Consider the following 44,865-nt stretch of genomic DNA (forward strand, 5'->3'; position numbering starts at 1 on the left):
CAGGGAAGTCGATCCATGCGTCGAACAGTCTCGCCGAGGTCATCACCGTCGCGGCAGTGAACAGCTGCCACGAACGCATCGGTTACTCCGCCGAAGGCCCCGGAATGTTCGAACCCGAGAAGCCCGACCTCGCCACCTACACACATTTCTACGGAAATTTCGGACCCGGCCGGCCCGGCGGCACGGACGTGGCCGAGTTCGACAACGGGACGTCGGCCTCCGCTCCGCTCGCGGCGGGGGCAGCGGCTCTGTTGCTGTCCGCCTTCCCAGGGATGTCCCCGCAGGAGCTGCGCGACGCGCTCACGGCCGGCCTCATCAACGTCACCGGGTCAGCCTGGGACGCGGGATACGGGCGCGGCATCCTGAATGTGGCCGCCTCCTACTGGCACCTGCTGCGCAAGTGCTGAGGCACCAACTGACTCATGCCGGTGGGGTACCTCGCGGTGCGATCCGGAGGGAAACACCGATGAAATGGCTGCTCGTTGTCGCTGCCGACGTGGACGTTGACCTGCTCGCCGCACAGCTGGCCGGTGTGGCCTTGATCAGTGATCGGGCTCCCGTTCCCCATGGGACCGACGAGAAGGTCGTCTACGTCGACGGCCCCGTCGACCTTCCCGCGCAGCTCGACCATGCCGGGATCACCGCAGTCGCGTATCCGAGCTCGCCGTTCGAGCCGCACTGAGGACGTCCGGCCCGCGCCGGGAAGAGGACGGGATCACGGCCGAGGGGCGGCGTTCGGATGGCCGGCCCCGGCCGAAGGCGTGGCGAGGAAGTCGTTCGCTGGCTCTGGCCCTGGCGTTGCACCGACGAGGACAGGTCCGCGGGTGTGTCGTGGCTGCGACGGCACGCTCCTCGCCGACGGCGAGGAGTGCAACTTCCACTGCGGCGACTCGGAGCGGTCGCTCACCAGGACGTTGGAGGGCCTGGAGAAACCGGACGGTGGCACGGTCTACAGCCCTTGGGAGACTCTGAGCACGACTTGAAGACCCCCCACTCCAGCAGCGTCTGAAGGTCCTGGCAGACGACCAGGACGCCAGCAGGACTTCATCGGCAAGCTGCGGGCCGTCGCGACCGACCGGCAGCAAGTACTCCCTGACCGGCGTCGCCACGAAGGACGGCGCCCGGCCCGGGCTGCTCAGCGCGGACCTCGACCGCCGCGGGCACACGGGGGCGGAAGCCGACGGACAGCGATCCGCTCCTCCGCGGGCGAAGCACCGCGCTGACGCGTGCCTTCACCGTGCCGTCGACGCGGTGCAGCCGGCTCGCGATCCCCGCGTTGGAGAGCCCCGTCCCGAGGGCGGCCGGCACCTCGCGTTCCCGTTCCGTCAGCCGCTCCAGTGAGCGGGGCGGGTGTGCCGTTCGGTGTGCCTGCAGCCCCGCGACGCTATTTCGTGTAGTTGTAGACGGTCGCCCGTGAGACGCCGAGCCGGTCGGCGATGAGCTGTGCGGAACTCCGGGTCTCGAAGAACCCCTCGCGATGTAGCTGCCGGACCAGTTCGCGCTTCTGGTCGCGGTTGAGGCCGCGGGGGGTGCTGGAGCGCTGGGCGGCGAAGGAGTCGATGGCCGACCGGAGTTCGCGTCCGGTGCGGTCGCGCAGCGTCTCCAGGGCCTCACCCCGGTGTTCGACGTCCGTGGCGACGAGGTTGGCCAGGGTCAGCGCCAGCGGGGACAGCGTGCTGACGTCGAGGTTCAGGCAGAGGGCCGCGACGTAACGTCCCTCGGCGTTCTTGATCCCGATCGAGGTGCTCTTGGCCGGGCGTCCGTCGGGGAACCGGTTGCTGTAGTTCTGGATGACGCTGGGGTAGTCGGGGTCCGCGATACGGCGCAGCCCCAGCTCGGTGGCGGAATCGCCGACCCGCCGCCCGGACAGGTTGTTCTCGATGGCGCGGATGGCGTTGTCGGGCCGGCGCAGGTCGTGCAGGACGACTTCGCACAGGCCCGGGAACATGCGCCCGATGGCGACGGCGATGCGCTCGGCTTCCCGTACGAGGTGCTCGTCCTCCTGTACGGGGTGTTCGTCGGTGAGATCGTCTTCGGAGGGGTGTGCCATCGCGCTCTCCTTTCCTGGTACGGGCTCAGTCGGCGGGCCCGGCGAACACCGAGGCCATCTTCTCGGCGGACTTCAGCCCCGCGCCGGTGAGCACGACCACGGTCGTCTCGCCCGGCGCGATGTCGCCCGTCGCGATGAAGTGGTCGAGGGTCGCCGCGGCGACGCTGCTGGTCGGTTCGGCGTACAGGCCCCGCGCGCTCAGCGCGCGGACGGCGGCGTGGATCTCTGCCTCGGGGACGGCGTAGGCGGCGCCGTCGGAGCGGCGGATGGCCGCCACTGCCTCGGGCAGCCGGACGGGGTGGGCGATGGACGCACCCTCGGCGATCGTCGGCGCCCGCTCTCTGCGGCCGGCCGGGTCGACGCCGTTGAACGTGTCGGCGATGGTCGCCCAGTGCTCGGGCTGTCCGACGAACAGGCGCGGGCGACCGTCGATCTGGCCGGCGTCGAGCAGTTCGCCGAACGCGAGGTCGCATCCGATGATGTTGCTGCCGGCCCCGGCCACGAGGACGACGTTGTCGGGCGCGGTGAAGCCGAGGGACTCCCACATCTCGTAGGCGATGGTCTTGGTGCCCTGGATGAACATGGGGTGCCAGTTGTGGCTGGCGTAGTGGATCTGCTCCGACTGCCGGATCGCCTCGTCCGAGACCTCGTCGCGGGTGCCGTTCACGAGTTCGATCTCGGCTCCGTAGGCGCGGGCCTGGAGGATCTTGGCCGCCGAGGTGGCGGCGGGAACGATGATCTTGGCGCGGATACCGGCAGCTGCGGCGTAGGCGGCCACCGCGGAACCGCCGTTGCCCGAACTGTCTTCGAGTACGTGCTCGGCACCGTGCGCCGCCAGGTGGGACATCATCACCGATACCCCCCGGTCCTTGAAGCTGGAGGTCGGGTTGAACCACTCCAGCTTGAAGTGGACGCGCCGGCCGGCCCAGTCGACCGGGACCATCGGCGTACACCCTTCACCCAGGCTCACCCGGCGGGCGGCCGGGACGGGCAGGGCCGCGTGGTAGCGCCACAGGGACCGTTCGGATGTGTCGATCTGCTCGGGACGCAGGCCCGGCAGTGCACTGACGGCGAGGGGGCTGCCGTCCTCGCCCCGCCAGCGGGGGTCGTCCAGGGAGTAGCGCCTTCCGGACCGGTCGTACAGGCCGGGGGCGGTGACGGGTGAGTGCTGTTCGGCGTTCATGGACGGTTCCGCCTTCTACTCGCTCGACGTGCTGTCGCTGGGTCTCGCGACCCGCAGGCACCCTGCCCTCCCCATGCTAGACCTGTTTTCCAGATCTAGACAGTCAGTCTAATCGCTCGTCGATACGCCGGGCTCGGATGGTCCGAGGACGCGGACCCCGGGTTCACCGCAGCCGGCAGGCGGCGGCCTCCAAGCGCTCAAGCGGGCCGTGACACACCCCGGCCGGTAGGGTGCTGCCCTTGCTCGACGGAGGTAGGACCACGGATGACGAACCCTTGGACGAGTGGGCCGCGCGACGCCAAGGCCGGCTTCGCGAACCAGGTGAGCTCAAGGCCCTCACCCTGGGCCCGGGGCCGCAGCGTGCTGCACACCTCAACCCCGACGCCCCGCGACTGATTTGGGCATCACGGCTGATGCGGCGCCATGTGACCGACGAGGGACATCTTCCGCGCCCCACTGAGGAGACAGCGGGCCCACAACCGCCACTGTGACTCCGGTCTACCGAAGCGAGGCGGTCGGGTTCTTGCCGCTCTGGGACTGCTTCAGACGCTCGACGACCATGGTGGTGATGTCCATCAGACGGTTCGGCACCTCATGCCCCGGAGACCAGGCGTACTCGATTTTCGCGATGACCGTGCCCTTCCGGACCCTGATGCCTCCCCCGTCCAGCCCATGGCACCATCGGGCAGTGTGTAGCCGTCGATGGCGTCACCTGGCGGATTGGTTCCCACCTCGTCAGGCGTGCCCCGGCCGGCGAAGTGGGCTTTGGACGTGGTCTCGTCGTTGAACGACATCAACTGGATGACGATCCGCTCATTCCCGCCGGACAGGCCGCTCACGCCCAGGGCGAGGGCGTCGGCGCACTCGTCATCGAGCCAGGCTTCCGACTGGCAGATCGCCGGATTCGACATGTCCCAGGCGTGGACCGAGGCACCTCCGTTCCCCTCGAGCCGGGGCAGGTTGATGCCTTGGGGGAGAGCAGCCTCCAGCACGTCCTGCGTCATGATCCGGCTCGCGGCTTCGGCCTTCCCCGGCCCCTGCAGCCCCGCATTGCCGGGATGATCCTCGACAGCAGGCGACTGGCTGCAGCCGGCCATCGAGGCGCAGGTGATGGCTGCTTGCCGGGCAGCCGGGCCGGGCCTGTGGATGTCAGTACCGTGGCCCAGGATGAAGGGCATGATCCAGACTCTTCCCCTGGCCCTGCCGGGCACGCTGGTGGACCACCACCGCATCGACCTGACCGCCCTCTACTCCAAGGGTTGGGGCCTGAGCTTCGTCGATGCCGCCGGCTCACCGAACGGCGAGGTCTACGCCCTTTCCACCCTCTACCGCCACACCTACGGGGTCGCCGACGAAGAGCAGGACCCGCAGACCGCGAACTTCGGCTACCGCATCATCACCCGGTACTCCGCGGAGGGCGAGGTCCTGGCCAGCGCCCTGTTCCGTACGGGCGGAGCGAGAGAGGGGGACTCGGCCGTCGCCGACGGCGGGGACCTGGGCCTGTGCGTCCTGCCGGACGGGGTCCTCGCCATCACCGCGACGCCGGACCTGACCACCCTCGTCGCATCGGACCTGAGCCGGGTCCTGGCCGTCTACGACTCGAAGGACGGGCGCCCCTACCGGGAGTTCACGCCGGGGGAGGGCGACCCCTTCGCCGGGTCCATCAGCGTCACGCCCTCGGGCCGACTGCTGTGCACGGTCGCCGAGTACGGCGTGTGGAGGTACGGCAACGTCATCACCAACCTCGTCGGCATCGCCGACGGCCCCCTGACCACAGACGCCAAACCGGCCATCCGCACGCTCGCCTCCCTCGACCCCGAACCGGCGCACCAGGGCACCGTGGACCTGCGCCCGCACGCCGCGTACCAGGGCGCGCCTGTCGGCATGACGAACCGGCCCCGCCCCGCACTCACCGAACTCGCCGCCGGCGAGGACCCCCTGTCGAACTGGGAGCGCTCTCGCCTCGGCCGCCCCGCGGCACTCTCCGACCACCTCTTCGTCGTCCCCTTCTTCGCGCGGACGTTCCGGGGCGGCAGCCGCGGACAGCCCTTCGTCTTCGCCCTCGTCGACGACCGGGGCGAGATGACCGGGCGCCTCCACGGCCTCCACGAGTGGCGCGACTCGCCCTTCACCGGCTTCAACTTCAACCTCGCCGCCGACCCACACCGCGGCCACGCCTTCCACCTCAACCGCTACGGCCTCTACGCCTGGAACAAGGCAGGAGTGCTCCGCGCCAAGCTGGACACCGACACCAAGACCTTCAAACCGCTGACCCACTTCACCCTGGGCGCCTGCACCCCAGGCGGCGACCTGCTGCTCGTCCACACCAAGCAGCACCTCATCCTGCGCGTCCCCGCCCCCGACGACCTCACCACCCTCGCGGCCACGGTCGAGGAAGCGTTGTGCGCCTACACCCGGCAGCGCACGGCCCTGAAGAAGCAGTGGGCCCCGGTCAACTGGCACTGGACGCACTCCGCGCCGCTCCACCGCATCTGACCGTTCGCGAGGCAGGCCGAGGTCACCCCACTCGGCCGATACGGCCAGCCTCCACGGACGGTGGGCTCTCCGCGACTCCTTCACCGCGGCGCCGGTGTTCACGATCGGCACGTGAGGAGTGGCGAGGTCCGCGGGGATGACCAGGGGGATGCGGCTGAGGGCGGCGGCGATGCCGACGGGCAGGGAGACGTAGGAGCCCTTGGAGAACAGGGCGTCCGGCCGTGGGTTCCGCCGTCGCGGGCGAGGATGATCTCGAAGTGAGGGCAGGTCTGGCGGGCGACGCTGCGCAGGGTGCGGTGGAGCGGGCCAGGCCGGTCGGGGGTCGGGATGATCACGCTGATCACAGGGCGCTCCAAGGGGGGTGCCAAGCCGGAGGGATGCTTTCGCCTGGGCCGGGGTGCATGCGGGGAGGTCGCCCTCGCCCAGGCGGGCCGTGGCGGAGGCTCCGGCGCCCGGCCGGAAGGCAGCCCTCCTTAGGATCGGGGCATGGCGAATACAGAACGCATGCGGTGGGACGGCGTCACCAGCCGCGACGTGTACCCCGAGGACGTCCTGGCCCGGCGGGACCTGCTGGCCGACGCGGCCCGCGACGGCGACTGGCCGCAGGTGTTCGAGCAACTGGCGCAGAACCCCGACTGGGTCAACGCGACCAGGGTGGGCGGCCCCAGCGGGTTCACCCCGCTGCACCAGGCGGCCTGGCACGGGGCGGAGGCCGCTGCCGCCATGCTCGTCGGCTGCGGGGCCTGGCGTACCCTGCCGACCGCGGCGGGGGAGCGAGCCCGGGACATCGCCCTGGCCCGCGGCCACAAGGAGATGTCGGGCCTGCTCCAGCCCGTGGCGCACCACCCCGTGCCGTCCCCGACGCTGAACGCGCTGGAAGGCCGGCTGCACGCGCTGATCCGCGCGGACAGTCACGGCCTCGCCGACCAGCACCGCCTGAGGCTGCCGACGCTGGCCGTCCTGACCGAACTCGCCGACCCGCAGATGTACTTCCCCGTTCCCGGCATGTACGGCGGCTTCCGCTACTGGCTGGACGGCGACAGCCTCGTCACCGAGAGTTCCAGCCGCGTCGTCGGCGGCTCGGGCCGACGCCACCGCATCACCGTCCGGTCGACCGAGCTGGTCGCCGAGGGGTTCGACTGACCCGACCGGTCCGTGCCCGCCCGTACGCACACACTGGCGAGCCCGGGTGGGGAACCCGGGGACTCGGCAACCACGGGGGGAGGGGGCGACCGGCGAGGTCAGCGCGTACCGACCGACGTGCGGACCGCTCTGCGCGCCATGCCGGTGTCGTCGTGCGGGCGGGAGCAGCCGCTGCTCCCGCCAAAGGAGCGGACGCCAGCATGGAGCGCTGCACCGCCGTCTCGGACATCCGGATCTCCCGGGTCCGCGCCAGCATCAGATCGATGACCGGAGCACGTTCCCCTCCAGACCGAGAGAGTCGATCCTGCCCCCGTGCACGGGGCCGGTGCTGTATTCGCTCGCCAGGCCCGCACCCCCAGCGAGGCCTCCCTATGGCCCTCGATCAGATCCTGGACGACGGCCTCGTCGTCGGCCAGCCGCGGCATCACGCCGAGAAGCACGGGGTGCCCCGTGTCCGTGGCGGCAGCGGAGCGCGCGCCGGGAGCGGCAGCGAGGCAAGGGAGGCAGAGGGCGAGCGCGGGCAGGCCGCGCGGCATCAGGTACTTGATGCGTCCTGCGCTGTACGTTACCCCCGGGCACAGCTCCGGCTCGTCAACGCAATAGCCTCAGCCTGTGACCCGCAGCCGCAGACAGACCGAGCAGCCTCGCCCCGCCGAGCTTCCTCCCTTTCAGACACTGCTGGACAGCACAGACTGGGCGTCACTCGCCACAGCCTGCGGCACGGGCGATTCCCTGCCGGCGGCGCTGACACTCCTGACCAGCTCTGACCCGATCATCAGGAAGTCCGCTCTCCAGGATGCGCTGAGCCCCGTAACCCACCAGAACAGCATCTACGAGGCCACCGTGCCCGTGGCGCTCTTCGTCGCGGCGATCCTCAACCACCCGGCCATCACGGCAGGCGACTGCAGCCACGACGCCACGACGCCCCCGACCCACCCGACCCTCGTGCAGCTCCTCGACTGGCTCGGCGACACCGCCTACGACGCCGACGACGAGTGCGTTGCCATTGACGAACGTCTCTACGGGAAGGGATGTCTCGATGAGTACGCGGAGATGAAAGCGTTTCGGGACGCACGGCCGGCGATCTTCTCCGCAGTTGAAGCCCTCCTCGGCCATGACAACGCGGGCGTGCGCCACGCCGCTCTGATCGCTGCCATTCCCCTCATAGAGCACCCACTTCTCACCCAGCACCAGGCTGATCTGGCCGACCACGCACGACGTCTCCTGGCCACCAGCACTGACCGGCGCCATCGCGACCGCGTCCTGGACGCGCTGAAGGCATGGGGTCACGACACCAGCGGATGGGAGAACGCGTCCGACATCGCAGCCCGCGAGCACTATGCCCGCCTGAGAGCCGCACGCGCTTCTTGGGGCGGCAACTGGGTAGGCGGCGGCTACAGCGAAGACCCGCCGTTCTGACTCAAGGTCCAACGCTCCGAATCATCGACTGCTCACACCGCGTGGCCGCACCACCAGAAGTGGATCAGAGCCAGGTGCGGCTCTGGTCCACTTCTCGTGGTCGCGTACGCAGCGTGGGGGTTGGTCGTCGTTCGAGGGGCGGGTGACATCGTTGCGGGTGCGTCGGTTCCTCTGCGTCGAGGGCTCCTGCCCGCGCAAGACGTTCGCCGAGCAGGTGCCCGGCCTCACCCCTCGGTTCGGTCGTCGGACGGAACGGTTGCGATCGACGCTCGTCTCGGTCGGTCTTGCGCGCGCGGGACCGGCCGGCGCCCGAATGTCGGACGCCTTCGGGGCGCGGGTCAGCCGGAACGCCTTGTTGAGGCTGACCACCTCGCTGCCGGATCCGCCCACCGCCACGCCGCGCGTGCTCGGCGTCGACGAATACGCTCAGCGCAGGGGCCGGATCTACGGAACCGTACGCGTCGACGTCGAGACACGCCGTCCGGTGGACCTCCTTCCGGACCGGGAACCGGACACCCTCGCGGCCTGCCTGTCCGAACGGCCCGAAATCGAGATCATCTGCCGGGCCCGGGCCCTCTTCTACACCGAGGGCGCTACGCGCGGCGCCCATGAAGCCCTCCAGGTCTCCGACCGATGGAACGTCTGGCACAACCTCGGCGAAGCCGCCGAGAAGTGCGTCTACCGGCACCGTGCCTGCCTGCGACCTACACCCGAGTCACCGGGGGAGCCAGACCAGGTGTCGGAGTCGCCGCGTCCTCGCCGTGGCCAACGGGCCACCGGTTCGCCGAACGCACTCGCGCCAAGCGCGCCACCATCTGCGCGCTGCTGGCGGCCGGTCGTAGCAAGCGGGCCATCGCCCGGCGGCTCGGCATGGGCCTCAACACCGTCCTCCGCTTCTCCCGCGCCACCGAGCCGGAGCAACTGTTCACCGGACAGAGGCAAAGCTGCCTCACCGAGCTCGACGCCTACAAGCCCTACCTCGACCAGCGATGGCAGGAAGGCTGCGCCAACGCCTGGAATTTGTGGGAAGAGATCAAGGCACAGGGCTACCCGGACGGCTATGGCAACGTCCGCGCCTACGCCAGCCGGAACCTACGCGGCAAGCCCCAGCCGGTCGGCCCCGGCCGCCAACCCGCCCGCGCCGTCACCCGCTGCATCCTCCCCCCCCCCGACGCCCTGGCCGAGCGACCAGCTCCAGCTCAAGGCCGTACTGGCCAGCTGCCCCGACCTGGACGCACTCACCGAGAAGGTGCGCTCCTTCGCCCACATGATCACCCAGCTGCAAGGCCACCAACTATCCTTCAGGACAGCTCGTCGATGAGTCCGAAGCCCTCCGGGAACTCCTCCAGGAACTCACGTCGAGCGGGGTTGGTCTCGGCAGCTGCCATCTCCCCGAGCAGGACGATCAGCTCCAGCTGCTGATCACTCGACAGCGTGCTGAGCACGTGCGCGACGCCCTCCATCGCCTTGACCGCATCGTCCTGATCCATCTGCTCGTCTTCGCTGCCGTCGACGAACCACAGGACATCGACCAAAGCCTCGGCCAAGGCACGAGTCAGGGACGGATACGAAGACGTCACAACGGTCTCCCAGCAGATCAACAGCAGAGTCCGGCCATCCCACCACAGAACACTGACATCACTATCCGTGAGCCTCCACAGAAAGTGGACCAGAGCCCGTTTCCACCTACGACAGCCCTCCAGGTCGACGTCACCCCACCGACCGTGGTGATCAGGGCGACGAGCCATCCGGGGACGCGCTGCACGCTCAAGTGGAGACATCGGTCGGCGCGACCCTGCGCGCGACCTGACCACCCGGCCCAGCCTCCGGCCCACGACGGCCCCCGCGTCTCCGCCACCGCGGTCCGGTCCGCTACACCACCACCCCCACCGGCTCCGCGCCCGGGCAGGCCGCGCCACGCGGAGCCTGCTGTTCCCGCGCACCGGCAGCGGGCGCGGCCAGGACCTCGGGGCGGGGGCCGGTGACGGCTAAGGCTCCTGCGCCCGGATGGCGGGGCATTAATCCCATCGGCGGATGAGCGAACGATTCCTCTTGCTGCATCCGGGTGATCGGATTGGTTGGAGGAGCCCTGGCGGGTGATCGTTAGGAGGTTCGAACTGGGCTTACAAGAAATGGACTTCTCTATGCGTCTCCGTCATGTACTCACACGTATGGGCAGGATCGGCCTGGCAGTCGGCACGGCAACAGTGGTGGCCACCGGCCTGGCCACGAGCGCGCAGGCCGCCACGGGAACGATCCAGTACTTCGATGTGAGCGGTCAGGAGTTCCGCGTCACCAACCCCCCGGACAACGTCTGTCTCACCCTTCAGGTCCGGGCGGCCGAGATCGACAACGACACGAACAAGTCGGTGAGCGTATATCTCGGAACCGCCTGCAATACGTTCGTCACGACCCTGGACCCCGGCCGGGGGGTGTCCCACGTCGGAGGCCCTCAATCGGTGCGGGTCATCGGTTGAGCAGTTGACAAGAGCCCCTCCGGCCTATCGTCGAGGGCTTCGGGCGGGACCCTGTCGGCGCGGGAGACCGTCCAGGCAGGACACGGCGCCGGCCCTGGCGATCGACACGGTGCGAGCGGCTCGAGCGGCCATGGTTTCGTGGGAAGCGGTCGGCGGGGCGCTGGGCTGCAGCCGGCAGTCCGCGCACGAGCGCTTCGCCCGGCACATGACGGACTGAACCGTGAACCGGCCAGCGGCAGACATGCGGGACCAGGGGAGGGTGCTCCGCGACCGATGGCCGAGTGTCCGGAGCATGATTCTTCGCCCCCAGGTCCGAGATCAGATGTCGGTGCTCCAGACTTCGGGGCCGCCGCCTTCCCAGCGGATGGGCCCGTCCTCGGAGAGGTCCACGTCCTCCAGGCCGGCCCGGCGAAGGAACTCAGATACGTCGGAGGGCGTGTAAGCGCGGCCGAGGTCGGCGTCCACGCCGAGGGCGTGCACGGTCACTTTCCGCCCGCCCTTGGGCGAAACGGGGTGGATGACGATCTCCGTCTGGTCGGGCATGCGTCCAGCCTGCGCCCGGACCGATGGCAGGGCACCCTGGGGCAGCCATCCGGAGGGCAAGCCGGAGCAGCCCCCAGCGGGGGACAGCCGGGGCCGCGAGCAGACCGAAAGAGGACGTGTATGCGCCCAGCCTCTTCGTCTCCCTCCCGCGATGTGCTGCTCGTCGAGCGGCTTCATGACCGCCGGCCGTAACCCGGCTGGATTCAAGAGCGTTGGCTGAGCATGAACAACACCAAGCGGGTACTTGCCGCATTCGCCCTCGCGGGGGCCGCTCTGTCGTTCACGGGCACCGCAATGGCTGACCAGGGCGACGCTCTCGGGAACATCGGCAGCGTTGCACGGGACGAGTCGTTCAACTTCAACTCGCAGACCTTCGGCGACTCGGTGCACAACGGGATCGGAAACGTGATCAACGCAGTCGCTGACCTTCAAGGGACAGGCAACCAGCTCACCTAGAGGCCGTTCCACCTCGGCCAGACCATGCCGCCCCGGTACGGATGTTGTCACTGTGCCGGGGCGGAGCCGCGCCCGTCCCTCGGGTGAACGGCGCCCCAGGACCTGCCGGGCCCGCCCGTCCGGCGGACCCTTGGAAGAGGGCGCCGCCGCCTGCGAGCAGAAGTTCGACGGGCACCGCGCGCTCCTCTTCACCCCGGCCTCCCGGGGAGGGCGGATGGTGTTGCAGACCCGCCGCGGATCGCACGTGCAGGACCGGTTCCCGGACCTGGTGGCGGCCGCGGAGCAGCAGTTGCCGGGCGGCCTGGTCCTCGATGCCGAACTGCTCGTGTGGGATGTGGAGGCGGGCCGTCTCTCGTTCTAGGCGTTGCAGCGCCGGGCCACCGCCCGTGCCCGCGGCGCCGCCGGCCTGACCGCACGGGGCCGGCCTGCTTCGTGGCGTTCGACGTCTTGCGGCAGGACGGCCAGGAGCTGCTGCACCGGCCTCCCAAGGAGCGGTGCGCACTGTTGGAGGCGCTGTTCACCGACCATGCTCTGACGGCGCCGTGAACGCTCGTTCCGATGACGACGGACCTGGTCCAGGCGCGGGAGTCGCTGGAGTCCTGGAATGACGTGTCCGGCGTCGAAGGCTTGTGGTGGACAGGGTCTGAAACTGTCCGTATGACCGCAGTCGGCCGTCGGGAGTAAAGGTTATCTGGCATCCACTGAGGAGTGGGAGGTGAGCCGAGGGCGCGCGGCGGGCGGTGTCGGAGCTGCGTGATACGACAGAGGTGATGTGTGACCGGCGGCGCAAACAGGGGGAAGCGTGACGTCTGAGGAGCTCGTATTCGATCTCGAGCAGGTACAGATTCACGGATTCGAGCTGTACGAGGGAACGCAGCTCGACGTACGCGCGGTGATCGCGGGCATGCCGGAGGACGTCAAGGACGGGTTCCTCCTGGAAGAGGTGGCCTGGAGCCGCTTCCGGCACGCCTACGGTTCGGGTCACGATGTGCCTGAGCGACTGACCCGCTTGCGCTCCCAGGACGTCGACTCGGCCGGGTTGGCCCTGGACCGGCTGTGGGGCAGTATCGTTCACCAGGGCACGGTCGGCTCGGTGGCCCCATTGACGGTGCCGTTCCTTCTGCGGATCGCTGCCGACCCCTCGACGCATGGACGCGCGGGCGTACTCGGTCTGGCCGCCGCGGCAGCACGACAAGAGCACTGGGGATACGGCACTCGCAGTACCTTCCTCAGGGTGGCCACGCAGGAACTACGGTGCGACTGCAGCGGCTACTTGATGAACTGGTCCATCGAAGCGTCACGGAACGCCGTAACCGTCGATGTCGACCTGATCCTTCCGCTCCTCGACGATGCGGACCCCGACACTCGTACCTCCGCCTGCTACACCCTGGCCACCGCCTCGGGCGAGGCACGCCGCATCACGGACGCCCTGCGTGCCCGCTTGACCATTGAGAGGACTCCACAGGTCCGCGCGAGCCTTGTGCTGGCCGCCGCAGAGCTGGGCCGCGAGCACGCTGTCGCCGATACCGGCGCCTGGACCCATGCTCTCTGGGTGGATCCCTCACAGCACGCAGCGGTCCGAGTGTCTGCCGCACTGGCCTGGCTTTGCCTCGTGGACGAACCCGTCCCGGACGAACTGCGGACGACGCTCGCCCTGCTGCTGACGGATGATCTGGCAGATGCCCTCAACGGTGTTCCGTGGATCGCACATGTTGGCGACAACGGACTTGACCGCACCCTCGATCAGATGCTGAACAACGCGCCGCCCGGCGTTGGGGACGATGATCCCTGGGCCTGAGTCCACCCGTTCCGGCAGGCGCGGTCGGTGACCGTCTGTGCACAAGGCATCGTGGTCAAGGGCATGAACCAGCGCTATCCGACCGGATGCCGCGGCTCCCCGGGCATCCCTGGACCGGCGTGCGGTTCACGGCCGCGTGGGCCCCCGCGACGTCCTCGACGCGGTCCTGGTCCGCCCGGAGGCGGTGACGGAGATCAGTGCCCCGGCGGCGTCACCACGGTCCTGTTGTACTCGGCTGAGGACGTCGCCCTGCTCCCCGTCGTCCGCCCCCTGGTCGACTGGCGGGCAGTGTACGCCGCGCCTGCGGGCACCCGGTCCCCGCTCGCCGCTCTCGCCCCGGTGATCGCGGGCCGGGACTGGGTGCAGCTCGGGGAGGTGGCGCGGACGGCTCGGGTGGGCCGGGCCGCGGTGGTGAACTGGCGCCGCGGGCACCCCGGGAATGACGCCGCCCTCGCCGATCGGGCCCGGGATGGTGGTAGGCCCCCGTGGTGGGCCCCTTGACCCGCAGGAGCCCCAGCCGCTCGCGGTCGCGCTGGGCGAACTGTGCGACGGCGACCTCGTCCCCCAAGATCCGCCGGACAGCTAGCCCGCCCGTACTCGTCACCAGCTGCCCGCGTTCGAACCTTGACGGCCGTCAGGGGCCGATGATCAGCCCCACCGTCGCCAAGGCGCCGCCCGCGAGGGCCAGGAGCACCATTCGCCGGGCGTTGCGTACGTAGCCGTGGCGGCGCTTGCGCTCCCGGCGGACCGCGACCTTCGTCCCCAGGTGCACCCGCCTGGTGTTCTGCGGGTCGAAGACGAGGGGGTAGCTCTGTCCGACGACGTGGGCGTGGCCCACGCTCGCACCCTTCTGGTGCCGGCCGGAGCCTTCCGGGGACTGCCATTCGTAGACAGCGCTCGCGTAACCGTTGGTGCCGAACGGCACTAGGCTCACCAGCTCCGCTCGCACCTCGACGCCGGATTCGTACAGCTCCGTCATCTTCTTGAGCTCCGCTCCCTCGCCTTTGATCAGCATCAGGCCGAAGAAGCAGAAGGCCGCGGATGCGAGGACGGCAAGGAGGAGCACGGTCATCACCAGGTTCACGGACGGACGGTACGGCACCACGGGTTCAATCCGAAAGCCCCGCAGACTCTTCACCAGCAGGGACTTCGCCACCTACGATCACGCGCATGTCGATCTCTTCGCCCGCCCCCGTCCTCCGTGGCGACAGGGGCATCGAACTCCGCTCCACCGGTGAGGAGCTGCTGCTGCGGCGTCCGGACGCCGAGCTGCGCATACCGTTCGCCGCGATCGCCCGGGTCCACGCCGAACGGCGCGACATCCACCTGGAGCTGACCGCTCCGGCGGGAGTCGATCCGACGGTGTACCGCGTCAGCGACGTCAGCGCGGCCGCCGCAGGCGTCTTCGCCGACGCGGTGAACGCCGCTCTGCCGGAACAGACCGCGGACGAGGAGACAGCCGACGGCTCCACGCTTGTCGTGATCCGGAGCCTGGTCATCGGTGACGAGGGCGAAGACGAAGCGGACGAGAACCTGGTCCAAGTCGGATTGCCCTCCCACGGCATGCGGCTGATACACACCGGCTGCGCGGCCATCGCAGCCCTGGCCGTCGTCGTCGGTGTGCTGGGCGGGGACTGGAGTCGGGCCATCGCGACACTGCTGCTCGGGGCGACGGGCGTGGCCTGCTCCTACTTCGTTGTGATGCTGTTCGCGATGGTGTGGCGGGACTGGTACCTGCCCCGCTACGGCATCACTGTGGAGGGGCGGCAGGTGTTCCGGGAGGACGACGGCGACACCGTCCACGCGTTCTCGGCCACCGACGGCGTGACGCGCTACATCCTCGGCCACAACAAGGGCAAGACTGTCCGCATCGCCTACCACCCGAAAAGCCCCGCGTACGCCGCCGTCTGCCCTCCGACGGGCGAAAAGGTGCTCATGCTCGTCGTTTCCATGGTCGCCGCCGTCATCGCGGGGTTCATGAACTACGGGACGTACCAGCTCGTGCTCCCCGCCTTCACAGGCTGATCCTCGTCCTGCGCGTCGGGTCGTGCCGCGGCGGCACGGATGGTCGAGGCGTCGAGGACCCGGTCGTCGATGGGCCAGAAGTCCTTGCCGGCCAGCGCGAGGGTGGAGGCGTGGCGAACGTCTTCGCCGGCGACGGCGAAGCCCTCGCTTCCACGGGAAAGTCCTGTCGCCGAGTTCTGGAAACACCTGAGTGCTCGCTTCGGGACCATGGTTGTGCTCTGTTGGACGAGGGCCTGGTGCTGCCGAAAGTCGATCTGTACGCCGGTGATCTGGCGTGACGCAGCCCGGCTTCCAGCACGGCTTCAAACTGCGGCGAGTCGCCGCGCTGCCCGGCCGTGATCACGATCGACATGGGCCTCTGGCCCTGTTCGACGGCAAGGTGCAGTTTGGTGGTGAATCCGCCGCGCGAGCGTCCCAGTCCGTGGTCCCCGGGCTCGGTGAACGCACCGCCCGGTGGTTCTTTCTGCAGCTCGCCCTGCTTGCGGGCCCCGGCCGCATGCTGATGGGCGCGGCACACCGTGGAGTCGACGCTCAGGTCCCACGTGATCGCGCCTTTCGCGTCGGCCAGGGTCTGGAGCGGTTCACCCCGTCCCGAGGGGGCCGTCGGGCTTGGCTGCGAGATCACCGCACCCTGCTGCTGATGACCGGCCCGTTCACCAGTGTCTTCGACGCCAGCTCATCGGCGCCCGCGGCCCCAACCGGACCGTACTGCGGCTGCAGGAGCCGACCCGGCCGCTGTGGGCGTCGAGACCCGCGGCGATGACAGGCTCCTGGTCCGCGACGACCCCGCTGACTCTTCGTCTGAACGGCTGGACCTGCGGCATGGCCTCCCCGGAACCGGCACGCGAACCGGCTGCTCAGGTTCGAGGCAATGTTTGCCGACCGCAGCGCGGAACGGGTGACTGTCGTCGGCCAGCAGTGTGGGTACCAGGTGGTTCGTCGACTCTGGCTCATCACTGAATGTAAGCATTTGCAACGTTCAGCGAGTTTGGTGCTGCTTCCGTGGCGCCGTCTGACCGACTAGGAGACATCTGATGCACACCGCACTTCTCCCGGCGCTCGCGCCGACCGCCTCTCCCGCCGAAGAGGCCGCTTTGACCGCCCTGCTCAGCGAGGGCGAGGCGCCGGTCAGTGACGCGCCGGTGTTCAGCCCGGCCGCGGCCGGCCTCGTCCTCATCCTCCTCGCCCCCAAGGAGCCGAAGAACACCGTCTGACAGCGGCCGCGGCCTCACGCCGCTGTCCGTGACGCACGACCCGCCCGCCGACCGGCCGTGACAGGAGAGTTCATCCCGCATGTCAGTTACCGATGCGACGCTGCGTGCCGAGTACGGCGCCGCCGCTGAGCGGATGGCGGGGCGTGTCCTCGACGCCCTGAAGGGCGTCGAGGACACGTGCGGCTTCGCCCACCCTCTGTCCAGGGCGGAACTGGCCGCCCTGCGCGTTCTGGGGCCGGACGCCTTCGTAGCCCATCCCTCCGCATGGCGGGGGCTCCTTGGGGCCTCAGGGACCGCGATGTCCGCTCAGGACACGGCACGGGCAGTGTCGGAGGCGTACCGCGTCTTCCCCGCGGCCGAAGGCGGCGACGCGGCGGCCCAGTGGCTCGACTGGGCCACCTGGGCGCTCGCGTCCCGTACGGGTTCCGCCGACGCCGCGAGAACCCCGCCGGGGACGGGACTCCCATCAGCAGCGTCGGCCAAAGCACCGACGCCCCTGCCGGTCCCTGACCGTCTTCCGCTCGCCGGCGGCTGGCGCCCCCGGTCATTGGTTGCGGCCCGGCTCGCCCCACTGGCTCTCCCCGGCCTCGACGGCCCGGTCCACCACGCCGTGCGCGCCGACCCGCTCGCTCTCGCCCGCGGAACCGTCCGCGCCATGCTGCGCCGCGACCACCGCACCGCCGCCCGCCTGGTCCGCTGGCTGGCCTGGCTGGACTTTCACCTACGTATGTCCCGGACGGCACAGCCCTCCCGGGCGGCCGGGACCGCCGGGCCGGCCGCGCCGCCCAGCGCCCTTCCACCGGTCACGCCGGCAATGCCCTTCACCGCCCCCCTGGAGATCGAACCCCTGATCACCCGCCTCAAGCAGGTCGGTGACGGCAGCGCCCGCACCGCCCTCGACCTGGCGGTCGCCGAACGCCTGCTGGAGACGGATCCCCGATGACCGACACCACCGACCACCTCACCACAGTGCAGCGCTGGTCCTCCCGGGCTCTGCACTGGCTGCACACCACCCACCAGCAGGGCCACGGGCACCTCCCGGCAGACGCCACGATCGACCTCACCGACCCGAACGGCGTCTACAAGCCGCTCGGGGAAGCCGCGCTCGCCACCTCCCTGGTCCTGCGCGAAGGTGTCGCCGGCTCCCACGACATCCAGGCGGCGCGCGACCTGATCGACTCCTGCTGGCAGCAACTGCACCAGGGCAACCTCCTCTACGAGCGGCAGTTGCGCTACATGACGATCACCGACCCGCTGGAGCTGTACGCCCACTTCACCCGCGCCGGATATCGTCACCAACTGCTGGACCGACTACTCACCGACTACGCGGGACTGCGCGCCCCGGACGCCGTGGAGTTGGTACCCAACCGTCGGCTGGCGGTGGCCAACGCCCGCCGCATCGTCGGCATCGGCGAACGAACCGACTGGACAGCGCTCGCCGCACGGACCTGGCTCGGCGCCACGCCCGAACCCTGGGCGGTGGACTGGAGCACCGGCTACGACGTCACCCACACCGTCTTCCACCTCACCGACTGGGGGGCCGTCCCCGAAGGGCTGCCCACCCACATGGCCTCCTATTTGAGGGACTGGCTGCCGGTATGGGTGGACGTCTGGCTCGAAGTCGGGCAATGGGACCTCGTCGCCGAACTGCTCATCGTCGACGCGTGCCTCGCCCACCCGGTGTGCGGAACGGAGCCTTGGCAGCAGCTCCTGGCGGTACAGCACGACGACGGACTGACGCCCCGCGACGGCGACCCGGTGGCGGACGATCCCGACCGCGCCTTCAAGGACAACGAACACACCGCCGTCGTCGCCACGATCGCTGGCACCCTCACCCTGTCCCGCGCGCTCGGCGCCGCCGCGCGCACCGCGGCATGACCGGCTCCGGCCACGGCGCGACCGGCGTCGACCTCGGCTTCACCCACTCCGGCCCAGGTACCCCCGTGGCCGGTTCCGACCCCGACGCGGCCCGCTCCGATACCGACACGACCGGTTCCGGTCCCGTCTCGGACCTGGCGAAGCTGGTCCGCGCAGCCTCCGGTGCCACCTCGGTCACCCTCGCCGTCATCCAGGGCGGACGCCGCCACGTGTGGTGCCACGGCAGTCAATCCCGAGGCGGCCGCCCCACCACCCCGGCAACCGCCTACGAGATCGGCTCCGTCACCAAGACCTTCACCGCGCTGCTCCTGGCGCAACTGGCTGCGGAGGGCCGGATCGGCCTCCACGATCCGCTCGACGCCCACCTTCCTCCGGCCCACCGGCCGCGAACGAAGGACGGCGTGCCGATCACCCTGCTCCACCTGGCCACCCACACCTCCGGCCTCCCGCGCCTGCCCCCCGGCCTGATCACCCGGGCCCTGCCCCTCTGGTTCACCAATCCCTACTCCGCCTTCGGCGAGGAGCACCTCCTCTCCGCCCTACGGCGAACCCGCACCCGCCACCGCCCGGGCACCCGCCTCACCTACTCCAACTACGGCATGGCGCTCCTCGGCCGAGCCCTGGCCGCAACCACCAAGACCGACTACCCGACCCTCCTCGCCGAACGCGTCTGCCGTCCCCTGGGCCTGCACGCCACCCATTGCCGCCCCTCGCCCGAGGGCCAGGCGACCGGTCACCGCGCCGGCAGGCCGCTACCGCCGTTCGCCGTGCCGGCCCTGCCCGCGGCGGGCGCGCTGCGCTCCACCGGAGAGGACCTCCTCCGCTACCTCCACGCCCACCTCCACCCCGACGGCACCTCTTTGGCCCAGGCCCTGCGGGACGTGCAGACACCCCGCCTGCGCGCCCGAGGCTCCCGCGACCACGTCTGCCTGGCCTGGAACCTGCGCCAGGTGGGTGAACGCACGTACCTCTTCCACTCAGGCGGCACCCGCGGATTCACCACCTTCCTCGGCTTCGCCCCCGGCACCGGCACCGGCGTCGCAGCCTTGGCCAACACCGGCCCCGGCCTCGGCAGCCGCTTCGTCCAGAGCGCCTACGAGGTCTTGAAACGACTGACCTGCTGAGCCGCGATCGGCGTCCCGTCCGGACCGCGCTCCCGCGTCCGGAGCAAGCAGCCGGCGTCTGCCGCCGACGCCGGCTCTGCTCCGACTTCGACAACAGCCGCCGGCGGCCGGACCTTGACCACGTGGAGTTGGTGGGCGGCCTGCTGCCCCATGCCATGGGCCGGCCCGCGCAGGAGGGTGTGGACAGCGCCCTGCCGTTGTGGAGTTCGGCCGCCTCGGGGCGGGCGGCGGGTCCGCGTACGGGCCGGCCGAGGGCGTGGCGGCCGGCCTCGTGCCGGGCCGCGTCCACGCCAACCTGGAACCGACCGTTACTCACCTGCGACCTGGTCCAGAACCTGCGCGGGTACCGGGAGTAGAACCGGTTGCTGCCGTCAGACACGGACAAGGACGCCGTGGACCTGGTGCGGTCCCGGCCGGACGCGATGGAGAGGGGCGACGACGAGGGGCGGCCGTGGCGCCGGGTCCACCCGTGGACCGGCCGGGAGGGCCTGGTGCCGGTGGCGTTCGTGTTTGCGGACACCACTGCGGTGGAGGTCGCCAGCGCGGTCGCCGTGCTGGAGGAGCCCGGCCGCCGCTATGGGGCGCCGCGCCGGTACGACACCCACCACCGGGGGATCACCGCGCGGGATACGGGCAGGCGGTGCCCCTCGTCGTCCCACCCTGCAGCAGCTCCAGGAGCACGGCGCCGACGCGGCCGTCAGGCGGAGGCTGGGACGGACGGGCGAGTAGGCGCCGACGGCCGCACTCGACAACCCGACGGTGACGCCCTCTACGGGGACCAGGGCGCCTGCTCGGAGTTGGTGGTGTGGCAGGGTGGTGAGGCATGTGGGCCTTTGGGGCCTGTGAACGCGAGAGGGATACGTCATGAACGAGGCCGAGCTCAGGGCGCTGTTCGACAAGATCGACACGGACGGCGACGGGCGGATAAACGTCGTCGAACTGGCGGAGGGGTTCAAGGCCGAGGGCGCCCAGGGGCACCTCGCTGAAGAGGTCAAAAAGGCTATGACGGCCGACGTGAACCACGACGGGGTCCTCGACTTCGAAGAGTTTCGCACCCTGCTGAAGTAGCGGCAGGCCTGAGCGCCCCGGGCGAGCTGAGGGAGCCTGGGCAAGGCCGTACCGCGAGGAGGACTTGCCCAGGCACTGCGGCTACGGGCCTTCCCGTCCCGGGCGCAGGACGTCGGCGTAGATCCGGGCCCGGACACCGGGCTCGCCGGGGCCCCGGCGCATCGGGCCGATGCCCGAGGTCGCCCAGCGTTCTTCCAGCGTGGCCATGACGGCCCGGACGGTGTCCTCGTCCCCGCCGGTGATGGGCTCCCGTCTGTCCTCGACGACTCCGACCCTGCTCCCACGCGCCGGATCACCCCGGTGTCCGCGGCCGTGGCGGGCTCTGGTACCTCAAGTGCCGCTTCAACGACCGGACCTGACTCCCCCCGGCGATGCCGGCGGTGACGGCGATGCTCCGGCTCCGGGACCGACCGGCGCCGGCCCCATCCCCCAAGCGGGACAGAACTCAAGTGCCCCCACCCCCAGATGATCCGGACCGATCCACCGGGCTGACGTGGGACGCGCGAGGTGCCACGATGATCCGTGCTTCAACAGTGTGCCCGTTCGGGACGCGGCGAGAGCGGTGATGTCGCGTCACCGAGACCAGCCCTATGCCACGAAAAGGCGGACATCACATGCGCGTTACACCCCGTGGAGCGTTCTTAAGCAGTGGTCGCGGCTTAGCCGAAGACGACCAGGTGCGGCTCTACTACAGCCGCAAGACACAGGAGATCCTCCAGAAGTACGGCCCGGGGCCCCGCGTGCACTTCCACGTGGGCCTCTTCCCCGACCGGCTCCCGCCCCACACAGCCGTCTCCCAGAGCACGCTGAAGCAGCACCTGCTCGACGCCCAGGAACGCATAGTCGAGCACGCGGCCCGTTCCTGGGGCGCGTACGAGGAACCACCCCGCACGCTCCTTGACATCGGCTGCGGCCTCGGCGGCACCTCGCTGTACTGGGCGCAGGAGCACCGGGCGGCGGTCACCGGCCTCACCGTCGCGGCGGACCACATCCCGATCGTCCGGCGCTTCGCCCGGCGGGCAGGGGCCGAGGAGCTCGTGGACCTCCTCCCGATGGACGTCCATGACCTGGACGTCACCCATGCCTACGATGCCGCGTACGCCAACGAGAGCAGCGGCTACACCGACCGGGCCCGCCTCTTCGACGTCGTCGCCAAGGCGCTCAGGCCCGGCGGATGGTTCGGCATCCAGGAGCACTTCCTGTGCCGCCCCGGGCACCGCGAGTTCGTGGACGGCTACTACAGAACGAGACTGGGAACACGCCAGGAGTACCTGGCTGCGGCCGAGGCGTCCGGCTTCGAGCTGACGCACGAGGAGGACGTGACCGACCGTGTGGCGGAATTCTGGGTGCAGTCCATGGCATGGAACACCGCCGAACTCGACCGGCTCCGGGCGGGCGGCGAAACCGGCGCCTGGAGCACCGCGCGTCTGGAGCAGTCGACGATCACGCACAGCAGCCTCTTCCGGCTCTGGCGTGAGCACGCGGTGGAGACGCGTCTGATGCGCTTCCGGGCCGGGGGCGGCCGATGACCGTCCCGCCGCGCCCCTCGCTCCTCGGTACGCAACTCCCCGCCTTCTTCTGTCCGCTGCGGCGGGACCTCCTCCATCCGCAGGCCAAGCAGGTCGAGGAACGGGCGGTCGAGTGGGTCGACGCCTTCGGCCTCTACCCGGATCCGGTGGAGCGCGCGTGGGGTCTCGCCACCCGCAGCGCGGACTTCTCCTGCCGCATCATCCCCGAAGGGGACGTGGAGGCCCTGCTGCTGTTCACCGAGTGGAACTACTGGGCCAACGCCGTCGACGACTGGCAGGACTCCGGCTCCGACGACGTGGGGGCGGGTGCCGTCGTCGAGCACGGCGTGCGGCTGCTGCGGACCATCGAGAACCCCGGGGCGTCGGTGCTGCCCGAGGGTCCCATGACCCGCGCGCTGGTGGACCTGGTGATCCGTACTCACGCCATGCTGTCCGCGTTCGAGCTGCGCAGGTTCACGGAGGGGACACGGGACTGGCTGCTCGGTGCCGCCTGGCGGGCTGCCCGCGCCGAGGCCGGGAGCATGCCGGGGCTGAACGACTTCGTCGCCATGGGGCCGCTGGCGAACGGTACCCGCTTCTCGATGACGTGGTCCGACGTCGTACGCCGGGGCCGGCTGCCCGTGGAACTGCTCTGCAACCCCGCCCTGACCGCGTTGACGGACGCGGCGGGATTCATCGTCAGTGCGGACAACGACCTGTTCTCCTACGACAAGGACGACCACCTGGAGCCCAAGGAGATCAACCTCGTCAACGTCTTCGCCCACCAGGAGGACTGCTCACCCGCCGAGGCCGTCCCGCTCGCGGTGGCCCTGCGGGACCGGGTGATGGTCCTCTACGTCCGGCTCCGTGCCCGGCTGGCGCAGGGAGCGGGCGCGGAGCTGCGCTCCCACCTGCGGGCTCTGGACCACTACGTGGCCGGCTGCATCGCGTGGCAGAGCCGGGCGCCCCGGTACGCGAGCCCACGCAACCGGTACGGGCTCCCGGTCGAGGAGGCCCGGTTCGCGATCCGGTTCGCCGATGCGCCCAGCGACGCCGCGACCGAACCACCAGACCTGCCGGCCCTCGCCGCCTGGTGGCAGTGGCTGCGGCACTGAGCGGTGCGCCGAAGGCCCCCCGGCCGGCGCGGCCGGGGGGCCTTCGGCCCGCACCATCGGCTCAGCGGAGCCCGAACAGCCGCCGCCACCAGCCGGCGCGGCGCCGGGAGCCGGCGGCCGCGGGCACCGCGGGCTGCTGCGGCGGGATGGGCGGGACCCCGTACGCCTGCGCGGGGTCCGGTTGCGCCGAGGACACGGAACGCGGGGTGAACCGAACCGGCAGTGACAGCAGATGGCGCGACATGAGGGTGCCGCGCCACTGGAGCTCGCTCGCGCCGACGGCCAGCTGCAGGTCCGGCAGCCGGTCGAGCAGGACTTCGATCCCGGTGTCGGCGATGGCCCGGCCGATGTCCTGGCCCGGACACTCGTGTGCTCCGCTGCTGAACGCCAGGTGGGAGCGGTTGCCGAAAACGGAGACGCTGCGGTCGGGGCGGATCTGCGGGTCGGCGTTGCCCGCGGCCAGGCCGAGCAGGAGCATGTCGCCGGCCTTGATCTGCTGGCCGGCGAGTTCGGTGTCCCCGGTGGCCCAGCGCCCGATGACCGTGTTGATCGGCGGGTCGTCCCACAGCACTTGCTCCAGCGCGTCGGGCAGGGTCATCTGCCCTCCCGACAGACTCGCCCGGAACCGCGGGTCGGTCAGTACGGTCCGCAGGGTGTTGGCGATCAGGTTGGCGGTGGTCTCGTACGCCGCGATCAGGACGACGCGCAGGTGCATCAGCACCTCGGTGTCGGTCAGGTTCGCCGGGTGCTCGATCAGCCAGGAGGCGAGGTCGTGCGCGGGCTTGGCCTTGCGTTCGACGACCAGCTGCTCCAGCGTCCGGGTGACGTAGCGGTCGCTCTGCAGAGCCGTCTCGGTCCCCTGGAGCATGTCGCGTGCCGCGTTGACCAGTCTGGGCCCGTGCTCGTCGGGAGCCCCGACGAGCTGCGTCATGACCAGCATGGGGAGCTGGTCGGAGAAGGCGGACACGAGGTCGGCGTATCCCTCGCCGGCGATCCGGTCGACGAGCTGGTTGGCGAACCGCGTCACGTAGCGGCGGATGCCGCGCTTGTCGAAGCGTTCCAGGGACTCCACCACGGCTCCGCGCAGCCGCTCCTGGACGGGCCCGTCGGTGAAGTTGCACACCGGTACCCAGGTGACCATCGGGCCGAGCGGGGTGTCGGCCGGCACCCGGCCCTCACGCATGTCGCGCCAGCCGCGAGGGTCGCGGGCGAAGCGCGAAGGGGTGCGCGCCACGTCCAGGTTCTCCCGGTGGCCGAGGACCAGCCAGGCCGGCAGGTCCCCGCTGACCAGCACGGGCGCCACCGGCCCGTACTCGGCCCGCAGCTTCTCGTACAGGCCCAGGGGGTCGGCTTGGGCCTCCGGCCCGTGGAGTCGGTACAGGCCGCCTTGGGCGCGCGCCGCGTGGGCGGGGCACTCCGGCGGAGGGGTGGAGTGGGTGGTCACATTGCCTCCTGGGTTGCTGCCTGGGAGTACAGGTAGCGCATGAGGGTCAGCAGGACATCGCGGGACGAGTCCCGTCGTCTGGCGTCGCAGACGAGGATCGGTACGTCGGGGGGAAGGTCGAGGGCCTCACGGAGTTCCGCCAGCGGATGCTCGGGGGCGCCGGGGAAGGAATTGACGGCCACGACGAAGGGGACGCCGCGTTCCTCCAGCCGGCCGATGACGTCGAAGCTGATCTCCAGCCGCCGGGTGTCGACGAGCACGACCGCCCCCAGCGCGCCCTCGAACAGACCGCGCCACAGGAACCAGAACCGCTCCTGACCGGGTGTCCCGAACAGGTAGAGCACCAGCTCGTCGTTGATGCTGATGCGGCCGAAGTCCATGGCCACGGTCGTGGTCGTCTTGCGCGCCACGCCCCGGGTGTCGTCGACGCCGACGCCCGCCTTGGTCATCGTCTCCTCGGTCGTCAGCGGCCTGATCTCACTGACCGCGCCGACCATCGTCGTCTTGCCCACGCCGAAACCGCCGACGATGACGACTTTGACGGCGGCCGCGGCGCTCTGGGGGAGTATGTCCTCCTGTCGCGGCCCTGCAGGCGGCTCAGAGCTTCTGAAGTCCATCGATCACTGCCTCGATCAGAGCTAGGTCGGGGAGCTGGGCGGCGGGGACGGGCGGGCGGACGGACACGAACCGGTCCGCGATCAGGTCCCCGACCAGCACGGTCACGGCGCTCACGGGCAGGCCTGAGTACGCGGCGATCTCGGCCACCGACAGCGGTGCCCGGCACATCCGCAGGATGGCCGCCTGCTCCGGCTGCATCGCGGGTCTCACGGGTGCCTTGGCCACGACCAGGGTCACGAGGTCGAGAGGGACGGTGGTGGAGGGTCCGCTGCGTCCGCCGGTGATGACGTAGAGCCGCTCGGGACTGCCGTCCTCCCAACTGGTCGGGGGCTCACTCACGCCGGCTGCCCGTCGTGCCGGGGCGGACTGCTCAGGTGGTCCCCCATCCGGGTCACCAGGTTCCGCATCTGTGCACCCATCAGGCCGGCGTCGACGCCCTCGTCGGCGAGGACCGCCAGGTAGGAGCCGTCGCCGGCGGCCATCAGGTAGAAGAACCCGCCGTCCATCTCGATCACGACCAGGCGCATTCTGCCCTCCGAGCGGGGCAGTTCCGCCGCCACCGCTCCGGCGAGGCTCTGCAGGCCGGCGCAGGCCGCCGCAAGACGGTCGGCCGTGTCGGTCTCGGCTCCGTACTGCGCCACGCAGAGGCCGTCTGCGGAGAGGACGATCACGTGCCGGACTTGCGGCACTCCGACGGCCAGGTCCTTGAGCATCCAGTCCATGCCGCTTCGCTGGGTCATCATCATTCACGCCCCTTTGGTCGTTGTGCCCGACGCATCCTGGGCGTCCTGAGTGGGTTGGCCGGGCGCGCCGGACAGTCCGCTGTGGAAGGCCTCCAGCCACATGCCGGGGCCCGGGTCCTCCGCCGATTGCCGTTCCACCGGCGGCCGGATGGGGGAGGTGGTGGCCCGGTCCTTCCGCCGCCGCTGAGGCAGCCCGTTCGCCGTGCGCTCCTCGGCCGGCCGGGCGGCGTCGGGCGCCGGCCGGGCTGCCGGGTCCCGTGCGGGTGTGGGTGCCGGTGCCTGCCGTGGTGCGGACACCCCGGCGGAGTGACGGCCGGGCGGGTGCTCGCGCGACGCCGGAGCGACGGCCCGGGGGCCCGAGGAGGAACCGATGCCGTGGGCGAACCCGGTCGCCGCGGACGCCGTGGTGATCAGATGCTGCGGGACGATGACCACAGCCCGGACGCCGCCGTACGCGGACGAGCGCAGGGACACCTGGAACCCGTACGCCTGCGCCAGCCGACCGACCACCGCGAGGCCGAGCCTCGGCGTCTCGCCGAGGTCGTTGAGGTCGATGCCCGTCTGTGCCTGCGCCAGCATCGTCTCGGCACGCCGACGGGCCTCCTCGCTCATGCTCAGACCGCCGTCCTCGATCTCCACGGCGATGCCCGACTGCACCTCGACGGCCGTGAGGTGGACCCGGGTGTGCGGCGGCGAATACCGCGTGGCGTTGTCCAGCAGCTCCGCCAAGGTGTGGATCAACGGCTCCACGACGGGGCCGACGACGGCCACCTCGGAGACCGAGTGGAGCTCCACCCGCTGGTAGTCGATGATCCGTGACATCGCACCGCGCAGCACGCTGTAGAGCGTGACGGCCCTGCTCCACTGGCGGCCGGGGCGCGCCCCGCCGAGGACCGAGATGGAGTCGGCGAGCCGACCGATCAGGGCGGTGCCGTGGTCCAGTCGGAGGAGGTCGCCGAACACGTCCGGGTCGCGGCCGTGCCGGTCCTCCATCTCCCGCATCTCGTGCGCCTGCTGGTGAACGATCGCCTGCACGCGCCGGGCGATGTTCACGAAGGCCCGTTGTGCGGAGTCGCGGAGGCTTTCCTCGTTGTCGACCGCGTCGACGACCCGGGCCAGCACGGTCTGCAGGGCGGCTCTGAACCGCGGGGTGAGGGAGGCGTCGTCGCCCCAGCGGTTGCCGTGCCCCCCGCGCCCACCCAGGGAGGTCAGGATCTCCTCGGGCAGCTCGCCCTTGCGCAGCCGCTCGATCGCCTCGGTCAGCACCACCTCGCACAGGTGCACCGCCGCGGCTTCCTGCTGGGACAGGGCGTGCTCGAGCGCCGCGACCTGGACGCGCCGGGCGGTGAGCGCGCGGCCGCGCCGGATCACTTCGACGAAGGCCAGCACGGTGCACGCGGCACTCGCGGCGATCCAGACGGTGCGCACCGGTTCCGAGGAGGAAGCGAGCGCCCCCACGACGCACACGGCGGCCACGGCTGCGACCCCGGGCATCATCCGGCTTGTCGCCGCCTCCGTGTGCGCGGCTTCGGGTGGAGTGTTTTCTGGCGCCATCAGCATCCTCGAACCATCGAAAGTGGGATCTCCTGACCAGTGGGCGGGAGCATAACTACGGCCAACTGCCCGTAAGGCCGCTTTCTTCGAGGTTCATCGGACCGGAGGGCCGATTACGCGCCAACGACAGGAAGAAATCTGGGCGTCGCCGAGAACCGTCCACGGAAAGGAACGGCGTCGGGGGAGGTCGGAGGCTTGCCGGAGCGCTATGGGCTCACGAATTCGAACGCATTTCCCGCTCGGTTTCGGCCACGCCTCATTGTGTGGAAGTGGCGGCCGGATCGAAAGTACGCTAAGAACACCTTTCACGAAGCTCGGCGAGAGATGCGGCGTGCCCGGAGCCCGCGGCCTCAGCGCTGGGCTGGAGCCATCCGCGAGGACGGCCTACCCGGGCCGCAGGGCATCGCGCAGCCACGGGCCGGGGGTGTGTTGGTCTTTCCAGCGCCGGGGCAGGACGACGAATCCCTTCGCGCCGCGAGGGCGGGAGATCGTCTTGTGGGTCATCTCGAGGAAGTCGGCGGACCGGTTCACGAGCTGGCGGGCGTAAGCGGAGTCGGCCCAGACCTGGGTGATCTGCGGCTGCATGACATGTAGGCGCCAGAGGAGTTCGCGGGCTGCGTCCCGGTCGGTCATGTCCGCTGGCGGCATGGTCTGTTCGGCCTTCGTGAGGCGGCGGCTGCAGAGCGCTGCCCCCACCGACCTGTGTGGGCAGCCTGAGCCTGTCTCCGGTTCGTCTCCCAAGGGGTGGACGGTTTTTTCGCAGCTTGCGACCACGTCGTTGCGCGCCGGCCTGGGGAACCCCAGCGCCGCGATGATGCAGGCCCGTACTGCCTTCGTCTGCGCCGACAACGCCGATCACCACGCCATGCGTGCCTGGGTCCGTTCCCTGCAGTCGCTCATCTCCTACTGGGCCGGGCGCCCGTCCGAGGCCGCCGACTACGCCACCCTCGGCCTCGGTGCGGCGGGCAACGTCCGCGGCACCACCAGCGTCTGGCTGGCCTGTCTCTCCGCCCGCGCCCACGCCCTCCTCGGTGACGGAGAGGGCACCCGTGCCGCTATCCAGCAGGCCGAGGAAGCCCGTACGGCCGCCGAGCCCGACGGCCTCGATGCCTTCGGCGGCATCATGACCTTCCCGGTGCCCCGGCAGCTGTACTACGTCGCTGAGGCCACCGTGCACCTCGGCGAGGACCCCGCACTCGGTGAGACCCAGTCCGAGGCCGCCGTCGCCGCGTACCGCATCGCCACGGAGGACGAATGGGCCTTCGGCGACGAAGCCGGCGCGCAGACCGACCTTGCCCTCGCCCGCATCGCCCGCGGCGAGATCGAGGGCGCCATCGAAGCCGTCCAGCCGGTACTCGACCTCCCCGTCGAGCAGCGCAACTTCGGCATCACCAGCAGCGCCCAGCGGGTCCACGCCGCACTCCAGGCCGAAGGTAGGCGCAACCGAGGCGCGGCGGTGGTCGGCCTCCGCGAGGAGATCGAAGCCTTCACGGCCACCCCGACGTCCGTCCTCGTCCGGTGACCCCGCCGATAGGCTCCGCAGCCATGACCCCAGTCCACCTGGCCGGCCCCCGCCTGGCGCTGCGCGAAGTCGAACTCGAGGATGCGGCCGCCGTCCTGGCCATCTACGGAGACCCCGAGGCCACCCGGCACCTCAGCTTCGAGCCCCGCACCCCCGACCAGGTCCAGGCGATCGTCGACCGGTCCATCGCCTCCGCAGAGGACACCCCCCGGACCGAGTACTGCCTGGCCATCACCCCACGTGGTGAACACCGGCTGATCGGCTACGCACGCCTGGCGACCGAACCCCAGCAGGCGGCCCCCATCGGGTTCGCCCTGAACCCCGCCGAGTGGGGCAAGGGCCTCGGCACGGAGACCGTCCACCTGCTCTGCGCACTCGGCTTTAAGGCCTTGGGCCTGCACCGCATATGGGCCGCACGCTCGCCGCTCAACGAGGCATCCGCGCGTACCCTTCTGCGGGCGGGCATGACCGAGGACGGACGGATCCGCGACCACGTCTTCGTGCACGGCGCCTGGCGGGATGGATCACCTACTCGATCCTGGAGCATGAGTGGGCACCGATCGGCACCTTCGATCTGAGCGCTGACGACGGAGCCCCGGTGGGTATGCCCCTGTCCGCGGCTGACAGCGGACAGGACAGGTGAGCTGGTGCTGACGTTCGGGGTCGGCCCCATCTTCTGCTCCCGGCCTGCGGGGATGACCCTGCTTGATCCAAGCGGTGGAGGTGTGCCAAGGCTCATCCCCGCACCCGCGGGGATGACCCCTGCCACTGCCACGCGATGCCGGTCTGGAACCGCTAGGGTCCGCTCGACCGCCCATCGGGTCTTGCCGCGCCTGAAGCCGTGGGCGATGCCGCGGCAGCGGAGGATGCGGCGGTACTTGCCGTAGTCGTAGCCGCGGTCGGCAATGAGCCTGCATGGCCGTCGGCCCGTGCCGCGCAGGCCCGGGAACGGGCTAATGTGCAGATTTCGACTCCTTGCCGGCCGATGTGACCAGGGCAACGAACGACAGGATGTTCGCCACGAGCAAGAGCCAAAAACCAGCCATGCCCTCGGCGCTGGACGTGTAGTCCGGGAGGGCACCTGAAGGCTCACCGAACCCGAAAATGAAATGCGCGGTCATGATAAGACCACCGAGCAGGACCGCAAAGTACCAGGGATAACTGAGGAAAACCGCCCACCCACTCAGGTTCTTTGTCCTCCGGCCCTCCCTGGCGAACGTGTCGACGACGTTGAGGACGAGGCAGGCCGCCGTCCCGGTGATCCCATACGACATAAACTCCCACTGTGTCTCCACCCCAGGCAGCCCGCTGGGAATGGCTTGCCAGGGGTGGTGCCAGTCGAAGGACTCGAGCACGCTGGCCGCAAGTTGGCCGGTGGTCTTGTCCTTCCAGCTCTCCCTCATGAACGGCATGAAGCTGGCCCAGACCAGAAATCCCGCCGCCAGAAGGTTCTTGCCGAGGCTACTTGCGATCCTCCGTGCCACTGCCCCCAGAACTGGCTTCCGCTCTTGCTGTGCATCGGGGTTCCGGTCTGGTGGTAGGTACTCAGCGGATCCAGCCGCTAGCGGCTCGCTGTTACCCAAGACCGCCGGGGACGCTTTGCGGGTGACGGCTGCCAGGGTGGAAGCGACATGCCGGTAGGCGACGGCTATGGCTGTCTTCTCCGCCCTTCTCGTGCCGGGGGCGATGAGTGCGCGCATGGCGTCGGTGCGCTGCCGAGTTCCTGTGCGGGCACCGGTGATGCCCATCCAGGCGCCGGGACCGAACGTGGTGCCGAGCTCCTCCTCACACCACTGCCGCACGCGTTCCGGGGACGGGCGTCGCTGCGGGTCCTTGCTGAGGCAGGAGGTGATCAGCCGGCGCAGCGGCGGGGCGATGGGAGAAAAGTCGAGGGTGTCGGCGACGACGCGGTGAGCGACCGCCCATTCGTTCTCCGCAGCGAACGCCTGCTGACCCGTAGCGAGGAAGTAGAGGACGGAGCCGAGGGAAAAGACATCGGAGAGCGGGCCGACTGCACGGCCCGAGGCCTGCTCGGGGGACATGTACAGCGGGGTGCCGATCCGGGTCGATTGGCTGGCGTGGGTCACCGACTGGGTCAGGGATTTGACGATGCCGAAGTCGATGACCTTCGGGCCGCTCTCGTCCAGGATGATGTTGGCGGGCTTGAGGTCCCGATGGACCACTTTCGCTGCGTGGATGTCGGTGAGGGCGTGGGCTATACCCCAGGCCAGCAGCAGCACCTGGCCGGGCGGTAGCGGGCCGTTCTCCACGACCAGGTCCCGCAGTGACGGCCCAGCGACGTACGCGGTGGCCAGCCACGGCCGCTCGGCTTGGGGGTCGGCGTCAAGGAGCGGCGCAAGGTGGGCACCGCGGACCTTCTGCGCGGCCCGCACCTCGCTGGCAAAGCGCTGCCCGAACTCCGGGTCTCGGGCGAACTCGCTGCGGATCACCTTGACGGCTGCCGGCTGCCCGCCGGGGGAAAGGGCGAGGAACACCTGCCCCATGCCGCCCTCGCCCAGCCGTGCCACCAATTGAAAGTCACCAAGGGTGTTCGGATCGTGCGGTTGTAATGCAGAAAACCGGAATGCTGCTCTCGACATGAAGTGCTCCCCCCTGCCTTCCCGCCCCCCGGGATACCCCGCGACTCGACCGTCTCATGCATTCACTCACGAGAGTAGAACTGCCACCTGACGCTCCGCCACATCAGCTAGGGGCAATATCGGCGACTTGCTGATCGTTTGAGGATGAGTGGAGTCCGGGTCTTGTGCTCGGCGATCTTGGTCGGCAGGGTGTCCGGGGTGCGTGCTGATCTCGTTCCTGGCGACCTGTGGGAGCGGATGGCCCCGCTGCTTCCGCCCGCTCCCGAACGGCCGCCCCACTACCCCGGGCGACTGCGTGTTCCCGACCGGTTAGCACTCGCCGGCGTCATGTACGTGTTGCGGACCGGTGTCGCGTGGCGCGATGTTCCCGCACGTCGGCCCCTCGCCCGTCGACCGGGCCCGCCCCCGGTTCCAAGCACCACTTGATCGTCGACCGCCACGGAACACCGCTCACCGTGACGTTGACCGGCGGGAACCGGCATGACGTCACCCGGCTCCTACCGCTGCTGGATGCCGTTCCGCCGATTCGCGGTCGGCGGGGACGTTTCCGCCGCAAGCCCCGACGTCTGTACGCGGACCGGGGCTACCACTTCGACAAGTACCGCCGCCTCCTGCGCAAGCGCGGCATAAAGCCGAAACCACGCTTAAGGCTTAGCGCTGGAGCGCGCTTCGGCTGGTGGCAGGGCTCCGCCAGCGGGCACCGCGCGGCCGGTGACCGCCTCGCGGCCCCGGGACTCCCCGGTGCCGATGCCTGAGGCTGGTGTGTTGTGCGCCGGGTGATGCGGCGTGTGCTCTTGTGCGCCCCTTCGGTCTGCCGCCTCTGCGGCCGGTGCGGGGATAGCTTCGTTGCCAGATATCCCAAGTGGCGGGCCGGGCCCGTCGGACTGGAAGGAGTGCCGGCTTGCTGAATCGTGCGGGGGTTTCGATGGCTGCGGCTGCCGTGCTTGCTGGGGTTGTGCTGCCGGTTGGTCTGGCGAGTGAGGCATTCGCCGCTGGGGCCAAGGCGGGGGTGTGCAGGTCGTCGGTGGACGGTACGTACTGCGGCTACTACTCGGGGTCGGCGTACACCGATCGCGGTGATGCGGGGCCCAAGGTAAAGGAGATTCAGGCGCTGCTGATCCAGCATCACGGCTTCTCGGTGGGCCCGAAGGGTGTGGACGGCTACTTCGGGGCGGGAACGGAGTCGGCGGTGAAGCGTCTCCAGAGGGGCCATGGGTTGAAGGCCGACGGCATCGTGAGTGCGAAGACGTGGGACCAACTGCGTGGGGAGCCGTTGGACCGCTGAGGGCGATCTCCTCTTCCGGCTGAGCCGCCCTTGCCGACGGGCTGTGTGTGCGACGGCCGTCGCGAGCTTTGTCGGACTCTTTGCGGCTGTGCTTGGCGGTGGGGAGCGAAGCACCCAGGCCCCGGTGCTCCGGGCGCGTGCGGGCTCCACGCCGATCTCGCTTCCCACCGGGGACTCCCCGTGGCGGAGGAGCCCGCGCGGGTGAAGCACGGCGAGGAGCTCAGGCAAGACCGTCGCTGAAGGACAAGGCGGCGCCCGCGTCCAGCGGGACGGGTTGACGCGGTGGGGGTCAGCGTTACCTGCACGCCTGTCCTCTACTGGCAGTAGAGTCGGTGTTGGCAGACGAGACGAGCATCAAGGTGAGCGCGGCGACCCGCGACCGGCTGGCCGCGCTGGCGATCGAGCAGGGCACGACGATCCGGCAGCTGGTCGAGGAGCTCGCCGAGGGCCGGCCGACTCAGGCCGAGTACGCGGAGCGGGCCGAGCAGGCCCGCGCCGAGCTCGCCTCGGTGCTGGGCACCGGCCCGAGCGAGGAGGCCGAGGCGAAGGCCCGCAGGCTCTTGGAGCGCCTGGGTACCGGGCAGGACTCGGCGGCCGCGTAGTGGGGCCGATCGCCGTCGTCCTGGACCACACGACCGCTACCGCCCTCCATGATCCCAAGGACTCGTACAACGAGGCAGTCGCAGCCTTCTACGTGCAAGCCGCCGGCGGCCTGGGCACCCTCTACGCGCCCGTGCTCTTCCTGACCGCTGGCGACACCGGGCGGCCCGGCGGAACCCGAGCTGTACGAAGGGACCGGCGTTCAAGCCGTCCACCCCGACACGTAAGCGCAGACACGCCCCTGGCCGGTCGGCGCTCGAGGCGCTGGTCACCGAGCGGGCCTGGGAGCTCCCGGCCTCCGGGGCGACGCTGCGGGACTGGTGGGCGGCCATCGCCCCGGAGCTGGCCGGGCACGTCGCGGCGGTGTCGTACGACCCGGGCTCCGGCCGGCTCACCGTGTGCCCGGAGTCAACGGCCTGGGCGACGAAGGCCCGCTGGGAGCAGCCCCGCCTCATCGCGGCCGCCAATAAAGCGGCGGGCCGCAGCGTCGTGAGTTGACCGGATCGCCCCACCACCAGGGCCGCTCACCCTCGCCGAGGAACCGCCGCGGCGAGGGCGGTGGTGGCAGGCGAGACGCTGATCGAGGTGACGAGCAGCACGTCCGCGTTGTCCCGGTACGGGGATGCCCGGCAGAGTGGGTGCACTCTGCCGGGCGGCGGATCAGCTCATCGGCCTGTGCCGGGCCAGTCCATGAAGCCCTTGATCCATTCCTTGGGGCCGGGGACGTGGTTGCCGGTGATCGCGGCGATGGCCGGTTCCCCGTATTTGACGCCCTCGTAGAAGGTTTTGGCGGTTGCCTTGCAGGTGGCGATGGTGACAGGGGTGTGCTGGCGCGTCTGCTGCTCGCAGATGTGGTTCATGTCCTGGAGGAAGATGTCGTCGATGCGTGCCTTGCCGTTCGGGTTGGAGCGGAAGTCTTTCTCGCCGTGCAGGTCGCGGTAGTTGCGGTAGCCGAAGTCGTGCCGGACGCAGGCGGTGGTGAAGTCGTAGCCGGCGACACGGTTCCTGGCAGGAAAGTTGCACTCGTTGTTCGTCCAGCGGAACTCGTACGGGTCCGGCTCACCCCTGCGGTGCGCGTCGGCGGTCTGGAGCCAGTCGGCGGTGGCTGCCGGGCCGAGCTGGGTGAGTTCGGCCAGGCGGGTGGTCTTCTCCGTGTAGGTGGCCGGAACTGCGGGGGAGCCGAGGTTGTGCCACACATCGTTCGCGCCGTTGCCGTTGTACCTCTGCACGGAGCGGTGGTCGGCGGCGAGCCGGTAGAGGTAATGGCCGCTGGCGGCGAAGCTGGCCGCCGGGCCGCCGATGCGGTTCCAGCTGTTGGGGTGGTCGTTGTACTTGTGGAGGTCGCCCGTGCCACGCATGACCTTGTAGAGGGTGTTGGCGGCGAAGATGTTCTCGGCGGGCCCGCTGACGGGGTCCCACCTCTTCTTCTTCGCGTCGTACTCGACGATGGCCTGGCGGTCGGGGGTCAGGCCGTAGAGGTTCTTGTCGGTGACGGCGAACGTGGCGCCCTCGCCTCCCACGGGAGTCCACTTTCCGTCGTAGCGGAAGATCTTCTTGTCGTCGGGGTTGGTCACGTAGACGGCGTCGTCCGGACCGGCGTAGAGGTTCTCGGAGCGGTCGCCGACCTTGTCCCACTTGTCACCGCGGCCGCTGTACTTCCAGAGACCGGACTGGTTGGGGCTGACTCCGTAGAGGTGCTTGGAGGTGGCGGCGAAGGTGGATCCGGGGCCGCCGATGCGCGGCCACCCGCCGGTCTTCGGGTCGTACTTGGAGATGTCGCCCGCTCCGCCGGGGCCGGATTCGATCGCGTAGACGTTGCCGCCGCCCGCGTAGAGCTTCTGTGCGGCGCCCTTCACCCGCCGCCAGTTCTCCTTTTGCTCGGACCATTCGTAGACGCCCTGACGGTCGGCGGACAGGGCGAACACCGAGGTCCCGACCGCGACGATCTGCTCCAGTGCGATCGGTGCCGGGCCGGAGGGCCGTCCGACCTGGCGCTTGGCGGGGGCGGCGTTGGCGGCGACGCCGAAGGCGACGACGCCGATCATGAGCAGGCACAGCATTCGGATGCCGCTGTGGAGCCTGCTCCAGAGGGCGGCGGCCCGTTGCATGGCCTGCCGGCCGTTTCGGGGCGTGTCGGGGTGCATGGGAATCCCTTTCCGTAAACGGGTTGCAGATGACGGGGCGCTGTGACGGGTCCGCTGGGGGCGACCGGTCAGAAGCTGAAGATCCAGGCCCAGAAGGAGGGCCTGCCGGTGGGCGCGCAGCCGCTGCCGGGGCCGGGGCCGGGGGCTGAGGCGGTGTCGGGAAGGGTCGGTGCGGCCGTCGGACTGCTGTCCGGGCCTGCCGAGTGCGTGGAGGCCGGCTTCGGTGCCGCGGCGGAGTCCTCGGGGCTCGGCACCACGGCGGTCGGCTTCGGCGCCGCGGTGGTGCTGCCCGGCTTCGGCTTCGCCGTGAGCGGCTGGGCCGGCTGCGGTGGGGCGGGCCGCGAGGGTTCGGCGGTCGGCGTGGTCCGGGGCGGCGCGGGAGGGGTGGTGGTGAGCTTCTTGTAGCGCAGGGGGATGTAGGAGCTGCGGGGGTGGCCGGCGATCTTGCTGTCGTGGATGTTGGCGCTCTCCTTACGGGCAGGGCGTCCGGGTCGGCTCTCGCTGTAGTAGACGAAGTCGCCCTTGGCCTTGTCGGTCCAGCCGCCGAACAGCACGACGTGGGAAGCCGGGTTGTCCAGGACGTCGCCGGGCTCCAGCTGGCCCAAGCCAGAGAGCCGGGTCGCGACGGAGGGCAGCGACTGGGTGGTGTGGCTGTCCCCCAGCTGCCAGGCCATGGACACGAAGCCGGAGCAGTCCTGCCGGTAGGAGCCTCCGGTTGCGCCGTCCCACCACCATCGCTTCTGGCTGTAGGGGACGCGCTCCTTGACCCAGTGCTCGGCGCGGGCGATGACCTGCTCCCGGGTGACGGACCCGCCAGGCGCCGTGCCATGGCCGATGGTTTCGGTTGCCGAGGGGCGCTGGTAGGCAGGACTGCTCTGGGCCTGTGCGGGGATGACCGCCAGGCAGATGGCCGTCGCCAGTCCCGCCAGGGCCGCGAGCGCCTTGGGCCGGCGTACGAGTGGTAGGTGCACGGTGGTCCCCTTCGCCGTGGTGGTTCCGCCGGTCTGGTTGGCGGAAGCGGTGGAACACCACGCTGGAACCTGATCTGATTGTTCGTTGGCCCGTACTTGTATTCGCGCAGGTCAACGCTGATACAGGGGGCGAACAACCGCGAACATCGGTGAAGTTGCGCGAACTTCCGGCAGGCGTGCCGGGCTGTGGAGGGGGAGAAGTGAACCGATCTGGGCGTCAGCCGGGACCGCTGAAGGGGCGCACCGCCGAGGCCAACGCACTCGCGCGGTTCCTGAGGGAGCTGACGGCGGACTGGACGGGTGCGCAGCTGGCGGAGCGGTACAGCCTCAGCCCGAGCGTGTGGAGCGAGTACCGCTCCGGACTGAAGATCATTCCGTTACCGCGCCTCAGCAAGATCATCGAGGACCGCTACGCCCGCGACGGCCGTACCAGGGACGACCGGCTGAGGGAGGCACGCCGCCTGCATCTGGCCGCGACGGCCGCAGCGACGACCATCCCCCAGACACCTGCGGCAGGCGCCGCACCGGCAGCGGCAGCGAGCCGCACCGCCAGCTCGGCCCCCACCGTGCCGCAGGCCGACCGCTCACCGGATCCGGGCTCCGCTGAACCCCCGGCTGCTCCGGCCGGAACCCCCGGCCCCGAGCCGGCCCCCGGCACTGCCCCGGGGCCGAACGAGCCGGCCCAGCCCGAAGAGGCGGCCCCCACACCGGATATCTCCACGGGCCCGACGCCGCCGCCGGCCGGGCCGCGTGAGGGCCCTGCCAGGACGCCCACCCACACCCCGTCGGCCATGCCCGCCACCGACCCGGCACCCGCGGAAGTCCCGAAGAAGTCCCGCCAACGCGCCGGGCAGCGTGGCCGCTGGCGGACCCCTGCACAGTGGGCGGCACTGGCGGCCCTGGTCGCCGTCCTCGTCATCGCCAACCACTACGGCGGTGCGCGGGAGACGTCCGACAGCCCCTCCTCACCAGGGGACACCGCGCACGAACAGCCGATCGCAGCACCTGCCGCGCCGGACCCGGCTGCTGGCGACCCCGCACCAGCGGAAGGCTCGGCCCCCGCATCCCCGCCGCCGACGGGCGCCGGAGAACCAGCGCCCCCGCCGGTTCCGTCCGGCTGGCACATCGTCCACGCGAAAGCGCTCCGCCTCGCGGTCGCCGTACCCGACGGCTGGAAACCCGACGTCGACAATGCGCTCCAGGCCACCTGGGTGTCTCCCGACGGCCGCTACGTAATCGGGGTGAAGCGGGACGACAGCAACGGTCACACCGCTCCGTCGGCTGCCACCGGACAACTCGCCTGGTACGGCAAGACGGCGGAGTCGAAGATGGTGGCCCTGACGTCCGAGACCCACGCCGACCAACAAGACGGCAAGGAGGCCGTGCGACTCGAGATGGACTACCACTGGCCGGCGCGCGAGACCCCCTGCCACCGCACCGAAGTCTTCGTCGCCGGCGACGGCGGCCAGGTCTACCAGCTCGTCGTCAACGACCAGGAGTACGACAAGGAAGCCACGAACCTTACCCAGCTCCTGTCCACCGCTCGCGCCCAGTGGCGGACCGACCTCATCGACTGACCCCTACAAGACTGACCCCTACAAAAACGCGCCCCTGGCCGTGAAGGACGCGTCCGTTTCAGGGCCGGCGAGGTGATGCGGAAGGAGAGCCGTTCCAGGGGGACCCGCTCAGAAAGTCCTCGCTCAGGGGATCCGGCTCGGCGTCGAGATCAGGGATTCCTAATCAAGTTGTCAAGCGGGGTGTGTGACGGGCGGTGTGGGGTTGTAGCACCGTCCGTCACGCAGGAGTGCCCACAAGACGTTGACCCGGCGTCTGGCAAGTGCCATGACAGCCTGGCTGTGCCGTTTGCCCTCAGCGCGCTTGCGGTCGTAGAAGCGGCGGGATTCGTCGCAACAGCGGATGCTGATCAACGCGGAGGTGTAGAAAACGCGTTGGAGGCGTCGGCTGTAGCGGGTGGGGCGGTGCAGATTGCCGCTCACCTTCCCGGAATCACGGGGCACCGGAGAGACGCCTGCGAAGGCGGCCAGCCGGTCCGCACTGGCGAAGGCGTCCATGTCGCCGCCGGTAGCGGCCAGGAACTCTGCGCCCAGCAGGACACCGATGCCGGGCATGCTCGCGATCACCTCGGCTCTGCGGTGCCGGCGAAACCGGCCCTCTATGAGCTTGTCGGTCTCCGCGATCCTCTCATTGAGGGCCATCACCTCCCTGGTCAGGGAGTGCACCACGTGGGCGGTCATGTCCTCGCCGGGAACGGTGGTGTGCTGCCCTTCGGCGGCCCGGACGGCTTTGGCGGCGAGTTCGTCGGCGCCGCGAACCTTGCGGTTGTGCAGCCAGGTGGCCAGACGCCGTCGGCCGGTGCGGCGGATGGCGGCCGGGGTCTGGTAGCCGATCAGGAGTACCAGGGGTCCGAGGTTGCCCAGGTCGAGTTCACGCTCCAGGCCGGGGAAGATCTCGGTGAGGTGGCCGCGGAGCCGGTTGATGGTCCTGGTGCGGTCGTCGCTGAGGTCACGGCGGTGTCGGGTGAGTACTTTCAGCTCGGACACCAGCTCGTCACCGGGCCGCAGGGACGTGAGGTCACGCCGGACGCGGGCCTGGTCGGCGATGACCGCCGCGTCTTTGGCGTCGGTCTTGCCGTCGCCCCGGTATCCGTCGGAGGCCCGGTTGACCACCCTCCCAGGGATGTAGAGGAGCTGCTGACTGTGGTTGAGCAGGACCGCGCTGACCAGGGCAGCTCCGCCGTCTGCCAGGTCAATGCCCCAGATCGCTTCGTCGCCCAGGGCGAGAACGTCCCCGAGGAGCTGAAGTAATTCGGCTTCGTCGTTGGCGACGCGCCGGGACAGCAGCCGCTTGCCGGTGTTGTCGATCACCACGCAGTGGTGATGGGTCTTCCCGGCGTCGACGCCGGCCCAGATCGCTGTCACTCGCTTCTCCGCAGGTCGTGTTCGTACAGGTACCACGGACGACTTCGCTGTCGAGTCCCTACTGAGCGATCAGTGCCGCAATTCCTAATGAGCAGCCGAGTCGTCGTGGGGTGCCGAGCGGCGAATCGAAGTAAGCCACGGACGGCAGACAGCTGAAAGCCACACCCGACACCCCTGGGCGGGCCAACCATACGAAGGGCTCGCCCGGTCCCGCAGAACAACGTAGGGACAGCTGATCATCGTGGCCGGTGTTGGCACGGCCTGTGTCCGTCATGCTTGATCGCAGCGCAGCGCAGGGCAAGGCGCGAAGGTTCCAAGAATCCTGGTCGCCGGGCCACCGGAACCCGTACACGCGTCCCTCGATGCTAGGGCTGCGTATCCGGTTGACGGCCATCCGTGTCGACGTTGGCGCCGCCGCACTCGGAGGCCAGCCGCCCATCAGCCGTGTCAACCACGTCGCGGGGCAATACATCTAGCCGCTGCCGGCCCCAGGCGCTACCGCACGCCGCCCCACCGACTTCATGCTGGCGTTCGCGCGAGCTGGGCGATTTGTCTACCCGAGGAGATTCAGGACTGCTCTGGGGAGCTGGCTGGCGTTGGCCAGGACGGCGGTCGTCGTGGATGCCGGTGCCTTCGCGGTGGTGTTGTCAGCTCCGGCGTTCTGCAGATTGTTGCGGGTGCTCATGAGGCGGTTCTGCGAGGCCTTGCGCTTGACGGGTGCGGCGAACTCCTCGACCGTCACCGATGCCCAGTTCGCCGTCCTCGAGGAGGAACTCGGGCCTGCCTGCCCCTCTCGCACGTCCGGCCTACTCGGAGCGTCACGGCTTCTCCGCGGTTGCCTTGGACGCCTTGGGTGCCTCCGGAGCCTTCGGAGCCTCCGGGGTCTTGGGGGGCTTGCTGAAGTCGTCCTTCTTCGGCCTGTTCTCCAGATCCTCGTCCTTCTGGAGGTCGCCGTATTCCCTCACCGTCGCACTCGCGTCCTGCATGCCGGCGGAGGCTGCCTTGGTGACCGAGCCAGGGTCCTGGGAGTACTGGGCCTGCGCGCCGGCTGATGCCTGGGTGGTCTGGATGAAGGAGCCGAGGAAGCCCAGGACGGCCCGCGCCTCGGGCGAGGTCTCCTGCACGATCTTCGCGCGGGAGGAGGCGCCGTGGATCGCGTTGTTGAACAGGCTGGTGCTCGTGTCGTCGTACGTGCCGTCGTCGGAGTCCTCGAAGTCGACGTCCTCACCCGGCTGCGGCTTTGTGCTGTCGGTGGTCACGGAGAAGAGCCCCGCGCCCTTGCCGGCGGCGTTGAAGATGTTGTCGAACACCATGGTCGTCACCTCTGGTCGTCGTCGTGGCGGCGGTGCCGCGCGGTCAGGGCTGCTTGTGAAGGGTCTGCTGGCTGACGGTCAGGGCCTCGACGTCGAGCATGGTGTGGTGGACGTCCAGGGCGGAGACGACCTCGGCCAGTCCCTTCATGCGGAAGCCGCCGGGCGCCAGGTCGATATCGCCGATGTCGCGGGCGACCATCTGGCTGAGGCCGGGGTAGGTCCCGGGCTGCGGGGGAGACAGGACCGTCACCGGCACGGCGTACTGCACCGCGATCAGCCCGGAGAAGGTCACCGGAATCTCGTAGGTGTACTGCTTGCGGGTGCGCCGCTGGGTGACGATGGTCTGTACCCGGGAGTTCGCCGGCACTTTTCCCGAGATTTGCGACTTCGAGGCCCAGCTTGTGTTCAGGGAGCCGCCGACCGTGGCGGCGATGCCCAGGGCCAACTGAGCGTTGAGAGAAGCGTTGCCGGTGGCACTGCCCGAGGTCGTGAACCCCACCGAGTTGGTCATCGTGTTCGACGAGGAGTTCGTCGCGGAGCTGCTCGCGGACGTCTCGGTGGTGTTGGCGTTGTCGACCCCCATGCTGTCCTTGCTGTTCTTGTTGGTCACCGTATTCGCGTTCTTGTTCGCCGTCCCGTTCTGACACGACGCCGCGAGCTGCGACTGCAGGTCTAGGCGGAGCTGGTTCTGCAGCTGCAGCTGTAGCGAGGCACCGATGCTGCCGCCGAAGGTGAGTTTGGCGTCACCGTGGAGCGACCAGGTGACCCCGTTGGAGACGGCGAAGTCGACCGAGTCGGTGAAGGTCATCTCGGTGCCGCTGCGGTTGACGTAGGTGCGGGAAGAGAACGTGTCCGGTGGGGGCTGAGCGATGTCGCCCCGCACCTCGATCAGCGGCTCCCCGAGGTTCATGTAGGCGAGCCAGCCCCGTTCGAACGCGGTCCCCGAGAAGGTGCCGAAGCTCGACTTGTTCACAGAGAACCCGACGGGCTTGTGCTTCACACCAGAGGGGTCGGCGTAGACCAGGGTGGGGTGGTTCAGGATGGCCTGCCAGATCTGCTCGATGTTGAGTTCCCGCAGGTTCTTCTTCGTCAGCGGCTGACGCCTGGCCTCTACCAGGCTGTATGCGGTGGAAGGCATCTACCCGTCCTCAACTAATTCAGTCGAACCGCGCTCGGTGAAATTTAAAAGAGAAAACTGTGCGTTCCGCCGGACGAAATTACCGCGTCTCCCCGTACCTGGGAAGGCGTATTCACATGTCGCACTCAATCGAGTGATCGATTTTCGGAAATCACTTCCGAAACGCCGGTGAAGTGACCTTTCCTCACTAGCATTCACTCGATCGGTGACTTTTTTGTCAACCTTGCTCGCGGGTACCGTGACCCCAGGCGCTACCGCAGGGGATGTTTCGCGCTTTCGGCCGTTCATCGAGCTCCGTTCTGCTTCCATTCGAAGGCCAGGTCCGCTTCAATACGACCCCATTGAGTGCCGCGTTAGGCATCCGAAGTTTTCGTGTTTCGCATTCAGGACAGGTGAGGTTTCCGCGATGTACACCCAAGAGCGCACGGCGATGTCCAATTTGGTGGTCGGCGGCCCGGTAGCGGTAAACAGCTACGACAACGCGATCGTTGCGGCGCTGGTCGAAAACCGTCCGGTGATGCTCGTCCATGCCTTCAACGGCGGCTACCTGCGACCCGCAGAGCTGAGCGAAGCGAGCCACGACAAGGGCGTCCAACTGGCCACCGCCCTCGACGAGACCGTCAAGGAGGCCAAGGGCCACCTCTGGCACATCACCCCCGCCGGCTTCTTCGGGCAGCGGCCGCTGTACTTCATCGAGAGCGCTGCCGGCCAGGCGACGCCCAAGCCCGCCGGCGCGGGCGCAACCGACACCGGACGTGGCGACGACGGCATGCCAAAGCCGCAGCGCAGGCGCATCACCATCCACCAGGACGCGCCCCAGAGCACGGCCGACACCGTCCAGGTCGGCCTGCCCGACAAGGTCGGCGACAAGTGGCGGGGGAAGAACGGGGCACCTGAGGACACCCAGCTCTGGGTCGTCACGGTCACTCCGTGGGGCGGCATCACCTTCGTGCCCATCACCCACCCCGACGCCATCCTCGGCTTCAAGGACCACGCGGTGACCGCCAACAGCGAGGTGAGCCTCACTCACAACTGGGGCGGGGACTTCACCGGGACGGTCATCAACACGTTCTACCCGCGCCTGCCCAGCGAGTGGAATGTCCCGTACCACCACGTCTTCACGTGATCCGCGGCCACCGCCGTACGACACCCGTCCCGAGCCACCGTCCGCACCGCCTGGAAGAGGCACCACGATGCCCGTGCCCACGGAAGAACTGAAACTGGAGATCGTCAACGCCGCCACGGGGGAGATCCTCGACGGCAGGGCCGCACCGGGGCAGGGCGGGGCGCTCGTCGTCCGGGAGCTCCCCGAGGACGGTCCGGCCCCGGAGCAGTGGCAGATCCTTCCCGTGCAGTCCGTGCAGTCCGCGCAGGACGAGCAGGTCTACGTGATCCGCAACGTGACCGGCGGGAAGGCCCTTGAGCAGCCTGCCGCCGCGGACGGCGGCGTCCGTCAGGAAGAAGTGGCCGACGGCAAGCAGACCCAGCAGTGGCGTCTCGTCCCCGTCGAGGGCGAAGCCGCCCTCTACTTCATCGAGAGCGCGGCTGACGACACCGTCCTCGACCTCGACCGTGACGCTTCCGGTGAAAGCGGCACCCCGGTCGTCGTGCGCGCGTACGACGAGGACGCGGAAAGTCAGCGATGGCGTCTCGTTCCGGCCGAGCCCGAGCGCGTCAGCGACCCGGTGCTGCGCTGGGCACGGCTGGGGCACTGGAACGGACGGCAGTCCTGGCGGCTGGCTCCCTCGGCGGCGCTGCGGCCCGTACCCGACGCGACACCCTCGTTCAGCGATCTGCTGCTGGTCCTCGACCGGTTCGGAACCGACCAGGACGCCGGCGGCTGGAAGAGCGAAGGGGCCGCGCCCCGCCCCGGCGCACAGCCGGGCTCGTGGGCCGGGCTCGGCGCGCGGTTCCTCGCCGAAACCGCCGGAAAGGCGCCGGCGGACATCGTCGCGCTGAAGCCGGCCAAGGGGACCGTGACGGCGGCCGCGCGAGGTGACGGCACGTTCGAGGACGAGGAGCGCGTCCTGCACCCGCCCGCGCCCTCCGCGAGCCCTGCTGACCTGTGGACCCTCGCCGACATCACGGGCGAAGGAAAGCCCGGCATCGTGGTGCTAGCAGCCGACGGGGTCCGGGTGTCCACCCAGGACGAGGACGGGACGTTCGCGCTCGCGGGCGGCGAGCCGACCCTCCAAGCTTTCGGCCACGGCGATCAGGCCGGCGGGTGGCTGGCCGACAAGCATCCCCGCTTCCTCGCCGACACCACCGGCAGCGGCCGGCTCGACATCGTCGGCTGCCACGACGACGGAGTCTGGATCTCCCTCCAAGACGAGGACGGAAACTTCGCGTCACTCCCCGACGAGCCCGCTCTCCGGGCTTTCGGCCACGCCGAGAAGGCTGGAGGGTGGCTGGCCGACAAGCATCCCCGCTTCCTCGCCGACACCACCGGCAGCGGCCGGCTCGACATCGTCGGCTGCCACGACGACGGAGTCTGGAT

49 protein-coding genes and 4 pseudogenes (1 of these 53 cut by a window edge) are annotated in these 44,865 nt (G+C 69.7%); 28 read left to right on the top strand and 25 right to left on the bottom strand.

Annotated elements, in window-relative coordinates; translation table 11 throughout:
• Both ACZ4WZ_RS14630 and ACZ4WZ_RS14635 read left to right on the top strand, forming a co-directional pair.
• Positions 1–407: the 3' end of a S8 family serine peptidase gene (locus ACZ4WZ_RS14630; RefSeq protein WP_467889754.1), read on the top strand. The gene continues 1,018 nt to the left of window position 1, outside the view; the window shows 407 of its 1,425 coding nt (coding positions 1,019–1,425); its start codon lies beyond the left edge, outside the window; it ends in the stop codon at positions 405–407.
• Positions 408–466: 59 nt separating this feature from the next.
• Positions 467–682 carry a hypothetical protein gene (locus ACZ4WZ_RS14635; RefSeq protein ID WP_467889757.1) on the top strand — a complete coding sequence of 72 codons (216 nt, stop codon included), beginning with the start codon at positions 467–469 and terminating at the stop codon, positions 680–682.
• Between the two features lie 467 nt (positions 683–1,149).
• Here the strand turns inward: ACZ4WZ_RS14635 and ACZ4WZ_RS14640 are convergent.
• From ACZ4WZ_RS14640 to ACZ4WZ_RS14650, 3 genes and pseudogenes are all read right to left on the bottom strand, one after another.
• A pseudogene (locus tag ACZ4WZ_RS14640) lies at positions 1,150–1,383 on the bottom strand (LuxR C-terminal-related transcriptional regulator); the annotation flags it as partial.
• A 1-nt stretch (position 1,384) separates the two neighbouring features.
• Entirely contained in the window at positions 1,385–2,050 is a 666-nt protein-coding gene (locus ACZ4WZ_RS14645; protein ID WP_467889759.1) for a helix-turn-helix transcriptional regulator, read from the bottom strand.
• Positions 2,051–2,075: 25 nt separating this feature from the next.
• Positions 2,076–3,233: a threonine synthase gene (locus ACZ4WZ_RS14650; RefSeq protein WP_467889760.1), complete on the bottom strand. Its 1,158-nt coding sequence runs from the start codon at positions 3,231–3,233 to the stop codon at positions 2,076–2,078.
• A gap of 230 nt (positions 3,234–3,463) precedes the next feature.
• On the opposite strand from ACZ4WZ_RS14650, the gene ACZ4WZ_RS14655 reads away from it, so the two are divergent.
• Complete coding sequence (locus ACZ4WZ_RS14655) at positions 3,464–3,724, top strand: DUF6087 family protein (RefSeq protein ID WP_467889762.1); 261 nt, start codon at positions 3,464–3,466, stop codon at positions 3,722–3,724.
• 84 nt (positions 3,725–3,808) lie between these two features.
• Here ACZ4WZ_RS14655 and ACZ4WZ_RS14660 read toward each other — a convergent pair whose 3' ends face one another.
• On the bottom strand, positions 3,809–4,411 hold the full coding sequence (locus ACZ4WZ_RS14660; RefSeq protein ID WP_467889764.1) for a hypothetical protein: 603 nt from the start codon (positions 4,409–4,411) through the stop codon (positions 3,809–3,811).
• Between ACZ4WZ_RS14660 and ACZ4WZ_RS14665 the strand changes: the two genes are divergently transcribed.
• Positions 4,410–5,729 carry a hypothetical protein gene (locus tag ACZ4WZ_RS14665; RefSeq protein WP_467889766.1) on the top strand — a complete coding sequence of 440 codons (1,320 nt, stop codon included), beginning with the start codon at positions 4,410–4,412 and terminating at the stop codon, positions 5,727–5,729. The two genes, ACZ4WZ_RS14660 and ACZ4WZ_RS14665, sit on opposite strands and share 2 nt — an antisense overlap.
• A gap of 98 nt (positions 5,730–5,827) precedes the next feature.
• Here the strand turns inward: ACZ4WZ_RS14665 and ACZ4WZ_RS14670 are convergent, their stop codons facing one another.
• Positions 5,828–6,073: a glycosyltransferase family 2 protein gene (locus tag ACZ4WZ_RS14670; protein ID WP_467889769.1), complete on the bottom strand. Its 246-nt coding sequence runs from the start codon at positions 6,071–6,073 to the stop codon at positions 5,828–5,830.
• Between the two features lie 142 nt (positions 6,074–6,215).
• Here ACZ4WZ_RS14670 and ACZ4WZ_RS14675 point away from each other — a divergent pair, with 142 nt between their 5' ends.
• On the top strand, positions 6,216–6,872 hold the full coding sequence (locus ACZ4WZ_RS14675) for an ankyrin repeat domain-containing protein (protein WP_467889772.1): 657 nt from the start codon (positions 6,216–6,218) through the stop codon (positions 6,870–6,872).
• 276 nt (positions 6,873–7,148) lie between these two features.
• Here the strand turns inward: ACZ4WZ_RS14675 and ACZ4WZ_RS14680 are convergent.
• A pseudogene (locus tag ACZ4WZ_RS14680) lies at positions 7,149–7,297 on the bottom strand (DUF5655 domain-containing protein); the annotation flags it as partial.
• 187 nt (positions 7,298–7,484) lie between these two features.
• Here ACZ4WZ_RS14680 and ACZ4WZ_RS14685 point away from each other — a divergent pair.
• On the top strand, positions 7,485–8,291 hold the full coding sequence (locus ACZ4WZ_RS14685; protein ID WP_467889774.1) for a hypothetical protein: 807 nt from the start codon (positions 7,485–7,487) through the stop codon (positions 8,289–8,291).
• A gap of 313 nt (positions 8,292–8,604) precedes the next feature.
• Complete coding sequence (locus tag ACZ4WZ_RS14690; RefSeq protein WP_467890106.1) at positions 8,605–9,612, top strand: ISL3 family transposase; 1,008 nt, start codon at positions 8,605–8,607, stop codon at positions 9,610–9,612.
• Here ACZ4WZ_RS14690 and ACZ4WZ_RS14695 read toward each other — a convergent pair.
• Positions 9,593–9,781: a hypothetical protein gene (locus tag ACZ4WZ_RS14695; protein WP_467889776.1), complete on the bottom strand. Its 189-nt coding sequence runs from the start codon at positions 9,779–9,781 to the stop codon at positions 9,593–9,595. The genes ACZ4WZ_RS14690 and ACZ4WZ_RS14695 overlap by 20 nt on opposite strands.
• A 681-nt stretch (positions 9,782–10,462) precedes the next feature.
• On the opposite strand from ACZ4WZ_RS14695, the gene ACZ4WZ_RS14700 reads away from it, so the two are divergent.
• On the top strand, positions 10,463–10,768 hold the full coding sequence (locus ACZ4WZ_RS14700; RefSeq protein WP_467889779.1) for a hypothetical protein: 306 nt from the start codon (positions 10,463–10,465) through the stop codon (positions 10,766–10,768).
• Positions 10,769–11,086: 318 nt separating this feature from the next.
• Here ACZ4WZ_RS14700 and ACZ4WZ_RS14705 read toward each other — a convergent pair whose 3' ends face one another.
• A complete protein-coding gene (locus ACZ4WZ_RS14705; RefSeq protein WP_467889782.1) occupies positions 11,087–11,311 on the bottom strand; it encodes a hypothetical protein in 225 nt (74 codons plus the stop codon).
• Between the two features lie 222 nt (positions 11,312–11,533).
• Between ACZ4WZ_RS14705 and ACZ4WZ_RS14710 the strand changes: the two genes are divergently transcribed.
• From ACZ4WZ_RS14710 to ACZ4WZ_RS14720, 3 genes are all read left to right on the top strand, one after another.
• Positions 11,534–11,767, top strand: coding sequence for a hypothetical protein (locus ACZ4WZ_RS14710; protein ID WP_467889785.1), 234 nt, complete (start codon positions 11,534–11,536; stop codon positions 11,765–11,767).
• 130 nt (positions 11,768–11,897) lie between these two features.
• The gene (locus ACZ4WZ_RS14715; protein WP_467889787.1) at positions 11,898–12,128 is read left to right on the top strand and encodes an ATP-dependent DNA ligase; all 231 of its coding nucleotides are present in this window, start codon (positions 11,898–11,900) and stop codon (positions 12,126–12,128) included.
• A gap of 441 nt (positions 12,129–12,569) precedes the next feature.
• Entirely contained in the window at positions 12,570–13,565 is a 996-nt protein-coding gene (locus ACZ4WZ_RS14720; RefSeq protein ID WP_467889790.1) for a hypothetical protein, read from the top strand.
• Between the two features lie 634 nt (positions 13,566–14,199).
• On the opposite strand, the gene ACZ4WZ_RS14725 is transcribed toward ACZ4WZ_RS14720, so the two are convergent.
• Positions 14,200–14,649, bottom strand: a complete 450-nt coding sequence (locus tag ACZ4WZ_RS14725) for a hypothetical protein (RefSeq protein WP_467889792.1) — start codon at positions 14,647–14,649, stop codon at positions 14,200–14,202.
• An 86-nt stretch (positions 14,650–14,735) separates the two neighbouring features.
• On the opposite strand from ACZ4WZ_RS14725, the gene ACZ4WZ_RS14730 reads away from it, so the two are divergent.
• Positions 14,736–15,590: a hypothetical protein gene (locus ACZ4WZ_RS14730; protein ID WP_467889794.1), complete on the top strand. Its 855-nt coding sequence runs from the start codon at positions 14,736–14,738 to the stop codon at positions 15,588–15,590.
• Here the strand turns inward: ACZ4WZ_RS14730 and ACZ4WZ_RS14735 are convergent.
• Together ACZ4WZ_RS14735 and ACZ4WZ_RS14740 are read right to left on the bottom strand one after the other, a co-directional pair.
• Entirely contained in the window at positions 15,548–15,799 is a 252-nt protein-coding gene (locus tag ACZ4WZ_RS14735) for a hypothetical protein (protein ID WP_467890127.1), read from the bottom strand. The two genes, ACZ4WZ_RS14730 and ACZ4WZ_RS14735, sit on opposite strands and share 43 nt — an antisense overlap.
• A gap of 77 nt (positions 15,800–15,876) precedes the next feature.
• Positions 15,877–16,155 (bottom strand): annotated as a pseudogene (locus tag ACZ4WZ_RS14740) (transposase); the annotation flags it as partial.
• 469 nt (positions 16,156–16,624) lie between these two features.
• Between ACZ4WZ_RS14740 and ACZ4WZ_RS14745 the strand changes: the two are divergent.
• The 5 genes from ACZ4WZ_RS14745 (at position 16,625) to ACZ4WZ_RS14765 (ending at position 20,874) form a co-directional block, all read left to right on the top strand.
• The gene (locus ACZ4WZ_RS14745; RefSeq protein ID WP_467889796.1) at positions 16,625–16,804 is read left to right on the top strand and encodes a hypothetical protein; all 180 of its coding nucleotides are present in this window, start codon (positions 16,625–16,627) and stop codon (positions 16,802–16,804) included.
• Positions 16,805–16,883: 79 nt separating this feature from the next.
• On the top strand, positions 16,884–17,747 hold the full coding sequence (locus ACZ4WZ_RS14750; RefSeq protein WP_467889798.1) for a hypothetical protein: 864 nt from the start codon (positions 16,884–16,886) through the stop codon (positions 17,745–17,747).
• Complete coding sequence (locus ACZ4WZ_RS14755) at positions 17,744–18,682, top strand: DUF6895 family protein (RefSeq protein WP_467889801.1); 939 nt, start codon at positions 17,744–17,746, stop codon at positions 18,680–18,682. Before ACZ4WZ_RS14750 ends, ACZ4WZ_RS14755 begins: the two co-directional genes overlap by 4 nt.
• On the top strand, positions 18,679–19,806 hold the full coding sequence (locus ACZ4WZ_RS14760) for a serine hydrolase domain-containing protein (protein WP_467889803.1): 1,128 nt from the start codon (positions 18,679–18,681) through the stop codon (positions 19,804–19,806). The genes ACZ4WZ_RS14755 and ACZ4WZ_RS14760 overlap by 4 nt, the downstream gene beginning before the upstream one ends.
• A gap of 864 nt (positions 19,807–20,670) precedes the next feature.
• Complete coding sequence (locus tag ACZ4WZ_RS14765) at positions 20,671–20,874, top strand: EF-hand domain-containing protein (protein WP_360636467.1); 204 nt, start codon at positions 20,671–20,673, stop codon at positions 20,872–20,874.
• Between the two features lie 81 nt (positions 20,875–20,955).
• On the opposite strand, the gene ACZ4WZ_RS14770 is transcribed toward ACZ4WZ_RS14765, so the two are convergent.
• A complete protein-coding gene (locus tag ACZ4WZ_RS14770; RefSeq protein WP_467890109.1) occupies positions 20,956–21,117 on the bottom strand; it encodes a DUF6207 family protein in 162 nt (53 codons plus the stop codon).
• A 371-nt stretch (positions 21,118–21,488) separates the two neighbouring features.
• On the opposite strand from ACZ4WZ_RS14770, the gene ACZ4WZ_RS14775 reads away from it, so the two are divergent.
• Together ACZ4WZ_RS14775 and ACZ4WZ_RS14780 are read left to right on the top strand one after the other, a co-directional pair.
• Positions 21,489–22,403, top strand: a complete 915-nt coding sequence (locus tag ACZ4WZ_RS14775; RefSeq protein WP_467889806.1) for an SAM-dependent methyltransferase — start codon at positions 21,489–21,491, stop codon at positions 22,401–22,403.
• Positions 22,400–23,497, top strand: a complete 1,098-nt coding sequence (locus tag ACZ4WZ_RS14780) for a terpene synthase family protein (protein ID WP_467889809.1) — start codon at positions 22,400–22,402, stop codon at positions 23,495–23,497. Before ACZ4WZ_RS14775 ends, ACZ4WZ_RS14780 begins: the two co-directional genes overlap by 4 nt.
• A gap of 61 nt (positions 23,498–23,558) precedes the next feature.
• Here the strand turns inward: ACZ4WZ_RS14780 and ACZ4WZ_RS14785 are convergent, their stop codons facing one another.
• The 6 genes from ACZ4WZ_RS14785 to ACZ4WZ_RS14810 form a co-directional block, all read right to left on the bottom strand.
• Positions 23,559–24,941 (bottom strand): cytochrome P450, encoded by a 1,383-nt coding sequence (locus tag ACZ4WZ_RS14785; protein WP_467889812.1) that lies wholly within the window; start codon positions 24,939–24,941, stop codon positions 23,559–23,561.
• Positions 24,938–25,558, bottom strand: coding sequence for a GTP-binding protein (locus ACZ4WZ_RS14790; protein WP_467889814.1), 621 nt, complete (start codon positions 25,556–25,558; stop codon positions 24,938–24,940). The genes ACZ4WZ_RS14785 and ACZ4WZ_RS14790 overlap by 4 nt, the downstream gene beginning before the upstream one ends.
• Positions 25,539–25,898 carry a DUF742 domain-containing protein gene (locus tag ACZ4WZ_RS14795; protein ID WP_467889817.1) on the bottom strand — a complete coding sequence of 120 codons (360 nt, stop codon included), beginning with the start codon at positions 25,896–25,898 and terminating at the stop codon, positions 25,539–25,541. Before ACZ4WZ_RS14795 ends, ACZ4WZ_RS14790 begins: the two co-directional genes overlap by 20 nt.
• Entirely contained in the window at positions 25,895–26,302 is a 408-nt protein-coding gene (locus ACZ4WZ_RS14800) for a roadblock/LC7 domain-containing protein (RefSeq protein ID WP_467889820.1), read from the bottom strand. The genes ACZ4WZ_RS14795 and ACZ4WZ_RS14800 overlap by 4 nt, the downstream gene beginning before the upstream one ends.
• A gap of 3 nt (positions 26,303–26,305) precedes the next feature.
• Complete coding sequence (locus ACZ4WZ_RS14805; RefSeq protein WP_467889822.1) at positions 26,306–27,856, bottom strand: sensor histidine kinase; 1,551 nt, start codon at positions 27,854–27,856, stop codon at positions 26,306–26,308.
• A gap of 384 nt (positions 27,857–28,240) precedes the next feature.
• Positions 28,241–28,489: a hypothetical protein gene (locus ACZ4WZ_RS14810; protein WP_467889825.1), complete on the bottom strand. Its 249-nt coding sequence runs from the start codon at positions 28,487–28,489 to the stop codon at positions 28,241–28,243.
• A 181-nt stretch (positions 28,490–28,670) separates the two neighbouring features.
• On the opposite strand from ACZ4WZ_RS14810, the gene ACZ4WZ_RS14815 reads away from it, so the two are divergent.
• Both ACZ4WZ_RS14815 and ACZ4WZ_RS14820 read left to right on the top strand, forming a co-directional pair.
• Positions 28,671–29,378, top strand: a complete 708-nt coding sequence (locus ACZ4WZ_RS14815) for a hypothetical protein (RefSeq protein WP_467889827.1) — start codon at positions 28,671–28,673, stop codon at positions 29,376–29,378.
• Between the two features lie 23 nt (positions 29,379–29,401).
• On the top strand, positions 29,402–29,956 hold the full coding sequence (locus ACZ4WZ_RS14820) for a GNAT family N-acetyltransferase (RefSeq protein WP_467889830.1): 555 nt from the start codon (positions 29,402–29,404) through the stop codon (positions 29,954–29,956).
• 375 nt (positions 29,957–30,331) lie between these two features.
• On the opposite strand, the gene ACZ4WZ_RS14825 is transcribed toward ACZ4WZ_RS14820, so the two are convergent.
• Entirely contained in the window at positions 30,332–31,978 is a 1,647-nt protein-coding gene (locus tag ACZ4WZ_RS14825) for a serine/threonine-protein kinase (RefSeq protein ID WP_467889832.1), read from the bottom strand.
• A gap of 198 nt (positions 31,979–32,176) precedes the next feature.
• On the opposite strand from ACZ4WZ_RS14825, the pseudogene ACZ4WZ_RS14830 reads away from it, so the two are divergent.
• The 4 genes and pseudogenes from ACZ4WZ_RS14830 to ACZ4WZ_RS14845 form a co-directional block, all read left to right on the top strand.
• Positions 32,177–32,616 (top strand): annotated as a pseudogene (locus ACZ4WZ_RS14830) (transposase); the annotation flags it as partial.
• A gap of 263 nt (positions 32,617–32,879) precedes the next feature.
• Complete coding sequence (locus tag ACZ4WZ_RS14835) at positions 32,880–33,263, top strand: peptidoglycan-binding domain-containing protein (RefSeq protein WP_467889835.1); 384 nt, start codon at positions 32,880–32,882, stop codon at positions 33,261–33,263.
• 332 nt (positions 33,264–33,595) lie between these two features.
• Positions 33,596–33,865 (top strand): hypothetical protein, encoded by a 270-nt coding sequence (locus ACZ4WZ_RS14840; RefSeq protein WP_467889838.1) that lies wholly within the window; start codon positions 33,596–33,598, stop codon positions 33,863–33,865.
• Positions 33,866–34,172: 307 nt separating this feature from the next.
• The gene (locus ACZ4WZ_RS14845; RefSeq protein WP_467890112.1) at positions 34,173–34,361 is read left to right on the top strand and encodes a DciA family protein; all 189 of its coding nucleotides are present in this window, start codon (positions 34,173–34,175) and stop codon (positions 34,359–34,361) included.
• A 167-nt stretch (positions 34,362–34,528) separates the two neighbouring features.
• On the opposite strand, the gene ACZ4WZ_RS14850 is transcribed toward ACZ4WZ_RS14845, so the two are convergent.
• Entirely contained in the window at positions 34,529–36,007 is a 1,479-nt protein-coding gene (locus tag ACZ4WZ_RS14850; protein ID WP_467889840.1) for a phospholipase A2, read from the bottom strand.
• Positions 36,008–36,075: 68 nt separating this feature from the next.
• Positions 36,076–36,978, bottom strand: a complete 903-nt coding sequence (locus tag ACZ4WZ_RS14855; RefSeq protein ID WP_467889843.1) for an NlpC/P60 family protein — start codon at positions 36,976–36,978, stop codon at positions 36,076–36,078.
• Positions 36,979–37,178: 200 nt separating this feature from the next.
• On the opposite strand from ACZ4WZ_RS14855, the gene ACZ4WZ_RS14860 reads away from it, so the two are divergent.
• Positions 37,179–38,555, top strand: coding sequence for a hypothetical protein (locus ACZ4WZ_RS14860; protein WP_467889846.1), 1,377 nt, complete (start codon positions 37,179–37,181; stop codon positions 38,553–38,555).
• 171 nt (positions 38,556–38,726) lie between these two features.
• Here ACZ4WZ_RS14860 and ACZ4WZ_RS14865 read toward each other — a convergent pair whose 3' ends face one another.
• The 4 genes from ACZ4WZ_RS14865 to ACZ4WZ_RS14880 form a co-directional block, all read right to left on the bottom strand.
• Positions 38,727–39,917 (bottom strand): IS110 family RNA-guided transposase, encoded by a 1,191-nt coding sequence (locus tag ACZ4WZ_RS14865; protein WP_467889847.1) that lies wholly within the window; start codon positions 39,915–39,917, stop codon positions 38,727–38,729.
• Between the two features lie 553 nt (positions 39,918–40,470).
• Positions 40,471–40,659, bottom strand: coding sequence for a hypothetical protein (locus tag ACZ4WZ_RS14870; protein ID WP_467889850.1), 189 nt, complete (start codon positions 40,657–40,659; stop codon positions 40,471–40,473).
• 76 nt (positions 40,660–40,735) lie between these two features.
• Positions 40,736–41,230, bottom strand: a complete 495-nt coding sequence (locus ACZ4WZ_RS14875; RefSeq protein WP_467889852.1) for a hypothetical protein — start codon at positions 41,228–41,230, stop codon at positions 40,736–40,738.
• Positions 41,231–41,273: 43 nt separating this feature from the next.
• The gene (locus ACZ4WZ_RS14880) at positions 41,274–42,368 is read right to left on the bottom strand and encodes a hypothetical protein (protein ID WP_467889855.1); all 1,095 of its coding nucleotides are present in this window, start codon (positions 42,366–42,368) and stop codon (positions 41,274–41,276) included.
• A 406-nt stretch (positions 42,369–42,774) separates the two neighbouring features.
• Here ACZ4WZ_RS14880 and ACZ4WZ_RS14885 point away from each other — a divergent pair, with 406 nt between their 5' ends.
• Complete coding sequence (locus ACZ4WZ_RS14885; RefSeq protein WP_467889858.1) at positions 42,775–43,494, top strand: hypothetical protein; 720 nt, start codon at positions 42,775–42,777, stop codon at positions 43,492–43,494.
• A gap of 67 nt (positions 43,495–43,561) precedes the next feature.
• Positions 43,562–44,865 (top strand): RICIN domain-containing protein (locus ACZ4WZ_RS14890; RefSeq protein ID WP_467889861.1); only part of this gene is annotated, 1,304 nt, incomplete at its 3' end.

Source organism: Streptomyces sp. NPDC029122, from assembly GCF_055569445.1.

Bases quoted from the DNA above. Each gene is read 5' to 3' on its own strand.
- ACZ4WZ_RS14635 (WP_467889757.1), top strand. From the start codon at position 467: ATGAAATGGCTGCTCGTTGTCGCTGCCGACGTGGACGTTGACCTGCTC.
- ACZ4WZ_RS14645 (WP_467889759.1), bottom strand. From the start codon at position 2,050: ATGGCACACCCCTCCGAAGACGATCTCACCGACGAACACCCCGTACAG.
- ACZ4WZ_RS14650 (WP_467889760.1), bottom strand. From the start codon at position 3,233: ATGAACGCCGAACAGCACTCACCCGTCACCGCCCCCGGCCTGTACGAC.
- ACZ4WZ_RS14665 (WP_467889766.1), top strand. From the start codon at position 4,410: ATGATCCAGACTCTTCCCCTGGCCCTGCCGGGCACGCTGGTGGACCAC.
- ACZ4WZ_RS14660 (WP_467889764.1), bottom strand. From the start codon at position 4,411: ATGCCCTTCATCCTGGGCCACGGTACTGACATCCACAGGCCCGGCCCG.
- ACZ4WZ_RS14675 (WP_467889772.1), top strand. From the start codon at position 6,216: ATGGCGAATACAGAACGCATGCGGTGGGACGGCGTCACCAGCCGCGAC.
- ACZ4WZ_RS14690 (WP_467890106.1), top strand. From the start codon at position 8,605: ATGTCGGACGCCTTCGGGGCGCGGGTCAGCCGGAACGCCTTGTTGAGG.
- ACZ4WZ_RS14695 (WP_467889776.1), bottom strand. From the start codon at position 9,781: ATGGATCAGGACGATGCGGTCAAGGCGATGGAGGGCGTCGCGCACGTG.
- ACZ4WZ_RS14700 (WP_467889779.1), top strand. From the start codon at position 10,463: ATGGGCAGGATCGGCCTGGCAGTCGGCACGGCAACAGTGGTGGCCACC.
- ACZ4WZ_RS14705 (WP_467889782.1), bottom strand. From the start codon at position 11,311: ATGCCCGACCAGACGGAGATCGTCATCCACCCCGTTTCGCCCAAGGGC.
- ACZ4WZ_RS14710 (WP_467889785.1), top strand. From the start codon at position 11,534: ATGAACAACACCAAGCGGGTACTTGCCGCATTCGCCCTCGCGGGGGCC.
- ACZ4WZ_RS14730 (WP_467889794.1), top strand. From the start codon at position 14,736: ATGTCGATCTCTTCGCCCGCCCCCGTCCTCCGTGGCGACAGGGGCATC.
- ACZ4WZ_RS14735 (WP_467890127.1), bottom strand. From the start codon at position 15,799: ATGGTCCCGAAGCGAGCACTCAGGTGTTTCCAGAACTCGGCGACAGGA.
- ACZ4WZ_RS14745 (WP_467889796.1), top strand. From the start codon at position 16,625: ATGCACACCGCACTTCTCCCGGCGCTCGCGCCGACCGCCTCTCCCGCC.
- ACZ4WZ_RS14750 (WP_467889798.1), top strand. From the start codon at position 16,884: ATGTCAGTTACCGATGCGACGCTGCGTGCCGAGTACGGCGCCGCCGCT.
- ACZ4WZ_RS14755 (WP_467889801.1), top strand. From the start codon at position 17,744: ATGACCGACACCACCGACCACCTCACCACAGTGCAGCGCTGGTCCTCC.
- ACZ4WZ_RS14760 (WP_467889803.1), top strand. From the start codon at position 18,679: ATGACCGGCTCCGGCCACGGCGCGACCGGCGTCGACCTCGGCTTCACC.
- ACZ4WZ_RS14765 (WP_360636467.1), top strand. From the start codon at position 20,671: ATGAACGAGGCCGAGCTCAGGGCGCTGTTCGACAAGATCGACACGGAC.
- ACZ4WZ_RS14775 (WP_467889806.1), top strand. From the start codon at position 21,489: ATGCGCGTTACACCCCGTGGAGCGTTCTTAAGCAGTGGTCGCGGCTTA.
- ACZ4WZ_RS14780 (WP_467889809.1), top strand. From the start codon at position 22,400: ATGACCGTCCCGCCGCGCCCCTCGCTCCTCGGTACGCAACTCCCCGCC.
- ACZ4WZ_RS14790 (WP_467889814.1), bottom strand. From the start codon at position 25,558: ATGGACTTCAGAAGCTCTGAGCCGCCTGCAGGGCCGCGACAGGAGGAC.
- ACZ4WZ_RS14800 (WP_467889820.1), bottom strand. From the start codon at position 26,302: ATGATGACCCAGCGAAGCGGCATGGACTGGATGCTCAAGGACCTGGCC.
- ACZ4WZ_RS14805 (WP_467889822.1), bottom strand. From the start codon at position 27,856: ATGGCGCCAGAAAACACTCCACCCGAAGCCGCGCACACGGAGGCGGCG.
- ACZ4WZ_RS14810 (WP_467889825.1), bottom strand. From the start codon at position 28,489: ATGACCGACCGGGACGCAGCCCGCGAACTCCTCTGGCGCCTACATGTC.
- ACZ4WZ_RS14815 (WP_467889827.1), top strand. From the start codon at position 28,671: ATGCAGGCCCGTACTGCCTTCGTCTGCGCCGACAACGCCGATCACCAC.
- ACZ4WZ_RS14820 (WP_467889830.1), top strand. From the start codon at position 29,402: ATGACCCCAGTCCACCTGGCCGGCCCCCGCCTGGCGCTGCGCGAAGTC.
- ACZ4WZ_RS14825 (WP_467889832.1), bottom strand. From the start codon at position 31,978: ATGTCGAGAGCAGCATTCCGGTTTTCTGCATTACAACCGCACGATCCG.
- ACZ4WZ_RS14850 (WP_467889840.1), bottom strand. From the start codon at position 36,007: ATGCACCCCGACACGCCCCGAAACGGCCGGCAGGCCATGCAACGGGCC.
- ACZ4WZ_RS14875 (WP_467889852.1), bottom strand. From the start codon at position 41,230: ATGGTGTTCGACAACATCTTCAACGCCGCCGGCAAGGGCGCGGGGCTC.
- ACZ4WZ_RS14880 (WP_467889855.1), bottom strand. From the start codon at position 42,368: ATGCCTTCCACCGCATACAGCCTGGTAGAGGCCAGGCGTCAGCCGCTG.
- ACZ4WZ_RS14885 (WP_467889858.1), top strand. From the start codon at position 42,775: ATGTACACCCAAGAGCGCACGGCGATGTCCAATTTGGTGGTCGGCGGC.